This is a genomic window from Anoxybacillus andreesenii (assembly GCF_030813005.1).
Classification (GTDB): Bacteria; Bacillota; Bacilli; order Bacillales; family Cytobacillaceae; genus Robertmurraya; species Robertmurraya andreesenii.
Genome location: NZ_JAUSTU010000014.1, coordinates 1 through 57,671, shown reverse-complemented (window position 1 = coordinate 57,671; position 57,671 = coordinate 1). Strand labels below are relative to the sequence as shown.

The following is a 57,671-nucleotide window of genomic DNA, read 5'->3' as shown; positions in this document are numbered from 1 at the left end:
CCAACAACCAAAACCTTATCCGTGACTGGTGGAACCACGTTCGCAACCCTTCAAAAATCCTATGAAGAACAGGCGCTTGGGTTAATTGATGGCGGTGTTGATGTTCTGCTCCTTGAAACGAGTCAGGATTTATTAAATGTGAAGGCTGGATTTCTAGGGATTCAGAAGGCTTTTGAAAAACGGGGAATCAAGGTCCCGGTCATGATTTCCGGAACCATTGAGCCAATGGGTACGACGCTTGCGGGGCAATCGATCGAGGCCTTCTATATTTCGGTCCATCATATGAACCCGATTGCGATAGGACTCAATTGTGCGACCGGTCCAGAGTTTATGCAGGACCATATTAGGTCCTTATCGGGTCTTTCGTCAGCAGCCGTTAGCTGCTACCCTAATGCCGGACTTCCCGATGAAGATGGAAATTACCATGAAACACCAGAATCCCTTGCGAAAAAGCTCGGTGGCTTTGCTGCAGAAGGCTGGTTAAATATTGTAGGCGGCTGCTGCGGTACCACACCTGATCATATTCGGGCGATCGCCGAGGAAATGAAGAAATACAGTCCAAGGGTTCCTAGTACACAAACAAACCATATGGTCTCGGGGATTGATGCCTTTATTTATGATGACCCTACCCTTCGTCCGATCATGGTTGGGGAAAGAACAAATGTCATTGGTTCAAGAAAATTCAAGCGTCTTATTTCTGAAGGAAAATTTGAGGAAGCCTCTGAAATTGCCAGAGCCCAAGTCAAGGGTGGTGCCCATGTCATTGACATCTGCTTAGCAGACCCTGACCGAGACGAGCTAGAGGACATGGAGAACTTCCTTAAAGAAGTGACAAAGAAAATTAAAGTTCCCCTTGTCATTGACTCGACTGACGATAAGGTGATTGAAAAGGCCCTCTCCTATTCACAGGGGAAAGCGATTATCAACTCGATTAACCTAGAGGACGGGGAAGGTCGCTTCGAGGCTGTTGCACGCCTTGTCCATACGTATGGTGCAGCTGTTGTGGTTGGTACGATCGATGAAAAAGGTATGGGGGTTACGGCTGAAAGAAAGCTTGAAATTGCGAAACGCTCCTATGATCTTTTAGTCCATAAATACAACATCGCTCCAGAGGATATTATTTTCGATCCACTCGTCTTTCCAGTTGGAACTGGGGATGAGCAATATATTGGTTCAGCTAAGGCAACCGTTGATGGAATTAGGCTCATCAAAGAGCATTTTCCTAAAGCCTTAACAATCCTCGGGGTTTCCAATGTCTCATTTGGGCTGCCAGCAGTCGGAAGGGAAATTCTTAATTCTGTCTTTCTGTATCATTGCACACAGGCTGGTCTTGATTATGCCATTGTCAATACCGAGAAGCTTGAACGCTTTGCATCCATTTCAAAGGAAGAGATCGCAATGGCAGAGAAGCTTTTATTTGAAACAACCCAGGAATCTTTAGCCGTATTCACAGAATTTTATCGTGATAAAAAGAAAGAATCTAAGAGCTTCATCCCTGATATGACGCTTGAGGAGAGGCTTGCTTACTACGTCATTGAAGGAACTAAAGAGGGATTAATTCCAGACCTTGAAATAGCATTAGCTAGCTTCCCTAGTCCACTCGATATCATCAATGGTCCTCTAATGGATGGGATGAAAGAGGTTGGAAGGCTCTTTAACAATAACGAACTCATCGTTGCTGAGGTGCTGCAAAGTGCAGAGGTCATGAAAGCAGCTGTGTCTTTCCTAGAACCATATATGGAGAAAAATGACGCAAGCGCAAGCAAGGGGAAGATTATTCTCGCAACCGTCAAAGGCGATGTCCATGACATTGGAAAAAATCTAGTCGACATCATTCTTAGTAATAATGGCTACGAGGTGATCGACCTGGGCATTAAAGTAGCTCCTGCCACACTGATAGAATCGGTTAGAAAAGAAAAGCCCGATATGATTGGGTTATCTGGTTTGCTTGTGAAATCAGCGCAGCAAATGGTTATCACTGCCCACGACCTCAAGCAGGCAGGAATTGATATCCCTATTCTTGTTGGTGGGGCGGCCCTATCCCGAAAATTTACGGATACGAAAATATCGAAAGAATATGACGGTCTTGTCCTCTACGCAAAGGATGCGATGAATGGATTGACTTTGGCGAATCAAATTCAGGATCAAGCAGAAAGGCAAACACTGATAGAAGAAAAAAAAGCCAAGCTTTCCCAGGAGCCAGCAAGCTTCTCTACTCATAAGCGAACAGCTACTGCGGTGTTGGAGAGACCACAGCTCCGGACAGATGTCGCTGTTTTTGTCCCAAGAGATACGAAAAGACATCTATTAAAGTCCTACTCTCTTGACCATGTTGAGCCATACATTAACAAGCAAATGCTCATCGGGCACCACCTTGGTGTGAAAGGAAAAATTGAAAAGCTATTACAGGCAAATGATGAAAAGGCTCATAAAATAAATGATCTCGTCACTGAATTAATCGTCGAGGCGAAGGAAAAGGAATGGATCAAGCCTGCTGCTGTATATCAATTTTTCCCAGCTCAGTCGAATGGGAATAAAGTGATCATTTATGATCCAAATGATCACAGTCAAGTCATAGAGAGCTTTGATTTTCCTCGACAGGAAAAAGGGGCCTATCTATGCTTGGCTGATTATCTGAAATCCGTGGACTCTGGGGAAATGGACTACGTTGGATTTTTCGCAGTTACATCAGGGAATAGGATCCGTGAACAAGCGGAGAAGCTTAAGGCAGACGGTAAATTTCTGGAATCTCATGCCTTGCAAGCTCTCGCTCTTGAATCCGCCGAGGGCTTTGCCGAGCTCATTCATCGCCAAATGCGTGATGCCTGGGGCTTTCCTGATCCTGCGAGTATGACGATGCAGGAACGCTTTGCAGCCAAATACCAAGGACAACGCTTCTCATTCGGCTACCCAGCTTGTCCGAATCTAGAGGATCAAAGCAAGCTTTTTGCATTAATCAAGCCTGAAGATATTGGCATCGAGCTCACTGATGGCTACATGATGGACCCAGAAGGCTCCGTAACCGCCATCGTCTTTGCCCATCCAGAAGCTAGATATTTCAATGTGTTATGATAAGAAAAGCGTAAGCGCCTTGGTTATCGCCGTACAAACTGGAGGGGCTTCGACTGAGATAAAGGAATCACGAAGAGCGATAGCGATTCGATGATGACTTATCGTAGGGAGGAGACCTGAAGTTTGATAGGCGATAGGCGCTGGAGCTAGACAATTTTCAAAGTCGAAATTTATACAATCTTATCTTTTAAGAAAATCCAGAGCGCCTGCTCTGGATTTTGTTGTAGCTCTCTCTTTTATTACCACCAAAAGCCTCTATGTCTTCCTCTATCTTCCACTCCACCAACGTCATCATCATCATGATGCATTCTATCGTCGTGATGGTAGTCCTCATGGTCATCGGAAACTTCTTCTACCTCATCATGATGGTGATTTCTTCTGTTGCCTGCACCAAGCACCCCGTCATCACGGTGCCAATGACGGCCAGGAGAGCCCCCATCATGATCATCATATTCACCTGCTACATCGTCTTGATTATGATGACGTTTTTTATTCTTCGCTTCAATAACGATGACTTCGTCCGCCTCTATAATTACTCTGCCAACCTTGATTCTTTTCTTTTTGTTTTCTGACATACGATTCCCTCCTTTTTGGTTTACTGTTATACTACGTAACACATAAAAAAGGGAATAGACGTCTAACTATATGAAGCTAGAAATATATTCTTAACTTTCGGCTGTCTCACATGGATTTTTCATGATCGGGAGGATGACTTGAACAGTGGTTCCTTGTCCTTCCTCACTCTCAATCTGCAAATCACCCTGATGGCTTTCAATAATACTTTTGGAAACCATCAAGCCTAGGCCCGTCCCCTTGTCTTTTGTTGTATAAAAAGGGTTGCCGATTTTCTGCAATATATGGGAGGGAATACCTAATCCATCATCAGTAATGGAAATAGCGATCATCCGATCAGTCATCTTCGTTTCAATGATAATGCTTCCACCATATTCCATCGCTTCAATTGCGTTCTTCATAATGTTGACAAAGACCTGTTTCAATTTGTTTTCGTCTCCGTATATCATGACATCTCTAAGCGAATGAGCATTTTCTTGTTTTATGGCGACCCCATGAAGATTTGCTTGAGCACTCATTAACATGCTTACATTTCGCAATAATCGATTAAGATCAACGGCCCTGAAATCATCCCTGCCCGGTTTGGCAAGCAGTAATAGCTCACTTACAATCGTATTGATTCGATCAATCTCCGAAATCATAATTTCTACATATTCCCTATCTGTCGAATATTTGTTTTCCAATAGCTGGGTAAAACCTTTTAAACTTGTTAAAGGATTGCGGATTTCATGGGCAATCCCCGCAGCAAGCTCCCCAACAACACTGAGTTTTTCCGATTGCTGAATAAATTCTTTATTTCGTTTATCCTCGGTCATGTCACGAATCACAATATGTAAAGACGCCTCTCCCCCATAAACGAAAGGAATAATCTTAATTTGAGAATCGATAATGTCCCCATTCAAGGACACTAACCTTTTTTCATATGGAGGAAGGATTTCTTCCCTTCCTAATCTAGAAAAATGCTCCTTCGCCATGTCATGGTCGTCCGGATGGACCAGATCGAACATGCTTCTCCCGATAATTTCATGCTTACCAGCTGCTTTGAAGAGCTTTACACCTGTTTCATTAATAAAAGAAATCTTTTCACTATTTACATGTCTTACAATAATCGCCTCGGGGGAATTCTCAACGAGCTGTCGATATTTTTCCTCACTTTCAAATAATTTCTGTAGCGTTTCCTGCTTTTCTTCAATCTCTTGATGAAGCTTTTCGTTAGCTTTGCTAAGCTCGTTTGTTCTCATTTTTACAAGCCCTTCTAGCTTTTCAAAATGGGTCTTCTTATCCGTAATATCTCGGATCGAGCAAACGAAAATATTCTCGCCTTCTACTTCGACTTCGGAAAGGTGGACTTCGATCGGAAAGGTAGTCTTATTTTTCTTAATTCCTGTTGCTTCCACAATCGCTCGCTTGGGAATATCCGAAATTCCAATTCTAAATAAAACCTCTACCTTCCGACCAATGATTTCATAATAGTCATAACCGAACATCGTTTTTATCGCTGGGTTGGCGGATAGAATAATGCCCTCTTCATCAAAGGAAACAATCGTATCGATGGAGGTTTCTCCAATGGCACGGTTCATCGCTTCCTTTTTCTTAAGCTCCGTATAGACCGTTTCCAGCTCTTTTGTTCTACTTTTAATAATCTCCTTTTGTTCGACAATTTTTCTTTTACTCAAAAACAAGGATACAAAGCCTTCTACCTTACATTTCAAAATAATCGGATCAAAGGGCTTAATGATATAATCAATGGCACCAATAGAATAGCCATATAAGACATTTTCCATCGTTTGACTTAAAGCCGTAATGAATATAATTGGAACATCCTTCGTTTTCTCTCTTTCTCGAATCATCTTAACTGTGTCAAATCCATTTAATGTTGGCATTTGGACATCCATGAGAATGACAGCAAAATCTTCTCTCAGTACCCATTTCAACGCTTCCACTCCTGATTGGGCTTTAATTAACCGGTAGTAAGGAGAAGTTAGGACCGCTTCAAGAGCTAACAGATTTTCGGCCCGATCATCCACCAACAAAATGTTCACTTGTTTGTTTTCCATCCTTTACTCACTTCCTCTCTCCTTTTGAAAAATCTTCTCCTTTTGGTCGATTACTTTATAATTTACATTTTTCATTCGCGTCAAGAGCCCCTCACGGTTGCCTAGAGCAAGAAATCCATTTGGACTTAGACTTTGATAGAACAACATATGGACTCGCTCCTGTAATGTATGATTGAAATAAATTAAGACATTTCGACAAATGATCATATGAAATTCGTTAAAGGAGCCATCCGTGACGAGATTATGCTGGGCAAAAATAATTTTTTGGGATAACTCCTCATGAAAAATAGCCATATTATTACGCACACAATAATACTCAGAGAAATCATGCGTTCCCCCTGAGCGAATATAGTTATTTGTGTAGCATTGCATTTTTTCCAGCATAAATTCTCCAGCTCTCGCTTTATCTAACACTTTTTCATTAAAATCGGTGGCATAGATTCTTGTCTTATGCAGAAGCCCCTCTTCCTTCAAGAGAATGGCCATGGAATAAGCTTCTTCACCAGTAGAACATCCCGCATGCCATATACGAATAGAAGGCAATCGTTTGAGATGTGGTAAAATTGTTTCACGCAAGACTTGGAAGAAGCTTGGGTCTCTAAACATTTCTGTTACATTGATCGAAAAATCATGGTAGAGCTTATCCATCATTTTTGGATCATGGAGGACTCGATCTAATAGCTGTGTGACAGACTCTATTTGCTCTGCCTTCATCCGATACAAAACTCGCCGCCGTATCGAGGTATAAGCATAGTTTCTAAAATCAACCCCGTAGTATTGAAAGATTCCCTCCAACAAAAGGTTGATCTCGATTTTCTCTAAATCATTGTAATGCTTGACACTCATTCAATATGTACCCTCCCTATTTGTGAAGCCAAACCTTTAACAGAGAGAATAATTGCTCCAATTTGACCGGCTTCGAAATGTAGTCTGAGGCCCCTGCATCAATGCATTTTTTTCTGTCATCATTCATTGCTTTCGCTGTTAAGGCTATAATCGGCATTTTCTTCCATTTTTCCTGCCTGCGGATCAATCTCATCGTCTCATAGCCATCCATTTCTGGCATCATAATATCCATTAAAACGATGTCAACTGGGCTGTCTGTTTCTAAAAACTCTAAGGCCTCTCTTCCATTTTCAGCAAAAGCAACGTGCATGCCAGCCCCCTCAAGTGCCGTGGTCAATGAAAAAACATTTCTCATATCATCATCAACGACAAGGACCCTTTTCCCGTTTAACACCTCTTCGCAATTAAAATCGGGGACCGGCAGGGACACAGCTCGATCCTCATTCAAATCTTCTATTGTTCCCGCTACCTCATCGTAAATGGGGACCGTTTTCTCATTCATATCGACAGGCAAATAGAAAGAAAATACGCTTCCCTTCCCAACTTCACTCTCAATGTGAATCTTACCACCCAATAAATCGGCAAGCTCCTTGCTTATAGATAACCCAAGGCCTGTGCCACCGTATCTTCTACTTGTTGTTCCATCTTCCTGTTGAAAGGCTTCAAAAATAAGCTGTTTATTATCTGAGGAAATTCCAATGCCTGTATCGGAGACTTGGAATGAAATATATTCATTAGGATTCTCGGCAAACCGTGCAAATTTAACACGTAACTGCACCTGTCCTTTTTCAGTGAACTTAATGGCGTTTGAAATAAGATTCTTGAGAATTTGGTGGACCTTTTGTTCATCCGTATAAATGATATTGGGTATATCTTTTTCAATTTCAACGGAAAATTCAATTCCTTTCTGTTCGGCCACAGGTCTAAATTGTCTCTCGGTAACCTTGACAAGCTCACCAAACTCCATTTCACCGATTTGAATATTTGCCTTTCCTGATTCAATTTTGGCCAAATCCAAAATATCATTAATGAGTAAAAGCAGATCCTTTCCAGCCGCATAAATGGTAGAAGCATACTCCTTCTGTTTTTCTGTTAAATTATCTTCCTTGTTGTCCTGAAGGATTTGTGCAAGGATAATCATGCTATTTAACGGAGTACGTAACTCATGCGACATGTTTGCTAAAAACTCTGATTTGTATTTCGAGCTAAGCTGCAGCTGTCTTGTTTTTTCCTCTAGCTCATATTTAATTGCCTCTAGATCCTTTGTTTTCTGCTCTGAATGCTTATACTGCGCTTCAAGCTCTTCATTGATAGTCTGCAGCTCTTCCTGCTGCAGCTGAAGCTCCTCCGACTGAGTTTGCAATTCCTCATTTAATGCCTGTGATTCTTCTAGAAGCTCCCGAACCTGTGCTTGCTGATTGATGCGATAGATGGCAATGGCAAGCTGATTCATTGCTTGAATGAGTAAATTTTCATGCAAATCTTCAAACCTCTCTAGCGATGCCAATTCAATAACAGCAATAACAGAACCATTGAACATAATCGGATAGATGAGAATGGTGTTCGGGCTTGTTTCTCCGAGGCCCGATGAAATGGATAAATAATCCTCTGGAATATCGAATAGATAAATGGGCTTGCCGTCCTTTGCACATTGGCCGATCAGCCCTTCTCCAAGCTCAACCCTTTCCTTCACTCCTCCCTCCAATTTTGCTACATCAGCATAGGAGGATATTTTTTCTAGGTATGGATTTGTCCCATCATTCTTCAAAACGTACAGAACTCCATGGGTTGCCTCTACGGAGGGTACAATTTCTTGAAGATATTTATCTCCTAATTCATGTAAATAAGCCGATTCCTGCGTAATCATGGATAAGTCTGATAGCTTGCTAGACACCCAATTCTGCCCTTCAATATCGGCAACATACTCCCTCTCCGTCCGTTCATGCTTCTCCAGCGCCTCTGCCATCTTGTTATAGGCTTGAGCAATCTCCCCGATTTCATCATTTGCGACCATTTTTATCCGTGGAAGATTCTCAGAGCCATATTCGATACTGTTCATTACAGCCCGAATACTTTTAAATCTAAAGATGATGCTTTTGATCACCCACCGTGAAATTCCGTAACCGAATACAATAGCGAGGATTATAGATGAAAGGGCAATTTTCACATATAAATTATAGGAGGCCTCTGTGCTCGCCAATGTATCCTCCATAATCCTTTCCTGAATCGAAATTAATTCTTCACTTGTATTAATAATCTGCAAATATTGTTCATTGGAAGTCACAAATAGAGATGAAGCATGTTCAATATCATCAACGACTACCAAAGAGATCACTTGATCAACGGTTGTATTATACGCTTTGATTTGCGCATTAATATTGGCAAGCTGCAACTTAGCATCCTTGAATTGAATAATTTCTTTTAACACCGCTAGATCTTCATCAACCAATATTGATGCATCACGGATTTTTTGAATTTTATTTACTTTTTGCTCATTAGCGTTTTCAAAGACCATTTCATTCAATTCTCGATCAATATTCTTAATATTGACTCGGATGTGATTGATTAGCTTTATTTTTTGATAACGATCCTCTACAAGGTTACTAATTTCTTGATTTTGATTATTTAGCATTCCAACAATTAATGCTATTAAAATAGTAATTAGGATGATGACTGAACTGAAGCCTAAATATAGCCTTGTCGTATATTTCATCGTTTTTCCCCTTCAATTTTCTCACTGTTTTCACTATCAAATACTAGTAAACCATATTTTCACCCTGTTTTTAAGATTTATTGAAAAATTTGTGTAGAAAAGTCTGTTTTTTCGAAATATCAAAAAAAGGGCTGGTCAATCAGCCCCATTTTCCTTCTCTAATTCTAATTCATCCCTCATTCTTTCTTCTTCCTCATCCACGCTAATCCGTGCAATCTGTTCCACTAATTGATGATGTACCACATCCATATCTTCCTGACAGTGAAACGGCGATTTCTTGTTCAATATTGCCCCTCCTTGATTCATAACTGTTCCTTCTTAAAATCACCGTAAAATCATGAATTATTCCCACACAAGGCTATGTTAGTCTTCAGTGCTGATTTCAGCCTTATACGTGTACGTGAACGGGTTTTATTCGATACGAATAACGTAGTGAATGTACACGTATAAGGCGATATTAAGAGCAACAATTAAATATTACAGAGCCAATAACAAAAAAAGCCACCTCCTATATGAGAAGCAGCAATTCATGTCTATTCAAATTTCACTCCGATCAACTGGGAGACAGCTTTTGAAAATTTAGCCCAATTCTTTGGAAAGGATTGGAGTCCTTCACTCTCATACACTTTTCCTTTTGTCTTGAGCTTCACAGACCAGCTTGTCCCATCAAGAACAAGGGAATTTAATTGATAATCCCGCTCCCAATTCCAAATTTTCAAGCGAATGATCTCTTTCTTAAATTGCTCAACATCCCCAATATAGATCGTTCTTTCCTTGCGCTCTGGCGAAACACAGTCAATATTCCACTCGAAGAAAAAGAAACGATTCTGAGCAAAATCCACATGAATCTTATAGGTTGGTCCAGGGTAACAACCGATCATGGCTACCAAAGCAAGAAGCTCCTTCTCTTCGCGAATTGAAACAATATTATCCTCAACGGAAAATAAATCCTTCTTTCTGCTAACAACAGATTTCACATGGGAAACTTGGATAGGATTTTTTCTCGCATTTTTCATCTTCTCCATTTCATTCATTTCCTCACAAATGGAATGAAAGGACACCGGTCCATTCTTTTCAATAATGTCGAGAATAATTTCATACATATTCATGACTTAACCATTTCCTTCAAAAATTTATACAATTATTTTATCTAAATAGCATTTTTATTCAATAATAATGTATTCCTTTTACTTTGACTGTAACAAAACGCACGATTGTGAAAAAAAACAACAAAAAACCGCCCGATTTGAGCGGTTACCAGCAGTGCTTCGTAACTCTATTTGCTTAGTTTTTTTGCTAAGGCTCGATGTATGACGATAAGGACAACAAAAACCACGAGAACAATTAAGCTAGTAAGGAGTCTTTCCTTCATGCTGCCGTCTGCTAAAAGAATAGGACCGACTCCAAAATAAGCAACGAGGACATAAAAACAAGCGAACAAAACATGAACAATACCCTTCATCAAACCCCCTCCTATTGTTTACAGATCTCGTAGATTACCTACAAATAAAATATACACTAGAAATAATGTTAATACCATCGTCAGTCCGACCGTAAAGACACTTCTTAGAACGGCTTTCCAATCCTCTATACCGGTGAAACCAATGATCCCTAATAAAAGAATAATTAGATTGAAATAGAATAGAATTTTGAGGGGATGGATGCCAATCCATTTGAGGATTAGGGTTCGAATGGAGTTTGAAGCAAGTAGTAAGACAAAACCCAGATACATGAATAATAAATAGAAAGACCAGCGATTGAAAATTGGTCCCATGTTCACTCCCCCTCATAAATGCGATGAGGCACGCTTTAGTCAATATAAAGGAAAATCCCCGATGAATCTTTCTCCAATAATCCTCGGCATCGGAGGAAGGGAAATGACGGTTAGGGCCCCCTCAGGAACCTCTAGAAAGCTTCTGTCACGGATCACATAAAATCCATTTTCCTTTAATTTATGAAGCTCCCCCTCTGTTCCCTTTAGCACAATCTTGCTCATTCCTGACTGATACCATTCAACAAAATAATCAAAGTAATCAGGGAACTGACAGTTTTTTGCACTTACCATATTAATAGTTGATATCGTTGCCGCATGAGCTACCTGTGCAGCTACCTTCCCTGCATCCATATTTAAGTCACGGTTGATCACAAAATATTGAATGATTTCATTCTCATAATCCATGCTCACTTCCCCCTCCACCGCCAACGACTTTATTACTCCATTTATACTGTGAAGAGCTTATGATTATGTATTTTTTACCTTCACACCCTGTTAAAAATTATATTTCTATAATGTTACAAACTTTACTTTTTCGAAACCTGCCCCTTATGTAGCAAGGGTTTGGGCTTGTTGGAAAATTCTAGACGATGTTCCTATGAAACTATCATGTTACTGTAAGTATGAACTTAAAGGAGGTACACAGAATGAAAAAACTAGTATCCATCTTGGCGTTCTCAACGATGTTGTTTGTAGGTGCCACTAGCAGCTTTGCTGCAACACATACCGTTACTAAGGGAGAAACTTATTGGAAAATCAGTGTAAAGTATGGAGTGCCTGTTAATAAAGTAATGGCCGCAAACCATGCAAAGAGCGATTATTTAATGGTCGGACAGCAGTTGACAATCCCTAATTCAACCATTTCTGCTTCTGACAAAGATCTGCTAGCAAGATTAGTAGAAGCCGAAGCGAAAGGTGAGCCTTATGCAGGTAAGGTAGCTGTTGCCACAGTAATTTTGAATCGCGTGGATAGCAGTATCTTCCCAAATACCATTCGTGATGTGATTTACCAATCAGGTCAATTTACACCAGTTAGCAATGGAACCATTAATAATCCTGCCAGCAGTGCTTCAAAGCAAGCCGCAAATGAAGCATTGGCATTTCGCGGACAAGGAAATGGCTCATTATACTTCTATAATCCTAAGAAAACATCAAACACTTGGTTACGTTCTAAGACCGTTACAAAGAAAATTGGAAACCATGTATTTGCAAAATAAAAATCAAAACCAAAAAGCACCGCTCAAGGTTGGACAAGCTCTAACCTTGGGCGGTGCTTTTTATTATCTTAATATATCATGTCAATAAAAAATCCACTTTTAATATTGACAATTTTGTGAACAAAATGAATAATTTATATAAGAGCCAAAGAAGGAGGATGAACCAAACATGAATAAAAGAACCAGCATCCTATCAATCACACAGTATATTGGCCTTACCCTGCTATCCATTGGTCTTATTATTTTTTCCATCGGTTTCTTTGGAAGCGATTACAGTATTTTAACACCCATTGGAATTGGAACGATTGTCGCGGCGGTATTTATCTTTCTCATCGGTGCCTTTTTTGTGGCAACAGAGGAAATGCTATTCAAGACCCAGAGAGGGATAAGAAGCCTTCCCGAACAAAACAAATAAGGAGCATCCTTGTGGATGCTCCCCTTTCAGTACGCTTATTACATATCCCAAAGGAACAGAAATAAAGTTCCGAAGATCGTGACTAAAGCGATAAAAACCATGAAATAAACATTTCCATAAATCGACCATTTATCCTTCGTTTCACCAGCATGCATAAACACAATGAGCTGTAGAAGCGCCTGGACAAAAGCTGTTACAATAAGGATTGTCAGCCCTGCCGAAAAGGACAGGTCGAGGAAATATACCGCAAGCGCAACAGCCGTTAGAATCAGTGAAAAAACAAAGCCCATGATTTGTTTAGCTGGGAATAGTTCCTTCATCTTACATCATTCCTTTCAAATAGATGAAGCTGAAAATAAAGATCCAGACGACATCTAAGAAGTGCCAATACAAGGAGAAAATGAATGATTTATTGGCCGTTTCAGGTGTTAATCCACGTTTCTTCACCTGCAGGATGATTGCTAAGCCCCAGAATAAGCCGAAGGTAACGTGGGCTCCGTGGGTACCTAAGGTTGTTAATAGACTCGCCGTAAACGCACTGGTCTGTATTCCTGCTCCGATATGAACATAATGAACAAACTCATCAATTTCAAAGCCTAGGAAACCTAATCCTAATAGCAAGGTGATGGCAAAAAAGGTCAGCATCGCCTTTTTATTGCCGAGTCTCATCGCATGGATTGCAAGACCAATGACAAAGCTACTTGTTAACAGTAAAATCGTTTCAATTAAGACAGGAGTTATTTCAAAAATATCCGTCCCAGTAGGTCCATGACCTGTTCGATTGCTTAACGTAAAGTATACGGTAAACAAGGTAGCAAACAGCATGATCTCGGCTCCAAGGAAAATCCAAAAGCCAAAGATATTCACACTATTTTGATTCGTACTATATTCAAGAGGCTGCGAATGATCTAGTTTCATAGGTTTGCACCCCCTATTTTTCCTTCAGTTTCTTTAATTTCTTCCACTGAAACATAATGTCCATGATCCTTTTCAAATGAGCGATATGCCATGCAAGCGAAGATACCAATCGTTGCAATAATCAACAGTGGCCAGATCGCAAAGACAAAGGAGAAGCCCCAAACAAAAAAGATCGAGCACATGATAAATGGAAGACCACTATTATTAGGCATGTGAATTTTTTTAACCTTATCAGGAAATAGCACATGGCCCTTTTTCTTCGCATCCCAGAATGGTTCAATGGACTCAACCTGTGGTGTCACAGCAAAGTTGTATTCTGGAACCGGTGTATTTGTAGCCCATTCTAATGTACGTGCATCCCATGGGTCTGAACCGATGTTTCTTGGTGAATAACGAATACTGTAGTAGACGTTGTACACGATTAATACAAAAGCGAGCGCCATAATTCCAGCACCGACGAAGGAAACCATATTAAATGCTCCATAGCCTGTTGCTTCTGAATATGTGTACATGCGACGTGCTTGACCGTCTAATCCAGTGATATACATTGGGAAGAATGCGAGCACAAAGCCGATAGATAGAAGCCAGAACGTCCATTTTCCAATTCGCTCATTGAGCATGAAACCGAACATTTTTGGCCAGTAATAAGTGAGACCAGCGAGCATCGCAAACACAACACCAGGAATAATCGTATTGTGGAAATGAGCGACTAGGAACATCGTATTATGATATTGATAGTCGGCTGCTGACATTGCAAGCATAACCCCAGTTACCCCACCAATTGTGAATAGTGGAATAAAGCCAATCGAGTATAGCATTGGTACAGTAAAGCGAATTTTCCCCTTCCACATCGTGAACAGCCAGTTGAAAATTTTCACTCCGGTTGGAACAGAAATCGCCATCGTCGTGATGGAGAAGAAGCTGTTCGATGCTGCTCCTTGACCCATGGTAAAGAAATGGTGCGCCCAAACTAAACAGGAAAGCACGGAAATCATCACCATTGATGCAACCATTGATTTATAGCCGTATAAATTTTTACCCGAGAAGGTAGAAATAATTTCACTATAGATACCAAAGGCAGGCAAGATTAAGATGTACACCTCAGGATGTCCCCAAACCCAGAAGAGGTTCGCCCAAAGCATATCCATACCACCATTTGTACTAGCAAAGAAATGGGTACCAAATAATCGATCCATCGTTCCCATTGCTAAAGCAACTGTCAATACTGGAAAGACGGTTACAACGATTAAGTTTGCTACTAATGTAGCCCATGTGAACATTGGCATTTTCATGAGTGTCATGCCAGGTGCTCTCATTTTGAGAATCGTCGTAATCATATTGATCCCCGTCATCAACGAGCCAATCCCCGAGATTTGCAGGGCAATCATATAATAATTCGTCCCCACTGATTCACTGAAATCATTCCCCGCTAGCGGAAAATAAGAAGTCCAGCCGGCATCAGGTGAACCACCAATGACGAAGGAAATATTGAATAGCATTGCTCCCATAAAGAATAGCCAGAAGCTAATCGCATTCAGACGTGGGAACGCAACATCCCGTGCCCCGATTTGTAATGGAACGACATAGTTCATGAACGCAAAAATAAATGGCATCGCCATGAACATGATCATTACCACACCATGGGTGGTGAAAATCTCATTATAATGCTGGGCATCCAAAAGCTTATTGTCAGGTACTGCCAGCTGAGCACGCATCATGATGGCATCGGCACCACCACGGAATAACATCAATAAGGCAGAAATTAAATACATCAAACCGATTCGTTTATGATCAACGGTAGTAAGCCATTCACGCCATAAATAGCCCCATTTTTTGAAATATGTTAAGCCAACAATGATCCCGATCAAAGTTAGACCGATAGCAACCATTGATGCATAAATCGCTGGGCTAGGATTAGGAATGGCAAATCGTTCAAAAAATTCCATCCGTCATGTTCTCCTTTCAGGAAGTATCCTTTTTTAGAAAACTAGCATTCTCTAAAAAAATCATTCTTCATGAGTATTATTCTCTCCATGTTCCTCATTTGTTGTCATATGATCAGAATGTCCTTCGTGCTCCATTGAGCTGGATGAACCGTGATCATGTTCAGGAGCCGGAGCAAACGATAAATGTGTTCCAGTAAATGTCATTTGGCCAAGATGACCAGGTTTCAATAGTTCATTATATTTTTCTTCTGTGAGTGGTTTTGCTGTTTCCTTAACTTCTTTTACCCAATCGTCAAAGTCTGCCTGTGACATGGCCGTTACGTTGAACGTATTCTCCGCAAAGCCTTTCCCACTGAAGTTGGCGTTTCGTCCCATATATTCACCAGGCTCATCTGCCGCTAAATGCAAGGTCGTGATCATGTCGGCCATCGCATATTTCTGACCACCTAACTGTGGAATCCAGAAGCTCGTAATTGGACCATTCGAATACAGTCTAAATTCAAGTGGTCGATCGGTTGGGATATATAAATAGTTAACCGTCTCAATATTTTCTTCAGGATAACTAAAATGCCATTTCCAATCAGAAGAAGAGGCGTAGACCACCAATGGTTCCTGATCCTCATAGCCTTGAGGCGTGGCCTCTACGATATAGTTACTTTGAACGGAAACATAGGAAAAATAAGCAACAATAAGAATTGGAATTCCAACACATATTGCTTCAACCCATTTATTTCCTTCCATATGAGGTGGTTCATAATCCTCTGGTAAATTCGAAGCACGGTATTTTACTAACACAAAAATTAAAATAACAAATACAACAACAACAATGAACGACATAATGCCGATAGACAACAGAATGTCATGTGCTTGTCGTTCAGCCTGTGGTCCTTTTGGGTCGAGTACCATTAATGGTTCGCAACCTGTTAACACAGTGAAAATAGTGAAAATAGCCGCTAATATAGCCCATTTCCTTTTCATTTTGGGGCTCCTTTCCTTTTGATTTGTACATACAAACGAATGATTTGCATGTAAACTTTTTCACAATATATAGTAAGAGTAATTGATCTGCATTAATAATATTACCACGAGTTAAACGTAAGAAAGTGTGACGAATTTAGGAAGGATTATTTTTACACTAAATGTAAACATTCCTATTCCTGTATATTTTGTACCATAGTCCCCTACGATTTGTTTTTGTACACGAATATTTTTGGGTGATTATCGAAAAATAAAGACGGACATCTGCTATTGGGGAGGCAACATGAAATTGTCGTGGATATTAGGGCTGCTATTATTAGTCATTCAAAACCAAATGCTTCAACCTTTTACCCTCTTTGAAAATAATGAAACACTATCCGTCGTGAATCGCGAGGACTTTATTTTAGGGGTTCCAGGAGTGAAACTTTTGAATATGGAAAGGCTTGAGGAATTCACTACTCAAGTGGATATACAAGTCAAAAAAGCTCCAGTAGATGCGACCATCGATCCTGCGGGGAGAATCATTCCCGAGAAAGTGGGCTACATGCTTAACAAACCAATTCTTAAGGAGAAGTTTTCTCGCTATTTTTATGAAAATGGTCCTGCTACTGTCGAGGTTCCGAAGAACATCATTTATCCTAAGATCGATAGCGAGCTTCTCTCACATATACGGACCAACAGAATTGGCCAATATATTACTTACTTTAATGCCAGCCACAAATCACGCTCTCATAATATTGCCTTAGCAACAGCAGCCATTAATAATCGTGTCTTGTTTCCAGGGGAGGTATTTTCCTTTAATGAAGTGGTCGGTAAGCGTACCCAAGAAAGAGGCTATATGAAAGCTCCTGAAATTGTCAAAGGAGAATTCACCGAAGGGGTTGGCGGTGGAATTTGCCAGGTTTCCTCCACCCTCTTTAACGCCGTCGATCGCTCAGGGATGACCATTTTGGAGAGATACTCCCATAGTAGAAAGGTACCTTACGTACCGCCCGGGCGGGATGCCACGGTGAGCTGGTATGGGCCAGACTTCACATTCAAAAATGAATATAATCAGCCTATATTAATTCGCGCTAGAGCCTTTAACGGCAAGGTCGTTGTATTTGTATATTCATCTGATTCCATCAATAATGAACCAAGGAATGTCCCAGGGATTTTACAATAGAGAAACCAAAAAAACCTCTTCCAACAACTATTGAAAGAGGTTTTTCTGCAATTGATATTAAGACGCATTTTTTTCTGAGTGGAGTTTAATCCCGTTTCTTTGTATCAATCTTGGTGCTGTTGCTAACAGAGCTACTGTTACAATAGAGCATAGAATCGCTGAGCCAAGCATGCTTCCACCATTGATTATGAGTGAATAGATTGCCGGCGACATGCCCTCTGGTGCAGACTTACCCCAAAAAATGATCCCTGCAAGAAAGTGCCAAAAGTATCTTGCAGCACTTCCAACGAAAATAGCTACCACTGCCCAAACCAGCTCCAGCTTGGTGTCTCCTTTTTGTAAATGAGACTGAATCTTTTCAAAGAAAAGCCCTGCAAATCCTATAAAGGCAAAGGCGATGAAATATTCAATCAAAAATTGAATAGGTGTTAAAATATAGGCATCTCCCACCGCCACCTGAAGCAGGCCCCAAATAAAGCCAGCAACGAAGGTTATCTTAACCCCCCAACGGAAAGCCAAGATAAACATGGGTACCATTGCCACTGAGATGGAAATCCAAGGACCTAGCTTAATTGAAGGCAGAAGATCCAAAATAAGTGCAAAAGCAGCAAAAAATGAAGCTTCAATCATAGCAACCAATCTCATTTTTTTCATAAAAAATCTCCCCTTTTCCAAAACGAAAAAACCCCAAGGGAGAACTTGTATAAAAGACGGATAGGATTCACCCGTCATTCCACAATCCCTGCGCTAGAATTATCTAACAGGTTCGAAGGGTCAGAACAAACGTTCACTCTCAGCCTAAAGCTCCCCTTGTGGTTTCCGCTTCTTTAATTGTCCCATCTAGTATAGCTCATTAATCCCTATTTGTGTAGTGGTTATTTTAAAAGATTTTGAAAACAAGGGTTCTTTCCTTTCATAACTCGAAGAGATGAGGAAAATACTATACATAGTGACAAGAATAACTTTAAGAGGTGGATGATGAGGAAAAGTGTTGTAAGCCTACTAATTTTTGTCCTTGTTGTATCCTTTTCTAATGGAATAGACGTTTCTGCAAGGAATCGGACGAAGGCGGCATTCATACGGGATGGGAACCTGTGGCTATTGTTGGATAATCAGGAGACACAAATTACAAAGTCTAGAAATGTCCATGGGATCCAGTGGTCCCATGACGGAAAATGGATTCTTTATCAAATGCAAGCCCCTTCCCAGTTTGAGCCAAATAAAATACAAAATGAAATATGGGTGTATCATTTAGAAACCTCTGAAAAGAAGCGGATCTTTTATGACGGTTACGAGCCTCAATGGGCCCCTAATAAAGCGGTTGTCGCTTTTCAAGATAATGGAGTTCTTAATATCTCGAACCTTAAAGAATTCCGAAATGTTGCCTTAGGTGTCTATGGCTTCACCTGGCTTCCAGACGGGAGTGGCTTCCTCATGTCCTCACGAGCAAATCTCAATCCAGATGGATGGACGAACCCTGTTCTTTATGAGAAAAAACTCGCGAAAAATTGGGATGAAATTAATCTCTTTGCCAATGTAAAGGAGTTTTTTGTCGTACCAAAGGATCTGCGAGTCGATAATAAAAATGTTATGTCAATTAATGTAGATTCCTTTCTTTTTTCACCCAGCAAGAAATGGATTTCGTTTATCGTTTCGCCAACAGCTTCATTAGCCATGGATAGCAATATGCTTTGTGCTATTTCTAGCGATGGAGAACGTTTCGAGACCTTGGACGAAATGATACTCGGCGTGGGCGAACCGAAATGGGCACCTTCGAAGGATATTTTGGCCTATATTGCTGGTGGAGGAAGGATTGTGTTTGGTTTCAGAGGCAAGGATTTGAAATACAAGGAGTTTCCAGTCGCCTCCTTAACCCCATCGAATTACGCCGAGCTTAATTTTACTTGGGTTAGCAACAGCTCGATCGTAACCTCTAGGGTCGAGGCAAAGGACTGGTCCAATGAATTTTCAGAGCATCCCCTTCCATCTCTTTATTCTGTTCACCTAAACAAGGACCATCAAACGAAAATTATAGAGCCTCCAAGCGGCTACGGAGATTATGATCCCCAATTTATAAGAAGCATGAACAAACTGATCTGGTTTCGTGGCACCTCCATTACAGACAGCAATCGCAATGTTTGGTTCTCCGATGCGGATGGCTCCAATGCAAAGCTGTGGTTGAAAAATGTTGATGCTATTGAGTTTTATGAAGAAAAGTAGACAAATATTTGTGGTCACATAACCCTTATGTGACCACGAAAAAATCTATTGGATCATAGTTTCACGAATGATACTTTCGATTTTAGCTAATAATTCCTCCCCAGTTATGACCGCTTCTCCCCCACCTTGTGCGGAACGTTCACTTCCTCCTCCTTTACCATGAATAAGTGGGAGGATTTGTTGCACCATTTCCTTCATGTTAACGGAGGCATCGGCATCACGAGCACAAACGAATTGGAGCTTGTCCTCATTCTCCGCAACCAAAAAGAGATTAATTCCCCGATGCTGAAGGGTGATGATTTTTGCTAGCTGTTGAAGCTCTTTTATTGTTCGATCCTTAAACACTTTCTTGATTACAGGTGTCCCATTCCATTCTTCCAGCGATGTCCATAAGGTTTCTGCTTCGTATCGCAGCATTTCTTCTTTAAGCTCATCCACTGTTTTGCCGAGGGTTTTATTCACTTCCAAAAGCTTTTGAACGGCACTTTCCATTTCCTGCTCAGGAGCACTTAACATCTGACAAAGCTTAAGCACAATCGAATGCTTTTGTTCTAACTGCTTGAGAACCCTATTCCCACAGACGAATTGAAGGCGAACCTGTTTCTTTTGACGCTCCCAAGCGAGAATTTTGATAGAGCCTACTTGACCAGTGGAGCTTGGATGAGTTCCGCCGCAGCCATTATAGTCAAATTCAGGAATAATAACGAGGCGGATATCCTCTGAAACAGATAGTTCTTTTCGCAAATTGTATTGGAGTGCTTCCTCCATTGTTACCCATTTCGTTTCAATCCCTCGATTTTCCAAAATAATCTCGTTTGCCCGTTTCTCCACTTGAGAGATCATATCGGTTGTCAAATTCTCCGTGTTGAGATCGATCGTTGAAATTTCCTTTCCCAAGTGAAAGCTCACTGTTTGAACCCCAAAGAGTTCAACAAATGCTGCTGTTAATATGTGTTGCCCGGAATGCTGCTGCATATGATCGAAACGGCGTTCCCAATCGACAACTCCTTCAATTTCATCGATTTGCTTAAGCTCTGTCGTGACATAATGTCGAATTTCTCCATCTATTTCCTCAACGTTAGTGACCTGAATTCCATTTAGTGACCCTTTATCAAATGGCTGTCCACCACCAGTAGGGTAAAACGCTGTTTTATCTAAAACAACATACCGATTTCCATTTTCATCCTGCTTTTGACACAATCCTTTGGCTGTAAACTTCTTTTGATAAACATTCTTGTAATATAGTTTCTCTGTCAATTTCTAGATCCTCACTTTTTGTAAATTTCTCTATTCCCATTATGAAGAAAATTTTACTAAAAATACAGAAATATGTATAAATATTTTTCTACAGGTGATCATATAGGTGATGCTAGAGGAAAGGAGGTCATGGAATGGATGTTACAATGAGTTCTGCTGAAGTGCTTGAGGAAATTAGGCGTTTGAATACGAGTGGATCTAGCTTAAGTAAGAAACATGTGAAAAGAACGCATCCACAGCTCATGAGAAGTGCGCTACATTATTTCCCTGATTGGGACAGTGCAATCGAAAGAAGTATTTCTAGCTAAAACTTATGTTGTAACGTTACATAGCTATGGCCATAAGAAAAGCGGAGGCGGCTTGTTTAGCCCCAACAAACACGAAAAAACAACACGCCTGACTTTTTGGCGTGTTGTTTTCCCCTGGTCACACAGGTACAGCTACGAAAAATTCCTCGTAAATGGCCTGAACCGCTCGTCTTTCATTCGCTTCCTTAACCCCAAACATCATGCTTACCTCTGAGGACCCCTGATTAATCATTTCAATATTTACGCCAGCATTAGCAAGTGCCTTGGCCGCTCTGGCCGTCGTTCCAACGTTATGTCGCATTCCTTCACCGACGATCATAAGAAGGGCCAGGTCATGCTCCACTTTTACCTCATCCGCCGCTAGCTCCGACTTAATCCGGTTGATAATATCCTCTTCTGTATATTGGTCCATCTGATTTTGCCTTAATATGACCGTAATATCATCGATTCCAGAGGGCGTATGCTCATAGGACAACCCATAATCCTCTAGAATCATTAAAAGCCTGCGCCCAAAGCCAATCTCTCTATTCATTAAGTACTTGCTTACATAAATGCTGCAAAAGCCTTTATCACTTGCAATTCCAACCACTGGACCATTGATATTTTCCCTTTTATTTACAATCCTTGTTCCAGGCGCCGAAGGATTGTTCGTATTTTTCACATTGACGGGAATTCCAGCACGAAAGGCAGGAATAAGAGCTTCGTCATGAAAAACGGAAAAGCCTGCATAGGATAGCTCCCGCATTTCCCGATAAGTAAGAACAGTAATTTCCTTTGGATTCGGTACAATCGTAGGATTCACCGAATAAACAGCATCCACATCAGTAAAGTTCTCATACAAATCAGCCTTCACACCATTGGCTAATATGGAACCAGTTATATCGGAGCCACTTCGTGAAAAGGTGACAACTTCGCCTTCCTTTGTAAAGCCAAAAAATCCCGGGAAAATGATGATTCCAGCTCGATCACGTAAAGAAAATAAATTCTCATAGGATTCCGGCAGCACCTGTGCATTTCCAGATTCGTCTGTAACAAAAAGGCCAGCATCCTTTGGATTTACATAATGGGCGTCAATACCCCTGCTTTGAAAAAATTTCGCAACAAGCTTTGCATTGTTATCCTCTCCGCTTGCTTTCACCGCATCCAAATAGCGATTGCGACTGGTTTTATCTCCATTCAATAATTCCCTGAAATTATCATTAATCTCTTCGATAATATCATTTGGAAGTTCTAGCTCCTTGGCAATACTCTCATACCGCTCGAGCACACAAGCCAATGGTTCGCCATAATCCTCATTGCGTAAGGCCTTTTCTGCGCACTCGATTAACAAATCCGTTACTTTAATATCCTGTCCATATCTCTTGCCTGGTGCAGAAACAACAACGACTTTTCGATTTGAATCTGCCATCACAATGTTTAATACTTTTTCAAGCTGAGCTCCAGTCGCTAAGGAAGAGCCACCGAACTTCACTACCTTCATCACGGACATCCCCTGTTTTGTTAAAATTTAGTTCTTATTATCACTCGAAACCTAAAAAGAATCAAGAGTTTTTTCTCCCCTGTGTATACATTTGTCCTTTTAGGGTGGAAAATAGCTCTAGAGGTGTTTTTATAACACAAGAGAACTAAATCTTAATAAATGTATTTTTGCCTAAAATCATGTAAACTAATATTTAGCATTTCTAAATAATTTGGGTTGTTGTTCTATCTTCCCAAGGGAAAGGAGTACTCATGAGTCAATCAATCGCAAAGGGGCAATCACAGAACCAGCTCCAACAAGACAAAATTTGGACGAGAGATTTCACTTTAATTGTCATGTCCAATTTTTTTATTTTCCTTGGATTTCAAATGACCTTGCCTACCATTCCCCTTTTTGTCGAGGAATTGGGAGGAAATGATCAATTAATTGGAGTTGTTGTTGGGATATTCACATTCTCGGCCCTTCTGATTCGACCAATGGCAGGAAGAGCACTTGAGATAAGGGGACGACGGTTCGTTTATGCGACCGGATTGGGTATTTTTGTTCTTTCCGTTGGATCCTATGGGCTCTTACATAGCTTATTGTTTTTATTTATGATGAGGATGATTCAAGGAGTAGGTTGGGGCTTTTCGACAACTGCTTCGGGAACAATAGCTACTGACCTTATTCCTGCCCACCGAAGAGGAGAAGGGATGGGCTACTATGGCCTCTCTGGAAATATCGCGCTCGCCATCGGTCCAACCTTGGGTCTTGCTTTAGCGGGCAGAATATCCTTTACTCAACTATTTCTCATTTGCGCCGTACTCGGTTTAATGGCACTTATATTCTCTTCATTTATTCGCTACAAAAAGGTAGAACCTGTTGCCGTACCGCAAAAGAAATGGGATGTTTTCGAAAAAACAGCCATCCCTCCATCTTTATTACTATTTTTCATCACGGTGACCTTTGGAGGAATCGCATCCTTCCTGCCGATCTATGCCGCTCAAGAACATATTTCGGGCATCGAATGGTATTTTCTTCTTTACGCCTTTGCATTATTAATTTCTAGGACCTTTGCTGGTCAACTCTATGACAAAAAGGGTCACCAAGCCGTCTTCATTCCAGGTACGATTCTAATTATCATCGCGATGCTGCTGCTCTCTTGGCTACCAAACAGCGGCGTTCTATACCTTGCTGGTTTGCTATATGGCTTAGGCTTTGGTACGGTGCAGCCTGCCCTTCAAGCATGGTCTGTCAAAGAGGCAGCACCACACCGTAGAGGAATGGCGAATGCCACCTTCTTCTCCTTCTTTGATTTAGGAGTAGGTGTCGGTGCCATGTTTTTTGGGCAAATTGCCCATGTGCTCGGGTATAGCAGCATTTATCTATTTTCTGCGTTGTCTGTTTCTACCTCGATTTTGCTTTACCTTTTCATTTTGAAAAAGAGTCAAGCACGAAAATAAGGCTATCATCCATAGATAGCCTTATTTTTTTTGGAAAGCAAGGGTCGGCCGTTACTCCAAAGCACCTCAACATCCATCCCAAAAAATTCGAACAGTACTTGTTCTGATATCATTTCCTCTGTTTTTCCCGCGGCAAATACCTTTCCTTTTCTAAGTAAAAGGGTTTTGCTAAAAACCGGCAATATTTCTTCCACATGATGGGTCACATAGATAAGGTTCGGTCCGTTTTTCGATTGGCAAATGTTCTCCACTGTCTCTAACAGCTTTTCCCTTGCGATAAAATCAAGTCCATTCGTAGGTTCGTCCAAAATAAGAATTTCAGGATTATTCATAAGAGCCCGCGCGATGAGAATACGCTGTCTTTCCCCTTGAGAAAGGGTCTCGTACTCCCGATCGGCATATTCTAAGCAACCGAGATCCCTCATGAGTGAGATGGCCTTCTCGCGCATTTGATCATTAGGTGATTCGTAGAGACCGATGGATGTGAACGCACCGCTTAAAACAATCTCATAAGCACTATCCGTCTGATAAAACCGTTCCTGTAAGGATGAAGAGACCAGTCCTATTTTTCGACGGATATGTTCTCGGATATCTACCTTGCCAAATTCCTTCCCCAGTACCTGCACGGACCCCTTTGATGGATATTGGTAGCCATTCAATAGATTTAAGAGCGCTGTCTTTCCAGCTCCATTTAATCCAAACAGGACCCAATGCTCTCCCTTTTCCACCTCCCAGCTAATATCATCCAGAATCACAGCTCCGTTTCGAATAAGAGAAACATTTTTTAATGAGAGCACCATTTAGACAAATCCTTTCAAGTAAGGTCTTATTATTCATCTTAAACGGAATGATGCGAATTTTCCATAAATTAAATAAAAAATAAAAGCAAGGCCCCCCCTTGCTCCATTTTACTCGATTACAAAACCAATTTTTCCTAACTGTTCTGCCTTTTCCATTCTCTCAAATGCTTCCTTAAACTCGCTTAGCTGATAGGTTTGATCAAGAACAGGTCTAATTTCATGCTTCTCGATGAACGCAAGCATTTCCCTGTATTCTTCTCCGCTCCCCATCGTCGTTCCAAGGAGATTAAATTGGCCGTAGAAAAATCTTCTTAAATCCAATTCAACGACATCGCCAGCCGACGCACCGAAAGTTACCATCGTACCACCTAAGCGAAGCTGATCAAGAGATTTATTAAAGGTAGCTGCGCCAACAGACTCAATAATGAGATCCATTTTCTCTCCACCGAGAGCTTTTGTCCAATCTTCGTTGCTGTTGAAAGCCTTATCAGCCCCCATCTCGAGTGCTTTTTTACATTTTTCCTCAGAACGAGAGGTGACATAGACGGTAGCTCCAGCAGCTTTTGCAAACTGGAGAAGGAAGGTTGCGACTCCACTACCGATTCCTGGGATAAGAACCTTCATCCCCTTCTCGACCTTTCCCCTTGTGAACAAAGCGCGATACCCTGTAAGAGCTGCAAGGGAAAGGACACTTGCTTCTTCCCAGGTGAGAAACTTTGGCTTTGGCACCGCATTTTCAGCCGGAATGACGATTTTTTCCGCGAAGGTTCCGTGAAATGGGAGACCAACGATTTCAAACCCTGCTGGCGGGGCCTCGGTTTTCTCTCTCCAGCCAAGTCCTGGGTTGATGATGACTTCATCTCCTACCTTAACATTTGTTACACCTTCACCCACTGCATCAACAATTCCCACTCCATCAGAGCCAATAATGAGTGGTGGGTCTGTTTCCTTATGTCTTGTTAGCACAAACAAATCCCGATGATTAAGTCCTGCTCCTTTTAGCCGAACTCTCACTTCACCAGCTTGAGGCTGGGTTTCCTCAATATCCCTATATGTAAGTCCATCTATTCCTAGTTGTTCTGCATGAACTACTGCCTTCATCAAATCACCCTTTTTCGCATTATTCTCTTCCATTATATGATACTTCTGTTTTAAACAGAAACAAACTAAAATGCTTGGTCAGGAATTCTAATGTTAGGCCTGAGAGACAAAGCCCGACGGGAAATCAGAATTAAAAAATATTTCTCGGGAAAGCGCAGGACTTGACATTTCCCGCATTTTTGTTGTCGGATTTTCTTCAGTTATTTAGAAGAGTTGTCATTTCGTGACAATTATTGTCAAGGAAAGAAGATACCGTCATTCATATCTAAAGAATGCAATTGACATTTCCCTTATAAATGTGTAGATTCATATAATAGTATATTCAAATAATCAAATATACGAATATGCAAATTATTATTATAAAAGAAGGGTTGATTATGCAACAGAAATGGTTTTTCACAGGAAGGTATAAAGGGTACAGTCTTCAAAGCTTTCAACGGGATTTGCTTTCCGGGCTGGTCGTTGGTGTTATTGCGATACCTCTTGGGATGGCATTTGCGATTGCCTCAGGTGTAAAACCAGAATACGGTATCTACACAACGATTATTGCGGGAATTCTTATTTCTTTATTAGGGGGATCGAGGTACCAAATTGGTGGACCAACGGGAGCATTTATTCCGATTTTGTTTGGTATCGTTGTCACCTATGGGTATGAAAATTTACTAATTGCTGGTTTTTTAGCGGGGATTATTCTATTCCTAATGGGCGTCTTTAAGCTTGGCTCTCTCATTAAATTTATCCCGAGGCCGGTTACGATTGGGTTTACCTCTGGGATTGCAGTCATCATTTTCGTCGGACAAATCGCCAATTTTCTAGGTCTACAAAATGTGAAAAGTCATGAATTTTTTATCGATAATATCAAGGAAATTGCAAAGCATATCGGTACGATGAACGGATACAGCATTTTAACAGCTTGTATTTGCCTTGTTACAATGATCCTCACTCCAAGGATTCTTCCGAAAGTTCCAGGGCCATTAATTGGTCTCGTTCTTTCTACCATTATCGCTGGTATATTTTATCCAACACAGATTGCTACGATTGGGTCTACATATGGAGAAATTCCGAAAACATTGCCTAGCTTTCATTTTCCAGAAATCACCTATGAAAGGGTGATCCAGCTTCTTCGACCTGCTTTTGTCATCGCCATTTTGGGTGCCATTGAATCATTGCTCTCTGCTGTTGTTGCGGACGGGATGACAAATAGCAAGCATCACAGTAACCGAGAGCTTGTCGGTCAAGGAATTGCAAACATTGTTACACCGCTATTTGGAGGTATCCCTGCAACGGGGGCTATTGCCCGGACGGCAACCAATATTAAAAACGGGGCTGTATCCCCCATTTCAGGAGTCACTCATGGTATTATGGTACTATTAATGTTGGTACTGTTTGCACCTCTTGCTTCAAAAATTCCTTTAGCAAGCATGGCTCCCATCTTAATGGTGGTCGCTTGGAATATGAGCGAGAAGAAGGTCTTTTTCCATGTGCTTAAGACGAAGACAGAGGATTCACTTGTTTTGTTAGTCACATTTCTACTCACTGTATTCATCAACCTTACAGTTGCTGTAGAGGTCGGGCTGCTTCTCGCAGTTATTCTTTTTACGAAGCGGATGAGCGACCATATGGTGACCGTTAAAGCATTGCCCAACCATAAAGTAAAGCATAACAAAATCGAAAGCTTAGTTTCGGATACGAGGGATTGTCCGCAAATTGCGATTTACAATGTAGAAGGTCCGTTGTTTTTTGGTGCTGCTCAAACCTTCGCTCAATCAATTATGAATACCATCCACTATAAACCAAGGGTGCTACTGCTCAGGATGGGAAGAGTGCCTTTTATGGATACGACTGGGGATGCTCACCTTACGAGCATTGTCAAGAATTTTTCAAAGCATGGGATTGTTCTAATTTCGGGAGTCAATTCGCAGCCTTTAACCGTATTAAAAAAGACTGGCTTATTCGATTTAATTGGAGAAGAGCATTTTTTTGAGCATACGGGCGAAGCCATTGACTATGCCCTAACACAGTTAAACCAACAGAAGTGTCTCGGCTGCAAACATTTTGTTTTTAAAGAATGTACGCAGCTCTCGAAAGGGACCATGGAAAACGAAGAAACGAGAAGAGTTTTGTCAAAACAGGAAGTGAGGGAAATAACGATTGAATGAAGAGTTACAGCAATTTAAAGCAGATTTTTTCAAAGCACTTGCTCACCCATTACGGATTCGCATCTTAGAGGTGCTTGCTGAGGGTGAAAAAAGCGTCAATGAGATTCAAAGCCTGCTCCATAGTGAGGGATCGGCGGTATCACAGCAGTTATCGGTCCTAAAAGCAAAAAATATTGTTACAGGGACAAAGATTGGCAACCGAGTAATCTATTCGTTAAGGGACCCGATGATCATTGAATTGCTCCAAGTAGCTAGACAGATATTTAATAATCATCTCGTTGATACCATTTCAATGCTCGATAAATTTAACGAGAGTGAAAAAGAATAATTTTGCATGTGAGAAAACCTTGATTTCTATAGCGAAAGGCCCAATGCTATTATTTTTAGGTTCAAAAAGAACAGCAAAATCCTCCTAATTGGGAGGATTTTTGCATGATCTATTTTTCAATATCTATCACTACTTTTCCCCATGTCTTTCTTTGTCCTAACAGCTTTAATGCTTCTGGCACCTGCTCAAAGGCAAATGCTCGGTAAATTAGCGGCTTGATTTTACCCTTTTCGTATAACTCCATAATGGCTGCATGTTCGTTATCCACCTCGCTCGGATATAAGCGATGAAAGAGACCCCAATGAACGCCTACAACCGAGTAATTCTTAATGAGCACATGATTCGTCGTGAGCGTTGGAATGGTTCCCCCTGCGAAGCCGATGACTAGAATACGACCGTCAAACGCAATGCACTTCTTAGAACGGTCGAACACGTCGCCGCCTACCGGATCATAAATAACATTTGCTCCTTTCCCACCGGTTTCCTTCTTGACCACTTCCACAAAATCCTCGGTCAGATAGTCAATAACGATGTCTGCACCAAGCTCCTTACAAATTTTCGTCTTTTCACTCCCACCAGCTGTTGCAATGACAAAAGCGCCTATTGATTTCCCTAACTGAATAGCCGCTGACCCGACTCCTCCGGCACCAGCATGAACGAGCAGCACCTCCCCTTCTTGCAATTTTGCACGGTTATTAAGGGCATAATAGGAGGTATGATAGGTGATGAAGAAGGCTGCGGCTTCACTCCATGACATCGATTCTGGAATTGGAAATACGGTGTTTTCTGGAACCGATACAAACTCTGCGAGTCCTCCTTTATGTACACCTGGTAGTGCAAGAACATGTTGCCCTGCTTTAAAGCGACTCCCCTCTCTCGCATCCACAACGATACCGGAAATCTCAGACCCTAGTGAAAACGGAAGCTCTGGCCTTTCCTGATACTTACCCTGACAGAGAAGAATATCAAAAAAATTAAGTGACACGGCCTTGACTTGAATAAGTACCTCTTCTTGCCCACGCTCTGGATATTGAATTTCCTCGATTTTTAGTACATTCTCTGGATTCCCCAGTTCTCTCACTAACCATGTTTTCACTATTTCTCCTCCCTTTACGAGTTTGTTTTTGTAATTATAACAATATTCAGATATTATTACAATTAATAGCCCCATTGCTGCTATTTTAGAAAGTTTCATGAATGTTTAAATATGTGACTTTTATTCATTGAGCAAATATGATTTGATAGAATACAGATAGTACGAAATAGATTGGAGAATCACCATGTCCTCAATTAAGGAAAGAAAGATTAGAAAGAAAAAAGAAGAAATCCTCAGGGCTGCAGCTGCGATTTTTGCGAAAAAGGGCTACCATGGGACCACAATGGAAGACGTGGCAGCGAAGCTACTAATGACAAAGGGTTCGATGTACTATTATTTTAAGAATAAAGATGAGCTGCTTTATCATTGCCATAAAATGATCATGGATTTAAGCATTACTAAAATGAAGGAGATTATTGCAAGCTCAAAGAGTGCAACAGAAAAGCTTGAAAATGCAATTAAGGCTCATATCACCCTTGCTACCAGTGAAAAATCAATGTTTATGGTCATGCACAAGCCAAGTCAACATTTTACTGACGATTATCTACAGGATATTCTCCAAGACCGCACCACCTATGCCCAATATTTTGATGAAATCATTTTAGAAGGGATTCTTAAAAAGGAATTCAATCATGTTGATGTGAAAATGGTTCGCATGATTCTACTCGGTGCATTAAATTGGACGCAAGAGTGGTATGACCCAAATGGAGAAAAATCAGCTGAAGAGATTTCGGAAACATTTGCGAATTATTTGCTGAAAATGCTAGTAAAGCAATAGCGGATCATTAGAAAGGCCCCTTTTACTAGGGGCTATTTTTACTATTATTCCTCTCATTAAGCTTTAGTTTAAGCTCGTCTAGAATGCGATCAACAGAAGCATCAAAGGTAAAGAAAAATGCATTGTTTTCATCGTCAAAGAGCATGAGATGAGGATTTTCATACTCTGGAAATATTAGAATAACCTCACTCACAAGAGCATGAAACCATTGATTTTCCACCTTAATTGCGGGATCTAAAGGGATCTTCACCATTTGCCCGCTTTTTGGAATCGGTTCAAACTCCCGAAAGATATCCGTGATTCCCTTTAAGATGCCCTCTACCTCCTTATGCACCGTGTCGTTTGCTGGAACTTCCTTTACCACTTTTCCCTCATTGATGTGAAAAACTTCAATATTTGCCGCGTATGCATTCATACCTGCCACTTGAAAGAGAAAAAGTATGGATAAAAGGGAGATTTTTTTAACCATATCAACACCTCCCTCGTATTATATCCAACAAATAACATTGCATGAGGAAAAGACTGCTTCTATGTTTGCTCTCCAATGGAACTAATAAGAAAAGAACAACGCTTTAGTAAATCCATAAGACTTATCGGTTTAAATTAGTCTAGTGGAATTGTAGAATAAAAGAAACAGATAATTCAAACAAATGGAAGGAAGTGCTCATTTTGGATAAAGAGTACGCAGGTCATACTTTGTTACAATCTGTACCGTTTGGAAATGAAATGTTGGCAAGCAGGTTAGTGATGGCCCCGATGACAAGAATGTTTTCGCCAAATGGTGTCCCAGGGAAAAATGTTGCACAATATTACCGCAAACGTGCTGAGAATGGGATTGGACTCATCATAACTGAGGGAACAGCGATTAACCACCCAGCTGCAGTCATGAGTCCCGATATTCCCCGTTTTTATGGTGAGGACGCCTTTAATGGCTGGGCAAATGTAGTTAAGGAAGTCCACCAAGCCGGTGGGAAAATCATACCTCAACTATGGCATGTAGGTGCAGCACGAAAAGCAGGCAGTGAACCAAATATTGATGCACCTCCTGTGAGTCCGTCCGGATTTACACTAAAAGGCAAAAGAAATGAGAAAATAAAGGCTTTAACGAACCAAGAGGTCACTGAAATGATTAATACATACGCCGAAGCTGCAGCAAATGCCAAGCGTATCGGCTTTGACGGAATTGAATTGCATGGAGCCCATGGATACTTAATTGATCAATTTTTTTGGGAAGTAACGAACAAGCGTAACGATGAGTATGGCGGGGATATTGGAGAGCGAGCAAAATTCGCGGCAGATGTTGTCCGTGCTTGCAGGAAAGAAGTCGGGTCTGATTTTCCAATTGTCTTTCGTTATTCGCAATGGAAAGGAACCGATTATCAAGCCAAATTAGCTAAGAATTCTAATGAGCTTGAACAATTACTCACCCCCTTGGTTGAAGCTGGAGTGGATATTTTCCACTGCTCTACGAGACGAATATGGGAACCTGAATTTATAGATGAAGATCCATCCTTAAACTTGGCCGGATGGACGAAACGAATTACTAAAAAGCCAACGATTGCAGTCGGTTCCGTCGGTATCAACCGTGCATATCTGAGTAACCAGGATAATGCTCATGTAACCATTGTAGACAATCTTAAAATTATTGATGAAAAAATCAAAGCAGGCGAATTTGACTATGTAGCAATCGGCCGTGCACTGCTTGCTGATTCAGAATGGGCCGTAAAACTCAAAAATGGTCAACTTGATCAAGTAGTGCATTATACAAAGGAATCTGAGAAATACTTGATTTAATCACAATCAAGAACCGCATTTTGATCAGCCAGTAGCTGACATCTATCAACCACTGGATAAGCCCTTCTTAAATGGAAGGGCTATTGTCTATTGCTGTCGCCTTAACTAAAAGAGCGGTTCCTCTATTATCAAAGATAACAAAAGAACCGTCCAATTAATTACATGTTAGAAAACATCTTCCCACAAAAACAAAGCAGCCTGGAGATTGCCTCCAAGCTGCCCAATTGAAATGTTCAAGAAATTTTGTTCAATTCTGTCGTTAATCGTAAGAACTCATCCTTGTTTCGTTCTTGTAGAGATTTGTCGATTTCCTTACGGAGCTTTTCTCTGCGGTGTTCAAGCAGAGCCTCTGAGATCACTTGCTCGGCTAAAAGGGATAATTGTTCTTCAGTAGTAGGTTCGGGTAAATTCAACAAATCCTTATTCATTGGAAATCAACTCCTTAACTTTTTCTAAGTATACCACAAATATTCTAACAATTCAATATTTTCTCTAATTGGTACCTGGTACTGTTCGTGGACTTTTTTTGATTTTGTCCGTGTGGGGCGGACAGTGATGAAGATGGGCCATTTCACAGCTGAGTGGTCAGCTTATGAAATAGCCCTCATTGTTTAAGTTATTATCCATCGATTCATTTAATTTGAGTTGTCCACCATTATTATGTCGCTGGTGTGCTTTGGTATGCTTCTCGAAGCTTGTATTTTAATACTTTTCCGGAGGCGTTTCGCGGGAGTTGCTCCATCTCATAGATGATTCTTGGAATCTTGTAGCCAGCTAGCTGCTCACGGCAAAATTGCAGAAGCTCATCCTTGTCAATTGATTTGCCTTCCTTTGGAACGACAATAGCCGCAACCGACTCCCCCCATACTTCATGGGGCACACCAATGACTGCTGCCTCCAAAATATCAGGGTGGCGATAAAGGACCTGTTCTACCTCTGTTGAGTAGACATTTTCTCCGCCAGAAATAATCATGTCTTTCTTCCTGTCGACAAGGGTGATAAAGCCATCCTCATCAATCGTCGCTAAATCCCCTGTATAAAGCCAGCCATCCTTCAAAGTCTTGTGAGTTTCTTTCGGATTCTTATAATATTCCTTCATGATCGTCTCACCTGAAATAATAAACTCCCCTACCTCACCAGGCTTAACATCGACCCCATGTTCATCTACAATTCTTGCATCGGTAAAATGGTTCGCCCTACCGCTTACGCCTAGCTTTGTTTTGTGTTCTTCTGGTGTTAGGAAAATGCCGCCTGGGCCACCCTCGGTTAAGCCGCATAGATTGAAAAATTGGTCGGTTCCAAACATTTCAATTGATTTCTGCAGGGTCGCAATCGGCATCGGTGCTGCACCGTATCCACAGCGTTTAATGCTGGATACATCAAACATTCCTTGAGGAACTTGAAGGAAGAAATTATACATCGTTGGGACGCCAAAAAATAGTGAAATTTTATGCTGTGCTATCATCTTTAACGTTTCAACTGGATGGAAATCCTGCTGAACAATTTGAGTACAGCCAAGCATGGTGGCGGAAACAAGGAAAAGATTTAACTGAGCTGAGTGAAAAAGTGGTGCGACATGCAAAATTCGATCCTCTGGACCCATTTTCATTGTCACAGCCATGAGAATACCAACATGGCAAACACGATGATGATCAAGAACAACCCCCTTTGGCAGTCCTGTGGTCCCTGAAGTATAAAGGATCTCCGCATCATCAGACTCTAGAACCTCCAGATTCGGATTCTCTGCCGAAGTGCTCCGAAAATCTGACAGGAGCTGTTGGTGCTCCAGCTTATTGCTACCAGAGATGATCTGGCGCTGCAGTTTGTCATTTCCTTCTGCAGCCTTCGCAAGCGTTTCGGCAAACTCCTCATCTGCAAACACAATGACAGAATCAGAATGATTTAGAATATATCTAGTTTCATGGGCCGTTAAACGGAAGTTGATAGGTACTGCTACCCCACCCGCCTTCAATATTCCATAATAGACGAAAATAAAGGTATCAGAGTTTTTCATCATCAAGGCTACCTTATCGCCCTTTTTAATCCCAAAGTCAATCAAAGCATTCGCGATTCGATTCACCTCAGCATTGTACTCTCGGTAACTATATTCCCGATCATTAAAAACAATAGCGGTTTTGTCTGAGTTATTACGGGCATTTCTTTCTAATCCTTGAAATAGATTCATAGATTTTCCTCCTATCAAACCGTTTTTTAAATAGGAAATCACACCCAAAGCTACAGTTTACAAACCTAGATTTTTCGCAATAATTGTTTTCATGATTTCATTTGTACCAGCATATATGGACCCAACTGCTACATCCCGATACCGTCTTGCAATCTCATATTCCTCCATATAGCCGTAGCCACCATGCAGCTGCATACATTCAGTGGCTACATTTTTAGCTAAATCGGTTAACCACCATTTTGCCATCGAAACCTCGTTGACAATATTCTTCTTAGCCATATGATCCATGATCAATTGGTCAACAAAGGTTTCGCCAATTTTGATATTGGTCGCCATCTCCGCAATTTTAAATTGAGTGTTTTGAAACTTGCTAATCGGCTTGCCAAAGGCCGTCCGTTGCTTCACATAATCAATGGTGATTTCTAGCATTCTTTTAGCACCGGTAATACTTCCGATAGCTAGCATCAATCTCTCCTGCTGTAATTTCTTCATGAGATAGTAGAATCCCATGCCTTCCTCACCAAGCAGATTTTCCTTTGGCACAACAGCATCCTCAAATATCAATTCTGATGTATCGTTAGCATGCTGACCAACCTTCTTAAGCTTCTTTCCTTTCTTGAAACCAGGAGTCCCCTCCTCCACTACAAGTAGACTAATGCCTTTATGCCGCGGGGTGGCATTCGGGTCCGTAAGGCAAACAATAATAACAAAATTGGCTGAATATCCGTTTGTAATGAATGTTTTTTCGCCATTAACGATGTAATGATCTCCATTTAGCTTTGCTGTTGTCTTGATATTTGCGAGGTCAGACCCAGTTCCAGGCTCGGTCATGGCAATTGCCGAGATCATCTCTCCACTAACCGCCCAAGGAAGCCATCTCTGCTTCTGTTCTTCATTCCCAAACTCATCTATGTAGGGCATGACAATATCATTGTGTAACCCCAATCCACCAATTCCAGCCCCAATTCTGTCCAATTCCTCCGTGATAATGACGGAATAGGCAAAATCGGCACCTGCTCCTCCATATTTTTCATCTACCCAAGGACATAGGTATCCTTGTTCACCAGCCTTTTTCCAAAAGGATTTTGGCACCTGCTTCGCCTCTTCCCACTCCTCAAAATATGGAGCCGCTTCTTCCTCCAGAAATCGACGAAATGCTTTTCTAAATATTTCATGCTCTTCCGCAAAGTATGCTTTAGCCATAGAATCACTCCTATCTATTCATTGTGCGTTCACATTCGTTTTCTTTTTAAGCGGTGCTTTTAAAATTTTTCCCGTTGCATTTTTCGGTAACGACTCAAGGAAATAAATCTTCCGTGGAATTTTATAATGTGCTAGTTTTTCCTTACAATAGGCCATGATCTCTTCCTCGGTGGCGGATTCTTTAACAACGATATACGCCGCTACTTCCTCGCCAAAGGTCGGATCCGATTCACCTACTACTGCACATTCCACAATTTGTGGATGGGTATACAGTACCTCTTCCACTTCACGCGGGTAGATATTGTATCCACCGCGAATGATTATGTCCTTCTTTCTATCAACGATGTAGAGTAGACCTTTTTCATCCTGTTTTCCTAGGTCGCCCGTGTAGACCCAGCCATCTTTAATCGTTTCTTCTGTTTCGTACTCCTTCTTGTAATAACCCTTCATTGCGTTTGGTCCTCGGAAAATAATTTCGCCTACCTCCCCAACAGGGACCTCTTGACCGCTTGGATCAACGATTTTCAAATCAATTCCAGGAAGTGGATATCCTACTGAACCATGAACCTTCTCACTATTTGGAGGGAAGCAGCTAATCATAACGGTGCTCTCGGTTTGACCGTAGCCTTCGCCAATATCCACACCCATAGCGGCATTGACCCTTTCTACAATTTCAACTGGAAGAGTCGCCCCGCCACAGCCCGCTGTCCTGAGATGTGAAAAATCAAGCTCCTTTATTTGTGGGAGATTGATAAACATCGTATACATCGTTGGAACTCCAAGGAAAATGGAGATTTTGTAGTCAGCTATTCTTTTGAGAATGACGTCTGGAATAAAACGCTCCTCGAGGTACATGGTACAGCCTTTGAAAACAGCATTAAGCAAGCCTTGTAGCTTGGCATAGGCATGAAAAAGCGGAAGGACTACAAGAATCCGATCTTCTGCTGTCAGCTCCAGCATCTTGGCTGCTGTTTCCGTCATCCAAGCGATATTGCCATGGGTAATGAGGGCACCCTTTGGCTTGCCAGTTGTCCCAGAGGTGTAAATGATCTGCGCAATCTCGTCCAATTGCTTTGGCTCTAGAAAATAATCTGCCGGTTCCCCCCTAACATCACTCCAAGGTACAATCGCTTCAGAAGGCTGCAAGGAAATAATCGTCTGCATAGATTGCAGCTTCTCCCTCGATTTCAAGACCTCCTGAATGCCAATCTCATCTACAATCAGGGCGACTGCATCTGAATCGTTTAAGATATAAGTAATTTCATTCACCTTAAACAATGGATTGATCGGAATGACAGTTGCTCCAAGGGATAATAGAGCAAAATAGGCAATGGCATACTCTGGTTTGTTGCCCATCATCAATGCGACATGGTCATTGTTTTTAATCCCGTATTTTCGCAAACCGACCGCTTTTTCCTTGACTAGTAATGTGAGTTTTTCAAAGGAAATCGGTTCTTCTCGAAATACAACGACTGGATGCTTCGGGCGAGATTTCGTAGAATTTAATAGGAAATGCGCAATATTCATGCTTGAATCCTCCCTAGTTTCATATTTTCCCTTTTTGTATTTTCATAGAGAGTGTTTTACAAACCCTTTTAAAGCGCTTTCAAAATCTTATTTACCTTTGTACGCTTTTCACAAAAGCATGAGCTCCTTCCGTTGCCATATTTACAGAAAATTCACTATATTCCCATTATAAGGCTTCCCACACATTTAAACAATATTCTAGTTATAGCTTTTTTATAAGCTCCTATTCTACCCAAATCACCTATGAAAAAGAACCAAAAGCCGTTGAAGCAATATTCAACGGCGATGTTCCTGCTCTATTCACGAGCAACCACAATTTTGTCCTGTTCACCTTGTTTCGCAGCATACTGTGCCTCATCAGTCAATTTATAGAGGTCAGAAAAGTTCTTTGCCATACTTGGATAATGTCCCACGCCAATCGAGATAGAAATCGTTTTTCCGGTAGGGCTTATGGATGATTCGAGTAGCAGCATTAATGCTTCAGCTATTTTAACAGCATCCGTAACGTCTGTTTCTGGTAGAATAATGAGAAACTCATCACCGCCGAGACGAATACAGGAATCTTGAGTGCGCATAACTCTTCTTACCACATCCGTTAGAAAGAGCAGAACCTCATCTCCTACCTGGTGGCCATATCGATCATTTACTTCCTTAAATCGGTCCAGATCAAATAGGATTATAGAATAGCTAGACAGGTCCACAATCGTTCTATCCAGTGCTCGACGATTGTAAAGATTAGTTAATGGGTCAATCAAGGATTTATTTTCAGCTTTGTCTACCTTCTTCTCATAGTAGTCAACGGCAATTAAAATGGTATTTTTCAGATCAACTAATTCAAATAATTTATCAGGGATATGTGGCGGAGAGCCAGGTTGCTTTTCCGTAATTCTCTTTGCATAGGTAGCCAATTCACGAATGGGATGAACGATCTTTTTAAGCAACAATAGTGATATGAAGAAAACAAATAAGATAAATGGGATGGTTATCAAACTCGTCCTTTTTACAACTTCGATCGTAGGTTTTAGAGTCGTCTCTGAAGGCGTTTGGGAGATAATTCCCCATTTGCTCGCTGACTTTAACGGTGCGTATCCAGCTAGCATCTCGACCCCCTGGGTATTAACCACTACCTGATGCCCTCGCTCCCCCTTGATGACCCTTTGAACCATTTTATTCTCAATAACGTTATCATTGATCCTCTCGGGATTCGGATGATAAATAATATTTCCTTGTGTGTCCACTACAAAGACATAGGAGTCATTCTTATGTTGAGGCTGCTGACCGAGAATCGCTTTCAAGCTATTATTTTCATGAAGATAAATTGTCCCTCCTAGAAACCCAACGTATTCATGGTTTTCGTCAAAAACAGGAACGGAAATTAGAATCATCATTTTCCCTATAATCCCCATATATGGCTCAGAAATGAGAGGGATTTTTCTCTTAATGGCCTCTTGCGGACCATCCGAACTAAGAATTGCACCTGATTTTGAAATATCTGGTGCCACATTGACGAGATGGCCCGTTTGATCAGAAAAAAATACAGAATTAAAAAAGTTTGTCGACCGAACAAGAGCTTGAAGCTTTTCACCAATCGCTTCGCTTTTATTGGATAGGTAAACTGGATCCTCTGCTTCCGTCTTCAAATTTTGAAGCATTTCACTAAATAGATGGTCGGTTGTATCCGCTAGCTTTTGTGCATAAAACTGATTTTCAATTAGATAATTATTCTCCAGGTTTTTCTTATTTACGATCACACTTGAAATCAAACTTCCTATAAAAGTACCCATCATTGCAAAGACCAACAACGAAAGTACTACAACCCTTATACTCAACCTTCGAGGCTTCATTCTATTCACCACAACTAAGACCTATATTTCTATTCTGCTATAGTATACTCTTCCTTCCCCCTCCTAACAAGGTACCTGGTACCGCCCGTGGACATTTCTTTGAATTTGTCCGTACCAGGTGGACAGTTTTGTTGTGCTGAAAATTATTTAATACTTTAAATGATTAAGGTGTTGCGTTTTTGTTTTGGATGTAGTATTATATTTTAAAATTTTAGAAATTTTTAATAGTACAAAATTGTCTGTGATAAGGAGCAAGAAAGAAGTATCTTCTCTAGAGAGCCTGTGGTTGGTGTGAACAGGTGGAGAACTCTTTCCGACTCGCCTTGGAGACTTTCTTCCGAACCGTCATGTAAGAAGAAACGATTCACAATCGTTAAACAGTGAAGTTATACCTTGACTTGCAAAGGCTGTGATCCGTGAGGAGCAGCAAATGAGGGTGGTACCACGAGCTTGCTCGTCCCTCAAATTGTGAGCAAGGTATTTTTATTTTGCTTTATATTAAATGGGAGGGTAAAACGATGAACAGAAGAGTCTATTTTTTTGATACAACTTTGAGAGATGGTGAGCAAACACCTGGTGTTAACTTGAATCAAGATGAGAAGGTTGAGATCGCCCTAAGGCTTGAGAAGCTTGGGATTGACATCATTGAAGCGGGATTTGCCGCTGCTTCCCCAGGAGATGCCGCAGCGGTACGAGCTGTTGCGGAGGCGGTCACAAAGCCGATGGTCGTTAGCTTAGCACGTGCGAATATTGCAGATATTGATGCTGTGATTGAAGCATTCAAAGGTGTGGATAATACAGGGATCCATGTTTTTATTGCCACATCACCGATTCACCGGGAGAAAAAGCTATTCATGACAAAAGAAGAGGTGATCGCGAAAGCAGTAGAATGTGTTTCCTATGCAGCAAAACACTTTAAGCATGTCGAGTTTTCTTGTGAGGATGCAACCAGAACGGAGCTAGAATTTCTTAAAGAGGTGGCGGAAGAGGTGATCAAGGCAGGCGCCACCGTCCTTAATTTTCCTGATACGGTTGGTTATACAACACCAGAAGAATACTCCCGCCTATTCCAGTACATTCTTGAAAATACGAAAGGCGTAGAAAACGTGATTTTGAGCTGTCATTGCCACGATGATCTAGGGCTAGCGGCAAGCAATAGTATCGCAGCGATCAAAGCGGGTGCCCAACAGGTGGAGGGCTGTGTGAATGGAATCGGCGAGCGTGCTGGAAACGTCGCACTAGAAGAGGTGGCGGCATTGCTGGAAACCCGCAAGGATTATTATCAAAAGGATACAGGCATTGTTCTTAAGGAAATCGCCAAGACAAGCAAATTAATCAGTCGCTTAACAGGAGTCAGTGTCCCTCCGAACAAAGCAGTTGTAGGTAATAATGCCTTCGCTCATTCTTCGGGGATACATCAGGACGGAGTCATCAAGGACAAATCCACCTACGAAATTTTAAGACCTGAAAGTGTCGGTTTTGTTGAAACAAAACTTGTCCTAGGGAAGCTATCCGGTCGTAACGCTTTGAAAAAACGCTACGAGGAGCTCGGTTATTCCATTAGTGCAGAGCAATTGGCTGAAGTATTTACGAAATACAAGGAGCTTGCCGATCGGAAAAAGGAAATTTTCGACGAGGATATCATTGCCCTACTAGAAACAAAATCAGCTCGTGAGAATCATTCCACCTATACCTTTAAGGATTTGAGCCTACAGGTGCTACCAAACAAGGACTATCGAGCATTTGTTCATATTCAAAAGAGCGACGGTTCTATCATCGAGGGAATTGGTGAAGGAAACGGCCCTGTCGATGCCATCTATAAAGGGATTGACCAAGGACTCAACATGGATGTGGAATTAATCGATTATCGCATCAAGTCCATCTCTAAAGGAAAGGACTCCATCGGCGAGGTCTTTGTGAAAATCAAACAGGAGGATTCCATGTACCAAGGGCGGGCAATTAACGTCGACATAATCTTTGCCAGTGCGAGCGCCTATATCGAAGCGATTAACCGCTTAGTGGCCGTATACCCACAATTTGTTGTGGCTGCATCCAAATAAAACAACCAAGCTAAAAAGCCCAAGACCTGCCTTAAAATGGGTCTTGGGCCAAATTCATTTTTGTAAAAGCCGCCGATTACGCATCCAATCCGAAATGCTCCTTCGCAAGCTCTTTAAAGCTTTCTTCACTAATATCTTCCTTTGTCATGCGGCCTTTCCGCCAGCGGGTAAAGAATTTATCCGTTAAGGTCATGCTACCTTCCTCTGTCAGCTTCGTTATGAGAGGTCCCTTATTAAAAGAAGAAGCCTCGCTCTCTATAATGATTGTCTGCATTTCCTCGAGCTTTGCAAGCTCAGTCAAAGTCTCTTTCGAATCAAATACATACCCGACGGTCCAATCATCGTCCTTATCCTTTCGTTTCATCTCAAAAAGATAATCCCCGAATGAATTTTCCGTTTTAGTCACACGGAATTCACCTATCATCGACTGCACAGTCTCGCCGCTTAAAGGAACAGGAACTAATGGCAGATTCCCGCCAAATCCGGTATCCACTAAATATTTGCTTCCTGCCTCTTCTAATAGAATGGCTGCATGTGTTCTTCCTGTTGAAGACCATTCTTGTGCATTTTGATTGTAGACTACCCCGCGCACGAGCGATACATGAAAGTCATTTTCCCGCAAAAACATATAGAGCAATGGATTTAATTCATAGCACAGGCCGCCTTCATTTTTCTTAAGAATTTTCTCCACTAAGCTTTCATTGGTGAGCGGTACGAAAACTCCCTTTGTAATGCATAGATTCTCAAAAGGGAGCGTTAAGGCAACCTTCTTTAATAATTCTGGAAGATCTGCAAAGCGAATTTTCTCTCCTTCTGAATAGCCAATTCTTTTTCGAAACAATAAATCCATTTGCAAACACGCCTCCACCTTCTAACGATTTAGCTCTTTTGCTAGCCGCAAAAACGGTTGCAACGACTCAGTATTACTGATCGAACCGATATTGACAGCCTTCTCTAAAGGCGTTCCCAGCAAAATTTTCTTGATTGGAACCTCAAGCTTCTTCCCATTTAAGGTCCGTGGTACCTCATCGATCCTATATATTTTATCAGGTACATGCCTCGGAGAACAATTCTTGCGTATCCGTTCCCTGACCTTTTCCTCCAATACCCTATCATATCTCTTCCCCTCATCCAACACTACAAAAAGGAGAAGGAGCGAGCTCCCTTTTTCATTGCTTACATCCACGACAAGACTATCCAAAATGCCATCCACCCCTTCAACAGCACTATAAATCTCACTTGTCCCCATGCGAATTCCGCCACGATTTATCGTTGAATCGGAACGACCGTAAATTTGACAGCTTCCCCTTGCCGTGATTTTCACCCAATCCCCATGTCTCCATATACCTGGATACAGATCAAAGTAGCTGCTCTGATAACGAGCACCGCCTTCATCGTTCCAGAAAAAGAGTGGCATGGATGGAAGGGGCTCGGTCAACACAAGTTCTCCCACCTCATCAATGAGAGAATGGCCTTCTTCGTCAAAAGCCTCCACCTTTGCTCCCAATTCCCGACATTGGATTTCTCCAGCGTGTACGGGCAAGATCGGAGCACCCCCAACAAAGGCCGAGCAAATATCAGTCCCTCCGCTAACGGATGCAAGCCAGAGATCCTTTTTAATATTCTGATAGACCCAGAGAAAGCCCTCAGGTGGAAGGGGGGAACCGGTGGAACCAATCACCTTCAGATGCTCCAGTTGAAGCTGTGAAGGAGTCATCCCTTCATTCATGCAGGAGAGAAGAAAGCTTGCACTTGTTCCAAACACCGTCATCTTCGTCTCCTCGGCAAAGCGCCATAGCACTTCTAGATTCGGATAACCTGGACTTCCGTCATAAAGTAACACAGTTGCTCCAGTTAGAAGCCCACTCACGACAATATTCCACATCATCCAGCCCGTTGTCGTAAACCAGAAAAAGCGGTCCCCTTCCTTCAAATCCATATGTAAGGAACATTGCTTCAAGTGCTCGAGCAAAATTCCACCATGGCCCTGGACAATCGCCTTTGGCAAACCAGTTGTTCCTGAGGAGTAAAGCACCCATAATGGGTGATCAAAGGGAACGCTCATAAATGGTAAGTCTGCTCCTCTATATGCGCTTACAAAATCACTCCAAAGAACTGTATCCACTAATTTCTCCACCATTGGCTGTTCAGATAAATAGGGCAGGAACACGGTCTTTTCTAAGCTGGGAATGGCTTCTTGGATGTCACGAACCGTATCCATTCGATCAAAATCCTTTCCACCGTATCGATAACCGTCCACAGCAAGCAAAATTTTCGGTTCAATTTGCTTAAAGCGATCAATCACGGTCGGGCTCCCGAAATCAGGTGAACAGCTAGACCAAACAGCACCAATACTTGCGCACGCTAAAAAGGCGATGATCGCTTCAGGAATATTCGGAAGATAAGCAACCACACGATCCCCTGCTTGCACACCAGAGTCAGATAACCCCTTGGCAAATGCTGCTACCTCCCTCTCTAATTCCACCCATGTTACGGTCTGCATGGGACGTAATTCTGATTTCGAAATAATAGCCGCCCCAATTCCTTTCCGATTGCGAAAAATATGCTCTGCATAATTGAGCCTGGCTCCTTCAAACCATTTGGTCCCAGGCATTTTGCGTTCGGGCAGCACCCGTAAATACGGGGAATCAGATTGAATATCAAAATACTCCCACAAGGATTCCCAAAACAGTTCTAGCTCCGTAACAGACCATTGCCATAATGTAGGATAATCGTGAAATTCAAGGTTTCGATTCTCCTTCAGCCAGCTCAAATACTTCATCATATTTGATTGTTTCTTAAATTCCTTTGAAGGCTCCCACAACAGCATTCCCTCTTTGACGGACTGATTCATGATCATAACCCCTTTCTTTTTCAAATTTATTTGATAAATTCAGAAATTTTTGATATATTTAAATTAACCTATATTTCGACAAAATTCTTTATGAGAGGAGAAAGATTATGAGAAAGCAATTCCTAAGTATGCAGACATTAATTCGTAATAACAAACAAGAGATTCTGAACGATAAAAAAGAAATCGCTAGAATTGAACAGATGATCGATGAGAAGCATCGTAAACGTTTACAAAAACAGTAGAAAAAATGGCAACCTAATAAAAGTTGCCATTTTTTTATGGGATTGTGTAAAACTATCCATTCATATAATTGCTTAAGCTTTACTTATCTAATGTTGTACCCGATGTGGTATTCCCTTTAATTTCCTGTGTTCCTGGATATTTGTATTCATTTTCCCAGAAATCAGCCCCCTTAATTCCAACCTTCACAGGATCAAAAACTGGATCTAGCCCCTGTTTCTTTTGAAGCTCGTAATCCTTCAAAATTTTCAGAGTTGGCTTTGTAAGTAAGAGAATGGCAATGATATTTAACCAAGCCATACTTCCTACCCCAATATCACCTAAGGTCCAAGCAAGTCCTGCTGTCTTTATACATCCATAGAATACCATAAAGATAAAGACGACTTTTAATAGATATTCCGTCCAAATACGTCTGCGCTTTTGGTTAATATAAGCAAGATTGGTTTCTGCCATATAATAGTAAGCCATGATGGTCGTAAATGTGAAGAATAATAGGGCAATGGCTACAAATGGTGCACCAAAACCTGGAAGGACCGACTCAACGGCTTCTTGTGTATATCCTGGACCTGGTTCCATTTGACCAAGTGTCGTAACAATGGCATCTCCCTTTTCTGGAGTAACATTGTACATTCCTGTAATGAGGATCATAAATGCTGTAGCTGAACAAACTAGTAATGTATCAATATAAATAGAAAGTGCTTGGACGAGTCCTTGTTTCACCGGATGCGAAACCTCGGCAGCAGCGGCAGCATGTGGACCAGTACCTTGACCAGCTTCGTTTGAGTAAATTCCACGCTTAACTCCCCACATAATAGCTGCACCAAGGATTCCTCCGAATGCTGCTTCCATTCCAAAAGCACTTGAGAAGATTAATGAAATGACTCCAGGAAGCTTATCAATATTCATAAAAACAATAATAATAGCAACTATGACATAACCAACAGCCATTACTGGTACAACGATTTCAGCTGTTTTTGCAATACGTTTAACTCCCCCAAAAATGATGATAGCCAAGATAGTGCAAACGACAAGCCCTGAAATCCATGGCGTAATTCCAAAAGCATTATCAATCGCTGTTGTCATACTGTTGGATTGAACTCCTGGGAGTAATGCACCTGTAGCAATAACGGTTACAAGAGCAAATAAAATAGCGTACCATTTAATCCCCAGTCCTTTTTCAATATAATAGGCCGGGCCCCCACGAAATTGACCATCCTGCTTTGTTTTATAGACCTGACCTAATGTTGCCTCAATAAAACCTGAGCTCGCACCAAGAAATGCCATGGCCCACATCCAAAAAACAGCTCCAGGGCCCCCAAATGCAATCGCTGTCGCTACTCCTGCAATGTTACCTGTACCGACCCTACCTGCCAAAGACATTGAAATTGCCTGAAAGGATGAAACCCCTGCGTCAGAAGAATTGCGGTCAAACATTAATTTGTTCATGTCACCAACATGTCTGATTTGTAGAAACCTTGTGGCAATTGAGTAGAATAATCCTACACCTAAACATAGATAAACAAGTGCTGGGCTCCATATAATCCCATTAAGCCAATTAACAAAAGCTTCCATAACAAACCCCCTATTAGAATATTCAATCCTATTATAAATTATATTTATCAGAATATAAACTATTTTTAAAATAATTTTTTTATTCTCTTAGAGTTTCTAGCTATCACTCTTGATGAAAATGCCTTGCAATTTCATCTACTACTTTCATTCCTTGTCTTCTCTCTAAATCAAACATAACGAATTTCTTCGTGAATTCCGTTATTTTTTCATCCCTTTCATTATAGATTTCCTGCTGAATGACGAAGCTTTTCGTACCCAGCTTCAGTGGAATCGTTTCAACCCTTAGGACCTCCCCAAGCCTTGCCTCTTTTATGTAATTGACGTTTAAATTAACAAAAACAGTCCCTATTTTTCGATCGCTCATTTCATTCCAATCCAGGCCCGCATTCTTATGCCAATCTCCCATTGCCCGTTCAGAATAAGAAATATACTTATTGTAATTAACATGGCCCAGAGCATCGATATCCTCTTCTTTAACTCTAATCTCGATCGTCGTTCGCATGGCTCTTCCCCTTTCTACTGCAAAACATTTGATAAGAATTATATCTTAAATTGAACAAATATTCATTATTTTTTGTAAAATAATAATAAAGCCATCCACTCCATAGCGGAGTGAATGGCCTCTTAGTTAAGATAAAAATTCTCCTGGATTTAACCTAAGCTCATTACAAATATCACGAATCGTTTCCTGCTCGGAGCGTTCAAAATGTCCATCCGCAAAGCCAATGGCAATCCCATACCTTACGACAAGCCGAGCTAAATCATATTGGTCTCGAACACGGCCCACCGCTCTAAGTGCTTCCCCTCGACCCATAATCGGATCCATCTGCAAGCCGCGTACAAAATGATCAAATCGAGCGACGACCTGCTGGGTATTAAAGGAACGAAGTTCCTCGCTCTGATGGATAAAATCATATACCTTTTGCTGTTCACTATGATCGAGATGACCGTCTGCCATCGCCACTAAAGCACATGATGCCATCAATGCATCCAGGACCGTGTTGTTATTATTGTATTTTTGAAGTACCCTTCTTGCATTATCCTTTTGCTGTTGGAACATTCGCATGAAATCTGTTTGATCTAATGACCACTTATATTGGCAGGACTGACAGCGGAACTCCATTTTATTGGCACCGATAAATCCTCCAAGTAAACCTACAGGTCCAAGGACAAGCCCGCCAATGGCTGCCTTTCCAATACCAAAGCCTTTTTTTCCAGAAGTGATATAATCCGAGTTACAGCGTGGGCAAGTAATATCCCCTCTTGAAGAAGGATTTGGATAAGATGAGATGTTTCCACCAAAGCTCGGTTGATTATTTATACTTGTAAGTTGCCTCACTGGCTCTTGAGTATAACCTTGATTTCCAAATCCTGGAGCCTGTCCAAAATTATTTTGGTTGGTTCGGTCAAACATGACGGTGCCTGGGCTTGAACCAAACCCTTGGTAACCGGCCTGACTCTGTTGATAAGGGGTGGATGGACTTGGATACTGGCTTGTTCCTTGGTTCGCATAATTTGGTGGGCTTGGCTGACTTTCTTCCACTTCCAAACCAAAATTGCGACAAAGAGCGGCTAAACCACCTTGAAAGCCACTGCCAATTGCATTAAATTTCCACTCATTTTGATGGCGATATAGTTCAGCCGCAACAATGGCCGTCTCAACGGTAAACTGTTGAAGATTAAAACGCAAAAGCTCCTCTTGATTTTGTTCATTCAAAATTCGTACATACGCATTGGAAATTTGGCTGAAATTTTGCCTCTTTTGATAAGCATCATGGATCGTAATCGTAAAGGCGATGCGGTCGATGTACTGGGGTACTGATGGTAGAATAATACGAATCTGCTCGTCATCATTTGCCCCTATGCCCGAACGATTATCACCACTATAAAACACAGACTGTCCGCCGCCTACGGGATTATTATAAAACACAAAGTCCTGCTCATTTCTTACCTTACCAGACTTTTCTAATAAAAAAACAGATGCATCTAAATCGTAGCTGGGGCCCCCGCTTTGGTTTACATCCCAGCCCAATCCTACCAAAACGGTATGTAAGTTTGGTGTGTGTTTTGTTAAATCCACTTTCTGTCCTTTTGTTAGAACCACTGCCATCCTTTTCCCCTCCATCAACTTAGTTTGTATCGTTATACGCTATAATCATTTATAACATAATTTCTATTTTCTATCATTAATGAAGTAGGTTTCCAAATAACCATTTTCCCTGGATAAAAAATGAAAGCTAGCCGCATTGGCTAGCTTCTATTTACCACAGATTACGCTTTTGTTAAAATCATTAAACCATAACCTTGCATATATCATTAGTAAATTCAACTGGGTCTTGAATTGGTAGCCCCTCAATGAGAAGAGCTTGGTTATAGAGAAGATTCGTATAGAGTGCAAGCTTCTCCTTGTCATTTTCAAAAGCCGCTTTTAACGACTGGAACACCTCATGATTTGGATTGATTTCAAGAACCTTGTCCGCCTTCACATTTTGGTTGTCTGGCATCGCATTCAGGATCTTCTCCATTTCAATGGTAACCTCTCCATCCGCGGTCAAGCAGACAGGGTGGGATTTTAAACGCTTGGAGATTCGAACATCCTTCACCTTATCACCTAAAAGGTTTTTCATTGCATCAAAGAGCTCTTTATTTTCTTCGTCCTTTGCTTCCGTATCTTGTTCACTTTCTTCAATGCCAAGGTCACCGCTTGAGACAGACTTAAATTCCTTCTCCTTGTATGTCATCAGCATTTTGATCGCAAATTCATCAATATCCTCAGTGAAATAAAGAATTTCAAAGCCTTTATCGGAAACGAGCTCTGTCTGTGGAAGCTTCTCAATCCGCTCGTTCGATTCCCCTGTAGCGTAATAAATATATTTTTGCTCCTCAGGCATTCTTGAAATGTATTCATCCAGCGTGACCAACTTCTTCTCTTTGGATGAATAGAACATGAGCAAGTCCTGCAATGTTTCTTTATGAGCACCAAACTCATTGTAGACGCCAAACTTTAATTGGCGACCAAAGGATTGATAGAACTTCTCATATTTTTCACGTTCATTTTTTAATAAGCCTTGAAGCTCGCTCTTTATTTTCTTATTGATATTCTTAGCAATAAGCTTTAATTGGCGATCATGCTGGAGCATCTCCCTTGAAATATTAAGGGATAAATCCTCAGAGTCCACCATTCCTTTGACAAAGCTAAAATAATCTGGAAGAAGGTCGGCGCACTTATCCATGATTAGAACCCCATTTGAATAGAGCTCAAGTCCTTTTTCAAACTCCCTTGAATAGTAGTCAAATGGAATGTTTTCAGGAATATAAAGAATCGCTTGATAGCGAATGGTTCCATCCACACTAATATGAATATGCTTTAGTGGCTTATCAAAGCCATAGCGTTTTTCATGGTAAAATTGCTCATAGTCCTCATCAGTCAATTCACTCTTATTCTTTCTCCAGATCGGAACCATACTGTTAATGATTTCTTCCTCGGTATAGTCCTCGTATTCGTTCTCACTGCCCTCTTTTTTACGGCTTTTCGTTACATTCATCTTGATTGGGTAACGGATAAAATCTGAGTACTTCTTAATAATCGATTTAAGACGATACTCCTCTAAATATTCATCATAGGATTCATCCTCAGTATTCTCTTTTATTTTCAGGATGATCTCGGTTCCAACCTCAGCCTTTTCCGCAGGCACTATCGTATAACCGTCAGCACCTTCCGATTCCCATTTGTAGGCTTCCTCTTGACCTAGGGCTTTACTGATAACCGTAACAACATCAGCTACCATAAAGGCCGCATAAAATCCCACACCAAATTGACCAATAATATCATGGCCATCCTTAATTTCATTTTCCGCTTTAAATGCCAAAGAGCCACTCTTGGCAATCACACCAAGATTGTTTTCCAGCTCTTCCTTCGTCATGCCGATCCCGGTATCCGTGATTTTAAGTGTACGGTTCTCCTTATCAGCCTCTACTTTTATGTAGTAATCATCCTGGTTAAAGCTAAGGCTGTCATCTGTTAATGCCTTATAGTAGATTTTATCGATCGCATCACTCGCATTCGAAATCAACTCTCTTAGAAAAACTTCCTTTTGAGTGTAAATAGAGTTTATCATCATCTCGAGTAATCGCTTAGACTCTGCCTGAAACTGTTTCTTCTCCATAAGATAATACTCCTCCCGCACATTTTTTGCTGACCCATTAATTTAGCACTCTATTATCAAGAGTGCTAACATCCATTATTTTTAATATCATATTTTTTTCTAGCTGTCAATGATGATTGATGGAGAAAGGATAGAGTTGGTTATAGATTTATCTTAAATTCTTGAGTACTTGTTTTCCCGTTGGAAAAGACCCTTTCCACATAATGAATTTCCTGAGCTGACATGAATACCACGGTTGAGCTCCTTGTCCCATACTCCTCACTCTTAATAAATAGTGGCGAGAGCATTCTCTCCATCTCCAAGGAAACACCTGTTTTCGGCAAAATTTCATCTGGAGCTTGCTCCGCATTAGCAAGCAATGAAAATAAATCCTCAATCATGCTGCTATTATCAAGGGCAATGATCCGTTCCAGCCCCTCCTTCCCCCTTTGTACCTTCGGCCAATTGCTGTTAAGCAGATGATTGCTCACCCCATATATTCCTGGCTCAATGGCCATGAGCTTCTTTCCTATATTAGAATAGTAAAATAACTCGTTCAGATCCCCTGCAAGCAGATTGTAGCCAGGGTACGAGGCATCTTGCTGAGCTAATTCCTCCATATAGCTTTTTAAGTCCCCTTGATATTGCAAGGCACCGGAAACAAGTTCACCTCTAGATTTCTTCCCCTCCCCATTCTCTCTTGGGTTTCGGTAATTTGTTAAAGCGGAAAAACGACCATCCTTTGTGACCCCCATCCATGTCCCCATTTTTTCTAGGTCACGTCCTGCAAGTATTTCTGGAGCATCCTCCCAAAAATGAGCTGGAGCAGTCGGTCTTTTGTAAAATTCATCCCGATTTGCGGCAATGATCAATTGGTATTTGGGATGCTTTTTGTAGGCAAATAGAATTAAACACATGCAATCACACCTCCTTACTTCATCAAAACCAGATATTTTCTTGCCCTCACGACACCCTTAACACCATCCTAATTGTTTTCAGCTTATGACCATCAAAGTCATCATCAAATTCTGAAACGACCTCAAACCCCTTCGCTTCATAAAATCTCTTTCCGACATGATTGTCTTTTTCAACATTAATAAATATCTTTTTCACCCCTGAAAGCTGCTGGATCCCTTCATGAAGCAAAGCGGTACCGATTCCAGCCCCCTGAGCATTCGGCAGCAAATAAATGGCACCAAGTTCTGCTTCCCCATTTTCTTTTATTGGGGAAAAATTGGCAAACCCCACGATCTTCCTTTCCATTTCTGTAACGAGCAAAAGGGAATGCTCTATTCTTCTTTTCATCATCTCATCACTATAGGCTGTGTTCAAAAATTGATCCTGAATAAGTACGGGGATAATTCCCTCATATGTATCATGCCAACTAATTCTAGCCACCTGTTGAATTTGTTTCATGTCCTCAAGATTTGCCCTACGGATTGAATAACTCATGATAATCCACCTTTCCGCTAACTATTAATCTCATATATTACCATAGAAAAGCACATAGCTAAATAAGATGCTATGTGCTTTCCAATGATTTATTTTTTGGACTGACCTGTCACTGGAGGCATGGAAACCGCTTCATTTGCATTCGGTACACGGAGTAATAGAATCGCTCCAATAATAAATAGAATAACTAAGCTGAACACACCAGCATTTGTACTGCCGGTAATTTGCGCTGTTGCACCAAGCAAGACGGGTCCAGCCACGGCTGCAAATTTTCCAAAAATACTATAGAATCCAAAGAACTCATTGGAGGACTCCTTTGGAACAAGCTTGGCAAAGTAGGAGCGGCTAAGTGCTTGGATTCCTCCTTGGGCCGTTCCAACAAGCATGGCAAGAATCCAGAAATCTAAGGCAGAATCAAGGAAATAAGCATAGCAGCAAATAAAGATATAAATGATGATTCCTACCATAATCATGCTTTTCTCACTATATTTGGTACCTAATTTCCCAAACAATGCGGTAAATGGTGCCGCAATCACTTGGGTTGCAAATAATACAATTAAAAGTGTTGTTGAATCAATTCCTAAATCAGACCCATAAGCTGTCGACATTTTGATGACTGTATGAACCCCATCGATATAAAAGAAGTAAGCAATTAAAAACAAAAATAAGGGCCGGAATGCTTTAATATTTTTCAGGGTTGTGAACAGTTTCTTAAAACTTGTACGGACGGGATTTGGAACCCTTTCAACAAAATAAACCTGTTCCACATTTTTCAACATCGGGATTGTGAAAAGCCCCCACCATAATGCGGTAATGACAAAGGCAATCTGACTAGCCACTGACACAGATAACGGGATGATTTCCTTCTGTGCTAAAACGATGATGGCAATTGAAATGACGAAGGGAATGGTACTTCCAATATACCCCAAAGCAAATCCATTTGCGGAGATACGATTCATTCGCTCCTCTGTCGTGACATCAACTAAAAAGGCATCATAAAAAACATTCGCACCGTAAAAGCCGATAGACGTTAGGACATAAAAGACTAATAATAAAAGCCATTGATCGGACGGAACGACGGCCAATAATAATGTAAAAACAACACCTAACGCTGAGAAAAAAACAAAAAACCTTTTCTTAAAGCCCCTAAAGTCAGCGATGGTTCCTAAGATAGGTGCTAAGATCGAGATCACCAATGTTGCGAAGGAGTTCGCATACCCCCAGTAAGCCGTCGAGGTAGCTGCGTTAATGCCCGCCTCGGTTGCTGATGCTTTAAAATACAATGGCAGGATAGCCGTAACAATTACAATCGTGTAGGCTGAATTAGCCCAATCATAGAGAGCCCAGCTTTTCTCAGGCTTCGTCATTTTCTTCTCCAAAAAATATTCCCCCTTTTTCAATGAATCTATCACATGGCTAACTCTGCCTTTCTACATTGTACTATTTTCAACCTGTTTATAGATAGAGAATCTCGTAAATTTAGTTTGAGTTTTCATTTATTTTTAGAAAATTTAAAAAATAAAGGATTTGCTCCATTTCTGTTGAATATAGATACTCTAGCAGGAATTTCCACATACTTTCTTAATAAAAAGGCTCTGTTATATCTGATTGTTGACTTTAATATCGCCTTATACATGTACGTTCACTACGTTATTCGTACCGAATAAAACCCGTTCACGTACACGTATAAGGCTGAAATCAACACTGAAGACTAATATAGCCAATATGAAAGGAGATACACTCATGTCAGATGCTCTAGTTGAAACGAGTTATGGAAAGGTACAAGGGGAGAAGCTTGGAGATGTCTATTGCTGGAAAGGAATACCTTACGCAAAGCCCCCTGTTGGCTCTTTGCGCTTTCATCCACCAGTAAAACCGGATTCATGGGAGGGAGTTCGTGATGCCTCACAATTTAGTCCTGTAGCTGCCCAGGCTTCCAGTGAGATTATGGATTTTCTAGGTAATGACATCACGAATATGAGTGAGGATTGCTTATATTTGAATGTTTGGTCGCCAGCTTCCGATAACAAGCGGCGACCTGTGCTAGTCTGGATTCATGGTGGTGCCTTTGTTTCAGGCTCTGGCTCTAGTTCTTGGTATGATGGTCAACCCTTTGCTGCAAATGGCGATGTCGTTGTGGTCACAATTAATTATCGCCTTGGAGTATTCGGTTTTCTACATCTCGGCGATATTGGTGGAGAGGAGTACGCTACCTCAGGGAACTGTGGCATTCTTGATCAGGTTGCAGCACTCGAATGGATCAGGGATAATATTTCCAGCTTTGGTGGCGATCCAAATCGGGTCACCGTCTTTGGAGAATCCGCAGGGGCAATGAGTATTGGCGTGTTACTCGGTATGCCTGCTGCCAAAGGTCTCTTTCAACAGGCAATTCTTCAAAGTGGAGCTGCACGAAATGCCATTCCTAAAGAGAAAGCCACAAAGGTAGCCAACAAGATATTAACCGCATTAAATGTCGATTCAGCAAACCTCGTAGAGCTTGAGCAAATACCCGTTGAAAAACTAATTGAAGCTTCGGGCATAGTCCCACCCATGAGCTTATCTCCAGTGATTGATGGAGTCTCTCTTCCTCTTCATCCTGAAGCTGCAATTGCAACTGGTTCAGCCAAGGATGTCAGTATTCTTATCGGAACCAACAAGGACGAGTACAATATTTTTACTGCATTTGACCCCATGTGGAGAAACATGGACCAGGCAACTATGCAGGCTGTTTTCGAAAAGACCTTTGGTCCTCTATGGCCAACTCTTTCAAAACAGCTTGAAGAAGAATTAAATCAGGATTTATATAACCAGCTGATGACGATGCAGATCTTTACGTATCCTGCGATCAAGCTTGCTGAACATCAGGTCAAGCAGGGTGCTCCTGTTTGGATGTATCGTTTCGACTGGGAAAGTCCTGTCCTTGGTGGAGTATTAAAGGCAGCCCATGCCCTTGAAATTCCATTTGTTTGGAATACACTAAACAAACCGAAAACGGAGAACCTGACTGGGAGTTCTCCAGACAGACAAACGGTATCCGATCAGATGCATCAGGCTTGGATCGCATTTGCTCGGACTGGTAATCCAAGTACTCAGGCGATGCCGAACTGGCCGCAATATGACATGGAAACCCGCTCCACTTTGATTTTCGATCTAGAAAATAGAGTCGAGGAACAGCCTGGGGAGGACATAAGGGTGAGCTGGGAGAAAGCAATGGCTAATTTTGTATAGAAAATAGTGCCTAACTGTCATTACGGTTAGGCATTTTCTTCTGCACCCAAGTATCCCCTTTTGGAAACATCACCCACTTAAGGAATAAGATAAAATAGATGAACTTACAGAGGTGATGGTATGGCTGTTGTTGCAGCATCCAATACGGATATTGACTTAATGGCTAGGCTGCTTCGTGCGGAAGCCGAGGGTGAAGGTCTAGAAGGAATGCTAATGGTAGGAAATGTAGGGATTAACCGAATTAGAGGAAATTGCTCTGATTTTAAGGGACTAAGAACAATTCCACAAATGGTTTATCAACCTCATGCATTCGAGGCCACACAAAAGGGATATTTCTATCAGCCTGCAAGAGAGGTTGATAGAAAACTGGCCAGGCGGGCGGTGGGTGGAGAAAGGCTATGGCCGGCAAAATTTAGTCTATGGTATTTTCGACCTACTGGAGACTGTCCTGCCCAATGGTATAATCAGCCCCTTGTCGGGAGATTTAAGCAGCACTGCTTCTATGAACCAACTGCAGAAACCTGTGAGAATATTTATAGTACGTTTTAACTACAAAAGAGTCAGCGGGTTTTGCCTGACTCTTTTATCGTAGGATATTTTCAATGATTGAATGAATGGTAGAAAGAGCGAATAGAACAAGTATGCTGCTCATGTATGAAAATCCAATTGAAATGAACCTATTTCTAATTTTTTTATAAAAGAGTAAAAACAGTATTGCTACCCAGCTAACGAGGCTTCCGACAATTAGTAAATCCAAGATGATCAATGGGATAAATCCTTGACTAGAAAGTAGCGCAAGTAGGAGTGCTAAAGCGAGAGTATAATAAAACCTTCTTAAGTCTGTCATCACGCGATTTGTGGAGGTGACCGTATGATTGAGCAAGGGAAGAACAAAAATCGGTAAAATGACACCAAACAAAACACCTGTAATGACTCGAACAAGGTTGGTTGTAGAGTAGAAGCCAAGATAGGATCCGAAACCATCAATGATTAATGGAAGAAGAAAAACTAATAAAAAAATACTTATTTTTGTTGTTGGAATTGTATTAGAGCGAAATTTTTTCCCAAAGCCAAATAGAAGAACGGAAAAGAAAATACCGATGTAGATACCGGTACAACGAGCACAAACCGGTAAATAATGTCCATCAATGAAAAAGGTTCTTTCATGAAGCTGATGACAGATTGCTTTTCCTAGAAAAAAAGCGAATGATTCCAAACCCGTACCCATGCCGTACGGTTAATACCCATAAAAGGCTGGCATGATTGATAATGCTGAAGCTGCAAACCAACAGATACAGCTAAGCGCAATGGCCACAATCGATACAATTAAGCATGTTTTTCCTACCTGCTTCTTTTCCAAATCAGCATCGTTCATCCAAATAATTCCGAGAATGATGCCTGCAATGGGAATAAAGAATGAAAGGAGATAAAGCAAAAACCTAACTCCCCCAGACATTCCATCACCTCCGCTAATCCTTGATGTAGTTCCATATATATCTATGCAATGGTTGCCTGTATTGATGAATAAGAATTTGTACCAAGCAAAAAAAAGAGTACCCTCTACTGGATACTCTTCGCTCGCCCGGCAACGTCCTACTCTCACAAGGGCTCGTCCCCTAACTACCATCGGCGCAGAAGCTTAACTTCCGTGTTCGGTATGGGAACGGGTGTGACCTTCTCGCTATCGCCACCGGACTATTTTATTGAAGGGATTATTCCCTCAAAACTAGATAATGAATGAAGAAGAGAAATTACTGAATATCGCTTTCTTGCTTGTCTAGCTTCGGCTCCTAACTTCTCGGTCATTTCGATCCGTTCCCACAAATCCAAAACCGGGATTTGTATGACCGGCTCTCCAACGCCTGTCGAAGCTAAGCAGTCGCCTCCGCTTTACGTTTTTGGTTAAGTCCTCGAACGATTAGTATCAGTCAGCTCCACGTGTCACCACGCTTCCACCTCTGACCTATCAACCTGATCATCTTTCAGGGTTCTTACTAGTTAGACTATGGGAAATCTCATCTCGAGGGGGGCTTCATGCTTAGATGCTTTCAGCACTTATCCCTTCCGCACATAGCTACCCAGCGATGCCTTTGGCAAGACAACTGGTACACCAGCGGTGCGTCCATCCCGGTCCTCTCGTACTAAGGACAGCTCCTCTCAAATTTCCTACGCCCACGACGGATAGGGACCGAACTGTCTCACGACGTTCTGAACCCAGCTCGCGTACCGCTTTAATGGGCGAACAGCCCAACCCTTGGGACCGACTACAGCCCCAGGATGCGATGAGCCGACATCGAGGTGCCAAACCTCCCCGTCGATGTGGACTCTTGGGGGAGATAAGCCTGTTATCCCCGGGGTAGCTTTTATCCGTTGAGCGATGGCCCTTCCATGCGGAACCACCGGATCACTAAGCCCGACTTTCGTCCCTGCTCGACTTGTAGGTCTCGCAGTCAAGCTCCCTTGTGCCTTTACACTCTACGAATGATTTCCAACCATTCTGAGGGAACCTTTGGGCGCCTCCGTTACTCTTTAGGAGGCGACCGCCCCAGTCAAACTGCCCACCTGACACTGTCTCCCACCTCGATCAGAGGTGCGGGTTAGAATTTCAATACAGCCAGAGTAGTATCCCACCGACGCCTCCACCGAAGCTGGCGCTCCGGCTTCCAAGGCTCCTACCTATCCTGTACAAGCTGTACCAAAATTCAATATCAGGCTACAGTAAAGCTCCACGGGGTCTTTCCGTCCTGTCGCGGGTAACCTGCATCTTCACAGGTACTATAATTTCACCGAGTCTCTCGTTGAGACAGTGCCCAGATCGTTACGCCTTTCGTGCGGGTCGGAACTTACCCGACAAGGAATTTCGCTACCTTAGGACCGTTATAGTTACGGCCGCCGTTTACTGGGGCTTCAATTCAGAGCTTCGC

50 protein-coding genes, 2 rRNA genes, 1 pseudogene, 1 riboswitch and 1 other annotated feature (1 of these 55 running past the window's edge) are annotated in these 57,671 nt (G+C 41.5%); of the genes and pseudogenes, 15 read left to right on the top strand and 38 right to left on the bottom strand.

What is annotated here, in order from left to right:
• On the top strand, positions 1-3,072 hold the 3' portion of the coding sequence (metH, locus tag J2S07_RS14690; protein WP_307151169.1) for a methionine synthase. The gene continues 369 nt to the left of window position 1, outside the view; 3,072 of the gene's 3,441 nt are visible here — the last part of the coding sequence; its start codon lies off the left edge, out of view; its stop codon occupies positions 3,070-3,072.
• A 239-nt stretch (positions 3,073-3,311) separates the two neighbouring features.
• On the opposite strand, the gene J2S07_RS14685 is transcribed toward metH, so the two are convergent.
• The 9 genes from J2S07_RS14685 to J2S07_RS14645 all read right to left on the bottom strand — a co-directional run bounded on the left by J2S07_RS14685 (position 3,312) and on the right by J2S07_RS14645 (position 11,440).
• Positions 3,312-3,647: a hypothetical protein gene (locus J2S07_RS14685; protein WP_307151168.1), complete on the bottom strand. Its 336-nt coding sequence runs from the start codon at positions 3,645-3,647 to the stop codon at positions 3,312-3,314.
• 90 nt (positions 3,648-3,737) lie between these two features.
• Complete coding sequence (locus J2S07_RS14680; RefSeq protein WP_307151167.1) at positions 3,738-5,702, bottom strand: PAS domain S-box protein; 1,965 nt, start codon at positions 5,700-5,702, stop codon at positions 3,738-3,740.
• Between the two features lie 3 nt (positions 5,703-5,705).
• Positions 5,706-6,548 (bottom strand): CheR family methyltransferase, encoded by an 843-nt coding sequence (locus tag J2S07_RS14675; protein ID WP_307151166.1) that lies wholly within the window; start codon positions 6,546-6,548, stop codon positions 5,706-5,708.
• Between the two features lie 16 nt (positions 6,549-6,564).
• Positions 6,565-9,261, bottom strand: coding sequence for a response regulator (locus tag J2S07_RS14670; protein ID WP_307151165.1), 2,697 nt, complete (start codon positions 9,259-9,261; stop codon positions 6,565-6,567).
• Positions 9,262-9,396: 135 nt separating this feature from the next.
• Positions 9,397-9,546, bottom strand: a complete 150-nt coding sequence (locus J2S07_RS14665) for a hypothetical protein (protein WP_307151164.1) — start codon at positions 9,544-9,546, stop codon at positions 9,397-9,399.
• A gap of 248 nt (positions 9,547-9,794) precedes the next feature.
• A complete protein-coding gene (locus tag J2S07_RS14660) occupies positions 9,795-10,370 on the bottom strand; it encodes a hypothetical protein (protein ID WP_307151163.1) in 576 nt (191 codons plus the stop codon).
• Positions 10,371-10,537: 167 nt separating this feature from the next.
• Positions 10,538-10,723, bottom strand: coding sequence for a DUF6954 family protein (locus J2S07_RS14655; protein WP_307151162.1), 186 nt, complete (start codon positions 10,721-10,723; stop codon positions 10,538-10,540).
• Between the two features lie 18 nt (positions 10,724-10,741).
• The gene (locus tag J2S07_RS14650) at positions 10,742-11,035 is read right to left on the bottom strand and encodes a hypothetical protein (protein WP_307151161.1); all 294 of its coding nucleotides are present in this window, start codon (positions 11,033-11,035) and stop codon (positions 10,742-10,744) included.
• A 39-nt stretch (positions 11,036-11,074) separates the two neighbouring features.
• Positions 11,075-11,440, bottom strand: coding sequence for an aminoacyl-tRNA hydrolase (locus tag J2S07_RS14645; RefSeq protein WP_307151160.1), 366 nt, complete (start codon positions 11,438-11,440; stop codon positions 11,075-11,077).
• Positions 11,441-11,682: 242 nt separating this feature from the next.
• Between J2S07_RS14645 and J2S07_RS14640 the strand changes: the two genes are divergently transcribed.
• Entirely contained in the window at positions 11,683-12,252 is a 570-nt protein-coding gene (locus J2S07_RS14640) for a cell wall hydrolase (RefSeq protein ID WP_307151159.1), read from the top strand.
• Between the two features lie 169 nt (positions 12,253-12,421).
• On the top strand, positions 12,422-12,667 hold the full coding sequence (locus tag J2S07_RS14635) for a hypothetical protein (RefSeq protein WP_307151158.1): 246 nt from the start codon (positions 12,422-12,424) through the stop codon (positions 12,665-12,667).
• 38 nt (positions 12,668-12,705) lie between these two features.
• Here the strand turns inward: J2S07_RS14635 and qoxD are convergent, their stop codons facing one another.
• Genes qoxD through qoxA form a run of 4 tightly spaced genes read right to left on the bottom strand, consistent with a single transcriptional unit; the run spans position 12,706 to position 16,509 of the window.
• A complete protein-coding gene (gene qoxD / locus J2S07_RS14630; protein WP_307151157.1) occupies positions 12,706-12,987 on the bottom strand; it encodes a cytochrome aa3 quinol oxidase subunit IV in 282 nt (93 codons plus the stop codon).
• A 1-nt stretch (position 12,988) separates the two neighbouring features.
• On the bottom strand, positions 12,989-13,585 hold the full coding sequence (gene qoxC, locus J2S07_RS14625; RefSeq protein ID WP_307151156.1) for a cytochrome aa3 quinol oxidase subunit III: 597 nt from the start codon (positions 13,583-13,585) through the stop codon (positions 12,989-12,991).
• Positions 13,582-15,531 carry a cytochrome aa3 quinol oxidase subunit I gene (gene qoxB / locus J2S07_RS14620; RefSeq protein WP_307151155.1) on the bottom strand — a complete coding sequence of 650 codons (1,950 nt, stop codon included), beginning with the start codon at positions 15,529-15,531 and terminating at the stop codon, positions 13,582-13,584. Before qoxB ends, qoxC begins: the two co-directional genes overlap by 4 nt.
• Positions 15,532-15,591: 60 nt before the next feature.
• Positions 15,592-16,509, bottom strand: coding sequence for a cytochrome aa3 quinol oxidase subunit II (qoxA, locus tag J2S07_RS14615; RefSeq protein ID WP_307151154.1), 918 nt, complete (start codon positions 16,507-16,509; stop codon positions 15,592-15,594).
• Positions 16,510-16,792: 283 nt separating this feature from the next.
• Here qoxA and J2S07_RS14610 point away from each other — a divergent pair, with 283 nt between their 5' ends.
• Complete coding sequence (locus J2S07_RS14610; RefSeq protein WP_307151153.1) at positions 16,793-17,674, top strand: VanW family protein; 882 nt, start codon at positions 16,793-16,795, stop codon at positions 17,672-17,674.
• Between the two features lie 57 nt (positions 17,675-17,731).
• Here J2S07_RS14610 and thiT read toward each other — a convergent pair whose 3' ends face one another.
• Positions 17,732-18,328 (bottom strand): energy-coupled thiamine transporter ThiT, encoded by a 597-nt coding sequence (gene thiT / locus J2S07_RS14605; RefSeq protein WP_307151152.1) that lies wholly within the window; start codon positions 18,326-18,328, stop codon positions 17,732-17,734.
• 67 nt (positions 18,329-18,395) lie between these two features.
• A riboswitch (TPP riboswitch) is annotated at positions 18,396-18,495 on the bottom strand.
• Between the two features lie 157 nt (positions 18,496-18,652).
• On the opposite strand from thiT, the gene J2S07_RS14600 reads away from it, so the two are divergent.
• Positions 18,653-19,894 (top strand): hypothetical protein, encoded by a 1,242-nt coding sequence (locus J2S07_RS14600; protein ID WP_307151151.1) that lies wholly within the window; start codon positions 18,653-18,655, stop codon positions 19,892-19,894.
• A gap of 45 nt (positions 19,895-19,939) precedes the next feature.
• Here the strand turns inward: J2S07_RS14600 and J2S07_RS14595 are convergent, their stop codons facing one another.
• Complete coding sequence (locus tag J2S07_RS14595) at positions 19,940-21,151, bottom strand: alanyl-tRNA editing protein (RefSeq protein ID WP_307151150.1); 1,212 nt, start codon at positions 21,149-21,151, stop codon at positions 19,940-19,942.
• Positions 21,152-21,285: 134 nt separating this feature from the next.
• On the opposite strand from J2S07_RS14595, the gene J2S07_RS14590 reads away from it, so the two are divergent.
• Positions 21,286-21,459: a hypothetical protein gene (locus tag J2S07_RS14590; protein ID WP_307151149.1), complete on the top strand. Its 174-nt coding sequence runs from the start codon at positions 21,286-21,288 to the stop codon at positions 21,457-21,459.
• Positions 21,460-21,577: 118 nt separating this feature from the next.
• Here J2S07_RS14590 and J2S07_RS14585 read toward each other — a convergent pair whose 3' ends face one another.
• On the bottom strand, positions 21,578-22,939 hold the full coding sequence (locus J2S07_RS14585) for an aspartate kinase (RefSeq protein WP_307151148.1): 1,362 nt from the start codon (positions 22,937-22,939) through the stop codon (positions 21,578-21,580).
• Between the two features lie 251 nt (positions 22,940-23,190).
• On the opposite strand from J2S07_RS14585, the gene J2S07_RS14580 reads away from it, so the two are divergent.
• Entirely contained in the window at positions 23,191-24,381 is a 1,191-nt protein-coding gene (locus tag J2S07_RS14580) for an MFS transporter (RefSeq protein WP_307151147.1), read from the top strand.
• Between the two features lie 5 nt (positions 24,382-24,386).
• Here the strand turns inward: J2S07_RS14580 and J2S07_RS14575 are convergent, their stop codons facing one another.
• Positions 24,387-25,181: an ABC transporter ATP-binding protein gene (locus J2S07_RS14575; RefSeq protein WP_307151146.1), complete on the bottom strand. Its 795-nt coding sequence runs from the start codon at positions 25,179-25,181 to the stop codon at positions 24,387-24,389.
• Between the two features lie 108 nt (positions 25,182-25,289).
• Positions 25,290-26,282 (bottom strand): zinc-binding dehydrogenase, encoded by a 993-nt coding sequence (locus tag J2S07_RS14570; protein WP_307151225.1) that lies wholly within the window; start codon positions 26,280-26,282, stop codon positions 25,290-25,292.
• Positions 26,283-26,659: 377 nt separating this feature from the next.
• Between J2S07_RS14570 and J2S07_RS14565 the strand changes: the two genes are divergently transcribed.
• Both J2S07_RS14565 and J2S07_RS14560 read left to right on the top strand, forming a co-directional pair.
• Positions 26,660-28,441 (top strand): SulP family inorganic anion transporter, encoded by a 1,782-nt coding sequence (locus tag J2S07_RS14565; protein ID WP_307151145.1) that lies wholly within the window; start codon positions 26,660-26,662, stop codon positions 28,439-28,441.
• Positions 28,434-28,769 (top strand): ArsR/SmtB family transcription factor, encoded by a 336-nt coding sequence (locus J2S07_RS14560; protein ID WP_307151144.1) that lies wholly within the window; start codon positions 28,434-28,436, stop codon positions 28,767-28,769. Before J2S07_RS14565 ends, J2S07_RS14560 begins: the two co-directional genes overlap by 8 nt.
• A 109-nt stretch (positions 28,770-28,878) precedes the next feature.
• Here J2S07_RS14560 and J2S07_RS14555 read toward each other — a convergent pair whose 3' ends face one another.
• Entirely contained in the window at positions 28,879-29,865 is a 987-nt protein-coding gene (locus J2S07_RS14555; protein ID WP_307151143.1) for an NADPH:quinone oxidoreductase family protein, read from the bottom strand.
• A 184-nt stretch (positions 29,866-30,049) separates the two neighbouring features.
• On the opposite strand from J2S07_RS14555, the gene J2S07_RS14550 reads away from it, so the two are divergent.
• Positions 30,050-30,643: a TetR/AcrR family transcriptional regulator gene (locus J2S07_RS14550; protein WP_307151142.1), complete on the top strand. Its 594-nt coding sequence runs from the start codon at positions 30,050-30,052 to the stop codon at positions 30,641-30,643.
• Between the two features lie 25 nt (positions 30,644-30,668).
• Here the strand turns inward: J2S07_RS14550 and J2S07_RS14545 are convergent, their stop codons facing one another.
• On the bottom strand, positions 30,669-31,112 hold the full coding sequence (locus tag J2S07_RS14545; RefSeq protein WP_307151141.1) for a hypothetical protein: 444 nt from the start codon (positions 31,110-31,112) through the stop codon (positions 30,669-30,671).
• Positions 31,113-31,369: 257 nt separating this feature from the next.
• On the opposite strand from J2S07_RS14545, the gene J2S07_RS14540 reads away from it, so the two are divergent.
• Positions 31,370-32,437, top strand: coding sequence for an NADH:flavin oxidoreductase (locus tag J2S07_RS14540; protein WP_370872841.1), 1,068 nt, complete (start codon positions 31,370-31,372; stop codon positions 32,435-32,437).
• Positions 32,438-32,670: 233 nt separating this feature from the next.
• On the opposite strand, the gene J2S07_RS14535 is transcribed toward J2S07_RS14540, so the two are convergent.
• The 5 genes and pseudogenes from J2S07_RS14535 to J2S07_RS14515 form a co-directional block, all read right to left on the bottom strand.
• Positions 32,671-32,865: an IDEAL domain-containing protein gene (locus tag J2S07_RS14535; RefSeq protein ID WP_307151139.1), complete on the bottom strand. Its 195-nt coding sequence runs from the start codon at positions 32,863-32,865 to the stop codon at positions 32,671-32,673.
• A gap of 230 nt (positions 32,866-33,095) precedes the next feature.
• The gene (locus tag J2S07_RS14530) at positions 33,096-34,622 is read right to left on the bottom strand and encodes a class I adenylate-forming enzyme family protein (protein WP_307151138.1); all 1,527 of its coding nucleotides are present in this window, start codon (positions 34,620-34,622) and stop codon (positions 33,096-33,098) included.
• 57 nt (positions 34,623-34,679) lie between these two features.
• The gene (locus J2S07_RS14525; RefSeq protein ID WP_307151137.1) at positions 34,680-35,825 is read right to left on the bottom strand and encodes an acyl-CoA dehydrogenase family protein; all 1,146 of its coding nucleotides are present in this window, start codon (positions 35,823-35,825) and stop codon (positions 34,680-34,682) included.
• Between the two features lie 18 nt (positions 35,826-35,843).
• Positions 35,844-37,355, bottom strand: a pseudogene (locus J2S07_RS14520) (class I adenylate-forming enzyme family protein); the annotation flags it as partial.
• Between the two features lie 293 nt (positions 37,356-37,648).
• The gene (locus J2S07_RS14515) at positions 37,649-39,196 is read right to left on the bottom strand and encodes a sensor domain-containing diguanylate cyclase (RefSeq protein WP_307151136.1); all 1,548 of its coding nucleotides are present in this window, start codon (positions 39,194-39,196) and stop codon (positions 37,649-37,651) included.
• Positions 39,197-39,428: 232 nt separating this feature from the next.
• Positions 39,429-39,661: a binding site (T-box leader), on the top strand.
• 53 nt (positions 39,662-39,714) lie between these two features.
• Here J2S07_RS14515 and J2S07_RS14510 point away from each other — a divergent pair.
• Positions 39,715-41,256 carry a 2-isopropylmalate synthase gene (locus tag J2S07_RS14510; RefSeq protein WP_307151135.1) on the top strand — a complete coding sequence of 514 codons (1,542 nt, stop codon included), beginning with the start codon at positions 39,715-39,717 and terminating at the stop codon, positions 41,254-41,256.
• Positions 41,257-41,332: 76 nt separating this feature from the next.
• Here J2S07_RS14510 and J2S07_RS14505 read toward each other — a convergent pair whose 3' ends face one another.
• Together J2S07_RS14505 and J2S07_RS14500 are read right to left on the bottom strand one after the other, a co-directional pair.
• On the bottom strand, positions 41,333-42,106 hold the full coding sequence (locus J2S07_RS14505) for an arylamine N-acetyltransferase family protein (RefSeq protein WP_307151134.1): 774 nt from the start codon (positions 42,104-42,106) through the stop codon (positions 41,333-41,335).
• A 21-nt stretch (positions 42,107-42,127) separates the two neighbouring features.
• Positions 42,128-44,110: an acetoacetate--CoA ligase gene (locus tag J2S07_RS14500; RefSeq protein ID WP_370872837.1), complete on the bottom strand. Its 1,983-nt coding sequence runs from the start codon at positions 44,108-44,110 to the stop codon at positions 42,128-42,130.
• A gap of 107 nt (positions 44,111-44,217) precedes the next feature.
• On the opposite strand from J2S07_RS14500, the gene J2S07_RS14495 reads away from it, so the two are divergent.
• Positions 44,218-44,352 carry an FbpB family small basic protein gene (locus tag J2S07_RS14495; RefSeq protein WP_307151132.1) on the top strand — a complete coding sequence of 45 codons (135 nt, stop codon included), beginning with the start codon at positions 44,218-44,220 and terminating at the stop codon, positions 44,350-44,352.
• Between the two features lie 79 nt (positions 44,353-44,431).
• Here J2S07_RS14495 and J2S07_RS14490 read toward each other — a convergent pair whose 3' ends face one another.
• The 7 genes from J2S07_RS14490 to J2S07_RS14460 form a co-directional block, all read right to left on the bottom strand.
• Positions 44,432-45,922: an alanine/glycine:cation symporter family protein gene (locus J2S07_RS14490; protein ID WP_307151131.1), complete on the bottom strand. Its 1,491-nt coding sequence runs from the start codon at positions 45,920-45,922 to the stop codon at positions 44,432-44,434.
• Positions 45,923-46,025: 103 nt separating this feature from the next.
• Positions 46,026-46,424, bottom strand: a complete 399-nt coding sequence (locus J2S07_RS14485; protein ID WP_307151130.1) for an acyl-CoA thioesterase — start codon at positions 46,422-46,424, stop codon at positions 46,026-46,028.
• A gap of 126 nt (positions 46,425-46,550) precedes the next feature.
• Complete coding sequence (locus J2S07_RS14480; protein ID WP_307151129.1) at positions 46,551-48,032, bottom strand: TerD family protein; 1,482 nt, start codon at positions 48,030-48,032, stop codon at positions 46,551-46,553.
• Positions 48,033-48,213: 181 nt separating this feature from the next.
• Positions 48,214-50,088, bottom strand: a complete 1,875-nt coding sequence (htpG, locus tag J2S07_RS14475) for a molecular chaperone HtpG (protein WP_307151128.1) — start codon at positions 50,086-50,088, stop codon at positions 48,214-48,216.
• Between the two features lie 140 nt (positions 50,089-50,228).
• On the bottom strand, positions 50,229-50,984 hold the full coding sequence (locus J2S07_RS14470) for an NRDE family protein (RefSeq protein ID WP_307151127.1): 756 nt from the start codon (positions 50,982-50,984) through the stop codon (positions 50,229-50,231).
• A gap of 46 nt (positions 50,985-51,030) precedes the next feature.
• The gene (locus J2S07_RS14465) at positions 51,031-51,519 is read right to left on the bottom strand and encodes a GNAT family N-acetyltransferase (protein WP_307151126.1); all 489 of its coding nucleotides are present in this window, start codon (positions 51,517-51,519) and stop codon (positions 51,031-51,033) included.
• A gap of 89 nt (positions 51,520-51,608) precedes the next feature.
• Entirely contained in the window at positions 51,609-52,886 is a 1,278-nt protein-coding gene (locus J2S07_RS14460) for an MFS transporter (protein ID WP_307151224.1), read from the bottom strand.
• A 376-nt stretch (positions 52,887-53,262) separates the two neighbouring features.
• On the opposite strand from J2S07_RS14460, the gene J2S07_RS14455 reads away from it, so the two are divergent.
• Together J2S07_RS14455 and J2S07_RS14450 are read left to right on the top strand one after the other, a co-directional pair.
• The gene (locus J2S07_RS14455; protein WP_307151125.1) at positions 53,263-54,747 is read left to right on the top strand and encodes a carboxylesterase/lipase family protein; all 1,485 of its coding nucleotides are present in this window, start codon (positions 53,263-53,265) and stop codon (positions 54,745-54,747) included.
• A gap of 120 nt (positions 54,748-54,867) precedes the next feature.
• A complete protein-coding gene (locus tag J2S07_RS14450) occupies positions 54,868-55,296 on the top strand; it encodes a cell wall hydrolase (protein WP_307151124.1) in 429 nt (142 codons plus the stop codon).
• 34 nt (positions 55,297-55,330) lie between these two features.
• Here J2S07_RS14450 and J2S07_RS14445 read toward each other — a convergent pair whose 3' ends face one another.
• From J2S07_RS14445 to J2S07_RS14430, 4 genes are all read right to left on the bottom strand, one after another.
• Entirely contained in the window at positions 55,331-55,963 is a 633-nt protein-coding gene (locus J2S07_RS14445; RefSeq protein ID WP_307151123.1) for a DUF2085 domain-containing protein, read from the bottom strand.
• Between the two features lie 21 nt (positions 55,964-55,984).
• Positions 55,985-56,203, bottom strand: a complete 219-nt coding sequence (locus J2S07_RS14440; protein WP_307151122.1) for a hypothetical protein — start codon at positions 56,201-56,203, stop codon at positions 55,985-55,987.
• 124 nt (positions 56,204-56,327) lie between these two features.
• A 5S ribosomal RNA gene (rrf, locus tag J2S07_RS14435) occupies positions 56,328-56,442 on the bottom strand.
• 203 nt (positions 56,443-56,645) lie between these two features.
• Positions 56,646-57,671, bottom strand: a 23S ribosomal RNA gene (locus J2S07_RS14430); the annotation flags it as partial.

Excerpts from the sequence above, each read along its gene's own strand:
- J2S07_RS14685 (WP_307151168.1), bottom strand. The coding sequence starts at position 3,647 with ATGTCAGAAAACAAAAAGAAAAGAATCAAGGTTGGCAGAGTAATTATA.
- J2S07_RS14680 (WP_307151167.1), bottom strand. The coding sequence starts at position 5,702 with ATGGAAAACAAACAAGTGAACATTTTGTTGGTGGATGATCGGGCCGAA.
- J2S07_RS14675 (WP_307151166.1), bottom strand. The coding sequence starts at position 6,548 with ATGAGTGTCAAGCATTACAATGATTTAGAGAAAATCGAGATCAACCTT.
- J2S07_RS14670 (WP_307151165.1), bottom strand. The coding sequence starts at position 9,261 with ATGAAATATACGACAAGGCTATATTTAGGCTTCAGTTCAGTCATCATC.
- J2S07_RS14660 (WP_307151163.1), bottom strand. The coding sequence starts at position 10,370 with ATGAATATGTATGAAATTATTCTCGACATTATTGAAAAGAATGGACCG.
- J2S07_RS14655 (WP_307151162.1), bottom strand. The coding sequence starts at position 10,723 with ATGAAGGGTATTGTTCATGTTTTGTTCGCTTGTTTTTATGTCCTCGTT.
- J2S07_RS14650 (WP_307151161.1), bottom strand. The coding sequence starts at position 11,035 with ATGGGACCAATTTTCAATCGCTGGTCTTTCTATTTATTATTCATGTAT.
- J2S07_RS14645 (WP_307151160.1), bottom strand. The coding sequence starts at position 11,440 with ATGGATTATGAGAATGAAATCATTCAATATTTTGTGATCAACCGTGAC.
- J2S07_RS14640 (WP_307151159.1), top strand. The coding sequence starts at position 11,683 with ATGAAAAAACTAGTATCCATCTTGGCGTTCTCAACGATGTTGTTTGTA.
- J2S07_RS14635 (WP_307151158.1), top strand. The coding sequence starts at position 12,422 with ATGAATAAAAGAACCAGCATCCTATCAATCACACAGTATATTGGCCTT.
- qoxD (WP_307151157.1), bottom strand. The coding sequence starts at position 12,987 with ATGAAGGAACTATTCCCAGCTAAACAAATCATGGGCTTTGTTTTTTCA.
- qoxC (WP_307151156.1), bottom strand. The coding sequence starts at position 13,585 with ATGAAACTAGATCATTCGCAGCCTCTTGAATATAGTACGAATCAAAAT.
- qoxB (WP_307151155.1), bottom strand. The coding sequence starts at position 15,531 with ATGGAATTTTTTGAACGATTTGCCATTCCTAATCCTAGCCCAGCGATT.
- qoxA (WP_307151154.1), bottom strand. The coding sequence starts at position 16,509 with ATGAAAAGGAAATGGGCTATATTAGCGGCTATTTTCACTATTTTCACT.
- J2S07_RS14610 (WP_307151153.1), top strand. The coding sequence starts at position 16,793 with ATGAAATTGTCGTGGATATTAGGGCTGCTATTATTAGTCATTCAAAAC.
- thiT (WP_307151152.1), bottom strand. The coding sequence starts at position 18,328 with ATGAAAAAAATGAGATTGGTTGCTATGATTGAAGCTTCATTTTTTGCT.
- J2S07_RS14600 (WP_307151151.1), top strand. The coding sequence starts at position 18,653 with ATGAGGAAAAGTGTTGTAAGCCTACTAATTTTTGTCCTTGTTGTATCC.
- J2S07_RS14590 (WP_307151149.1), top strand. The coding sequence starts at position 21,286 with ATGGATGTTACAATGAGTTCTGCTGAAGTGCTTGAGGAAATTAGGCGT.
- J2S07_RS14585 (WP_307151148.1), bottom strand. The coding sequence starts at position 22,939 with ATGAAGGTAGTGAAGTTCGGTGGCTCTTCCTTAGCGACTGGAGCTCAG.
- J2S07_RS14580 (WP_307151147.1), top strand. The coding sequence starts at position 23,191 with ATGAGTCAATCAATCGCAAAGGGGCAATCACAGAACCAGCTCCAACAA.
- J2S07_RS14575 (WP_307151146.1), bottom strand. The coding sequence starts at position 25,181 with ATGGTGCTCTCATTAAAAAATGTTTCTCTTATTCGAAACGGAGCTGTG.
- J2S07_RS14570 (WP_307151225.1), bottom strand. The coding sequence starts at position 26,282 with ATGAAGGCAGTAGTTCATGCAGAACAACTAGGAATAGATGGACTTACA.
- J2S07_RS14565 (WP_307151145.1), top strand. The coding sequence starts at position 26,660 with ATGCAACAGAAATGGTTTTTCACAGGAAGGTATAAAGGGTACAGTCTT.
- J2S07_RS14550 (WP_307151142.1), top strand. The coding sequence starts at position 30,050 with ATGTCCTCAATTAAGGAAAGAAAGATTAGAAAGAAAAAAGAAGAAATC.
- J2S07_RS14545 (WP_307151141.1), bottom strand. The coding sequence starts at position 31,112 with ATGGTTAAAAAAATCTCCCTTTTATCCATACTTTTTCTCTTTCAAGTG.
- J2S07_RS14540 (WP_370872841.1), top strand. The coding sequence starts at position 31,370 with ATGTTGGCAAGCAGGTTAGTGATGGCCCCGATGACAAGAATGTTTTCG.
- J2S07_RS14535 (WP_307151139.1), bottom strand. The coding sequence starts at position 32,865 with ATGAATAAGGATTTGTTGAATTTACCCGAACCTACTACTGAAGAACAA.
- J2S07_RS14530 (WP_307151138.1), bottom strand. The coding sequence starts at position 34,622 with ATGAATCTATTTCAAGGATTAGAAAGAAATGCCCGTAATAACTCAGAC.
- J2S07_RS14525 (WP_307151137.1), bottom strand. The coding sequence starts at position 35,825 with ATGGCTAAAGCATACTTTGCGGAAGAGCATGAAATATTTAGAAAAGCA.
- J2S07_RS14515 (WP_307151136.1), bottom strand. The coding sequence starts at position 39,196 with ATGAAGCCTCGAAGGTTGAGTATAAGGGTTGTAGTACTTTCGTTGTTG.
- J2S07_RS14510 (WP_307151135.1), top strand. The coding sequence starts at position 39,715 with ATGAACAGAAGAGTCTATTTTTTTGATACAACTTTGAGAGATGGTGAG.
- J2S07_RS14505 (WP_307151134.1), bottom strand. The coding sequence starts at position 42,106 with ATGGATTTATTGTTTCGAAAAAGAATTGGCTATTCAGAAGGAGAGAAA.
- J2S07_RS14500 (WP_370872837.1), bottom strand. The coding sequence starts at position 44,110 with ATGAATCAGTCCGTCAAAGAGGGAATGCTGTTGTGGGAGCCTTCAAAG.
- J2S07_RS14495 (WP_307151132.1), top strand. The coding sequence starts at position 44,218 with ATGAGAAAGCAATTCCTAAGTATGCAGACATTAATTCGTAATAACAAA.
- J2S07_RS14490 (WP_307151131.1), bottom strand. The coding sequence starts at position 45,922 with ATGGAAGCTTTTGTTAATTGGCTTAATGGGATTATATGGAGCCCAGCA.
- J2S07_RS14485 (WP_307151130.1), bottom strand. The coding sequence starts at position 46,424 with ATGCGAACGACGATCGAGATTAGAGTTAAAGAAGAGGATATCGATGCT.
- J2S07_RS14480 (WP_307151129.1), bottom strand. The coding sequence starts at position 48,032 with ATGGCAGTGGTTCTAACAAAAGGACAGAAAGTGGATTTAACAAAACAC.
- htpG (WP_307151128.1), bottom strand. The coding sequence starts at position 50,088 with ATGGAGAAGAAACAGTTTCAGGCAGAGTCTAAGCGATTACTCGAGATG.
- J2S07_RS14470 (WP_307151127.1), bottom strand. The coding sequence starts at position 50,984 with ATGTGTTTAATTCTATTTGCCTACAAAAAGCATCCCAAATACCAATTG.
- J2S07_RS14465 (WP_307151126.1), bottom strand. The coding sequence starts at position 51,519 with ATGAGTTATTCAATCCGTAGGGCAAATCTTGAGGACATGAAACAAATT.
- J2S07_RS14460 (WP_307151224.1), bottom strand. The coding sequence starts at position 52,886 with ATGACGAAGCCTGAGAAAAGCTGGGCTCTCTATGATTGGGCTAATTCA.
- J2S07_RS14455 (WP_307151125.1), top strand. The coding sequence starts at position 53,263 with ATGTCAGATGCTCTAGTTGAAACGAGTTATGGAAAGGTACAAGGGGAG.
- J2S07_RS14450 (WP_307151124.1), top strand. The coding sequence starts at position 54,868 with ATGGCTGTTGTTGCAGCATCCAATACGGATATTGACTTAATGGCTAGG.
- J2S07_RS14440 (WP_307151122.1), bottom strand. The coding sequence starts at position 56,203 with ATGTCTGGGGGAGTTAGGTTTTTGCTTTATCTCCTTTCATTCTTTATT.